56 protein-coding genes are annotated in these 54,909 nt (G+C 71.8%); 31 read left to right on the top strand and 25 right to left on the bottom strand.

Features of this window, described 5'->3' with window-relative positions; genetic code table 11:
* Positions 1-347 precede the first annotated feature (347 nt).
* Positions 348-959 (bottom strand): nucleopolyhedrovirus P10 family protein, encoded by a 612-nt coding sequence (locus IE252_RS35720; protein WP_190093632.1) that lies wholly within the window; start codon positions 957-959, stop codon positions 348-350.
* Between the two features lie 93 nt (positions 960-1,052).
* Here IE252_RS35720 and IE252_RS35715 point away from each other — a divergent pair, with 93 nt between their 5' ends.
* The 5 genes from IE252_RS35715 to amaP are packed head-to-tail and all read left to right on the top strand — an operon-like array spanning position 1,053 to position 3,559.
* Positions 1,053-1,553 (top strand): Asp23/Gls24 family envelope stress response protein, encoded by a 501-nt coding sequence (locus IE252_RS35715; RefSeq protein WP_190093631.1) that lies wholly within the window; start codon positions 1,053-1,055, stop codon positions 1,551-1,553.
* A 52-nt stretch (positions 1,554-1,605) separates the two neighbouring features.
* Positions 1,606-1,797 carry a hypothetical protein gene (locus IE252_RS35710; RefSeq protein ID WP_190093630.1) on the top strand — a complete coding sequence of 64 codons (192 nt, stop codon included), beginning with the start codon at positions 1,606-1,608 and terminating at the stop codon, positions 1,795-1,797.
* Positions 1,798-1,820: 23 nt separating this feature from the next.
* Entirely contained in the window at positions 1,821-2,270 is a 450-nt protein-coding gene (locus tag IE252_RS35705; protein WP_190093629.1) for an Asp23/Gls24 family envelope stress response protein, read from the top strand.
* The gene (locus IE252_RS35700) at positions 2,267-2,977 is read left to right on the top strand and encodes a DUF6286 domain-containing protein (RefSeq protein ID WP_190093628.1); all 711 of its coding nucleotides are present in this window, start codon (positions 2,267-2,269) and stop codon (positions 2,975-2,977) included. Before IE252_RS35705 ends, IE252_RS35700 begins: the two co-directional genes overlap by 4 nt.
* Before the next feature lie 3 nt (positions 2,978-2,980).
* On the top strand, positions 2,981-3,559 hold the full coding sequence (amaP, locus tag IE252_RS35695; protein WP_190093627.1) for an alkaline shock response membrane anchor protein AmaP: 579 nt from the start codon (positions 2,981-2,983) through the stop codon (positions 3,557-3,559).
* 33 nt (positions 3,560-3,592) lie between these two features.
* Here amaP and IE252_RS35690 read toward each other — a convergent pair whose 3' ends face one another.
* The 6 genes from IE252_RS35690 to IE252_RS35665 form a co-directional block, all read right to left on the bottom strand.
* Positions 3,593-4,348, bottom strand: coding sequence for an SDR family oxidoreductase (locus IE252_RS35690; protein ID WP_190093626.1), 756 nt, complete (start codon positions 4,346-4,348; stop codon positions 3,593-3,595).
* Between the two features lie 4 nt (positions 4,349-4,352).
* Positions 4,353-6,134: a glycoside hydrolase family 15 protein gene (locus IE252_RS35685; protein ID WP_229849001.1), complete on the bottom strand. Its 1,782-nt coding sequence runs from the start codon at positions 6,132-6,134 to the stop codon at positions 4,353-4,355.
* Positions 6,135-6,235: 101 nt separating this feature from the next.
* A complete protein-coding gene (locus tag IE252_RS35680) occupies positions 6,236-7,021 on the bottom strand; it encodes an SURF1 family cytochrome oxidase biogenesis protein (protein ID WP_190093625.1) in 786 nt (261 codons plus the stop codon).
* Positions 7,022-7,078: 57 nt separating this feature from the next.
* A complete protein-coding gene (locus tag IE252_RS35675; RefSeq protein ID WP_152894276.1) occupies positions 7,079-7,312 on the bottom strand; it encodes a metallothionein in 234 nt (77 codons plus the stop codon).
* 53 nt (positions 7,313-7,365) lie between these two features.
* Positions 7,366-8,352: a DEDDh family exonuclease gene (locus IE252_RS35670; protein WP_190093624.1), complete on the bottom strand. Its 987-nt coding sequence runs from the start codon at positions 8,350-8,352 to the stop codon at positions 7,366-7,368.
* A 40-nt stretch (positions 8,353-8,392) separates the two neighbouring features.
* Positions 8,393-9,016 (bottom strand): TetR/AcrR family transcriptional regulator, encoded by a 624-nt coding sequence (locus IE252_RS35665; RefSeq protein ID WP_190093623.1) that lies wholly within the window; start codon positions 9,014-9,016, stop codon positions 8,393-8,395.
* A gap of 122 nt (positions 9,017-9,138) precedes the next feature.
* On the opposite strand from IE252_RS35665, the gene IE252_RS35660 reads away from it, so the two are divergent.
* From IE252_RS35660 to IE252_RS35640, 5 genes are read left to right on the top strand one after another with little or no spacing between them, the layout of a single operon-like run.
* A complete protein-coding gene (locus tag IE252_RS35660; protein ID WP_190093622.1) occupies positions 9,139-9,936 on the top strand; it encodes an acetoacetate decarboxylase family protein in 798 nt (265 codons plus the stop codon).
* Positions 9,936-10,820 (top strand): SDR family NAD(P)-dependent oxidoreductase, encoded by an 885-nt coding sequence (locus tag IE252_RS35655; RefSeq protein ID WP_190093621.1) that lies wholly within the window; start codon positions 9,936-9,938, stop codon positions 10,818-10,820. Before IE252_RS35660 ends, IE252_RS35655 begins: the two co-directional genes overlap by 1 nt.
* Positions 10,821-10,830: 10 nt before the next feature.
* On the top strand, positions 10,831-12,126 hold the full coding sequence (locus IE252_RS35650) for an amidohydrolase family protein (protein WP_190093620.1): 1,296 nt from the start codon (positions 10,831-10,833) through the stop codon (positions 12,124-12,126).
* Entirely contained in the window at positions 12,123-13,352 is a 1,230-nt protein-coding gene (locus IE252_RS35645) for an amidohydrolase family protein (protein ID WP_190093619.1), read from the top strand. The genes IE252_RS35650 and IE252_RS35645 overlap by 4 nt, the downstream gene beginning before the upstream one ends.
* A gap of 25 nt (positions 13,353-13,377) precedes the next feature.
* Entirely contained in the window at positions 13,378-14,100 is a 723-nt protein-coding gene (locus IE252_RS35640; protein ID WP_190093618.1) for a VIT1/CCC1 transporter family protein, read from the top strand.
* Positions 14,101-14,103: 3 nt separating this feature from the next.
* Here IE252_RS35640 and IE252_RS35635 read toward each other — a convergent pair whose 3' ends face one another.
* Positions 14,104-17,190 (bottom strand): NACHT domain-containing protein, encoded by a 3,087-nt coding sequence (locus tag IE252_RS35635; RefSeq protein ID WP_190093617.1) that lies wholly within the window; start codon positions 17,188-17,190, stop codon positions 14,104-14,106.
* Between the two features lie 190 nt (positions 17,191-17,380).
* Here IE252_RS35635 and IE252_RS35630 point away from each other — a divergent pair, with 190 nt between their 5' ends.
* On the top strand, positions 17,381-18,424 hold the full coding sequence (locus IE252_RS35630) for a zinc-dependent alcohol dehydrogenase family protein (protein WP_190093616.1): 1,044 nt from the start codon (positions 17,381-17,383) through the stop codon (positions 18,422-18,424).
* Between the two features lie 75 nt (positions 18,425-18,499).
* Here IE252_RS35630 and IE252_RS35625 read toward each other — a convergent pair whose 3' ends face one another.
* Both IE252_RS35625 and IE252_RS35620 read right to left on the bottom strand, forming a co-directional pair.
* On the bottom strand, positions 18,500-20,038 hold the full coding sequence (locus IE252_RS35625; protein WP_190093615.1) for a S8 family serine peptidase: 1,539 nt from the start codon (positions 20,036-20,038) through the stop codon (positions 18,500-18,502).
* A 124-nt stretch (positions 20,039-20,162) separates the two neighbouring features.
* A complete protein-coding gene (locus tag IE252_RS35620; RefSeq protein WP_190093614.1) occupies positions 20,163-21,683 on the bottom strand; it encodes a S8 family peptidase in 1,521 nt (506 codons plus the stop codon).
* 286 nt (positions 21,684-21,969) lie between these two features.
* Here IE252_RS35620 and IE252_RS35615 point away from each other — a divergent pair, with 286 nt between their 5' ends.
* The 3 genes from IE252_RS35615 to moaA all read left to right on the top strand — a co-directional run bounded on the left by IE252_RS35615 (position 21,970) and on the right by moaA (position 25,107).
* Positions 21,970-22,335, top strand: coding sequence for a DUF485 domain-containing protein (locus tag IE252_RS35615; protein WP_190093613.1), 366 nt, complete (start codon positions 21,970-21,972; stop codon positions 22,333-22,335).
* Positions 22,332-23,966, top strand: coding sequence for a monocarboxylic acid transporter (locus IE252_RS35610; RefSeq protein ID WP_190093612.1), 1,635 nt, complete (start codon positions 22,332-22,334; stop codon positions 23,964-23,966). Before IE252_RS35615 ends, IE252_RS35610 begins: the two co-directional genes overlap by 4 nt.
* Positions 23,967-24,117: 151 nt before the next feature.
* Positions 24,118-25,107 carry a GTP 3',8-cyclase MoaA gene (moaA, locus tag IE252_RS35605; RefSeq protein WP_190093611.1) on the top strand — a complete coding sequence of 330 codons (990 nt, stop codon included), beginning with the start codon at positions 24,118-24,120 and terminating at the stop codon, positions 25,105-25,107.
* Here the strand turns inward: moaA and IE252_RS35600 are convergent.
* Positions 25,090-25,338 (bottom strand): hypothetical protein, encoded by a 249-nt coding sequence (locus IE252_RS35600; protein WP_101387680.1) that lies wholly within the window; start codon positions 25,336-25,338, stop codon positions 25,090-25,092. The genes moaA and IE252_RS35600 overlap by 18 nt on opposite strands.
* A 177-nt stretch (positions 25,339-25,515) precedes the next feature.
* Positions 25,516-25,902 carry a DUF3099 domain-containing protein gene (locus tag IE252_RS35595; RefSeq protein WP_190093610.1) on the bottom strand — a complete coding sequence of 129 codons (387 nt, stop codon included), beginning with the start codon at positions 25,900-25,902 and terminating at the stop codon, positions 25,516-25,518.
* Positions 25,903-26,145: 243 nt separating this feature from the next.
* Between IE252_RS35595 and IE252_RS35590 the strand changes: the two genes are divergently transcribed.
* Positions 26,146-26,421 (top strand): GlsB/YeaQ/YmgE family stress response membrane protein, encoded by a 276-nt coding sequence (locus IE252_RS35590; RefSeq protein ID WP_190093609.1) that lies wholly within the window; start codon positions 26,146-26,148, stop codon positions 26,419-26,421.
* A gap of 63 nt (positions 26,422-26,484) precedes the next feature.
* Here IE252_RS35590 and tyrS read toward each other — a convergent pair whose 3' ends face one another.
* From tyrS to IE252_RS35575, 3 genes are read right to left on the bottom strand one after another with little or no spacing between them, the layout of a single operon-like run.
* Entirely contained in the window at positions 26,485-27,753 is a 1,269-nt protein-coding gene (gene tyrS, locus IE252_RS35585; protein ID WP_190093608.1) for a tyrosine--tRNA ligase, read from the bottom strand.
* Positions 27,754-27,808: 55 nt separating this feature from the next.
* Positions 27,809-29,206, bottom strand: coding sequence for a metallopeptidase TldD-related protein (locus tag IE252_RS35580; protein WP_190093607.1), 1,398 nt, complete (start codon positions 29,204-29,206; stop codon positions 27,809-27,811).
* Positions 29,203-30,765 (bottom strand): TldD/PmbA family protein, encoded by a 1,563-nt coding sequence (locus IE252_RS35575; RefSeq protein WP_373298667.1) that lies wholly within the window; start codon positions 30,763-30,765, stop codon positions 29,203-29,205. The genes IE252_RS35580 and IE252_RS35575 overlap by 4 nt, the downstream gene beginning before the upstream one ends.
* Before the next feature lie 146 nt (positions 30,766-30,911).
* On the opposite strand from IE252_RS35575, the gene fabG reads away from it, so the two are divergent.
* The 3 genes from fabG (at position 30,912) to IE252_RS35560 (ending at position 32,941) form a co-directional block, all read left to right on the top strand.
* Positions 30,912-31,628, top strand: a complete 717-nt coding sequence (gene fabG / locus IE252_RS35570) for a 3-oxoacyl-[acyl-carrier-protein] reductase (protein ID WP_101387674.1) — start codon at positions 30,912-30,914, stop codon at positions 31,626-31,628.
* Between the two features lie 4 nt (positions 31,629-31,632).
* Positions 31,633-32,400, top strand: coding sequence for an enoyl-ACP reductase FabI (gene fabI, locus IE252_RS35565; RefSeq protein WP_190093605.1), 768 nt, complete (start codon positions 31,633-31,635; stop codon positions 32,398-32,400).
* Positions 32,401-32,542: 142 nt separating this feature from the next.
* A complete protein-coding gene (locus IE252_RS35560; protein WP_229849002.1) occupies positions 32,543-32,941 on the top strand; it encodes a hypothetical protein in 399 nt (132 codons plus the stop codon).
* 9 nt (positions 32,942-32,950) lie between these two features.
* Here the strand turns inward: IE252_RS35560 and IE252_RS35555 are convergent, their stop codons facing one another.
* Positions 32,951-33,625 (bottom strand): FadR/GntR family transcriptional regulator, encoded by a 675-nt coding sequence (locus IE252_RS35555; RefSeq protein ID WP_190093604.1) that lies wholly within the window; start codon positions 33,623-33,625, stop codon positions 32,951-32,953.
* Positions 33,626-33,717: 92 nt separating this feature from the next.
* Here IE252_RS35555 and IE252_RS35550 point away from each other — a divergent pair, with 92 nt between their 5' ends.
* The 4 genes from IE252_RS35550 to IE252_RS35540 all read left to right on the top strand — a co-directional run bounded on the left by IE252_RS35550 (position 33,718) and on the right by IE252_RS35540 (position 36,108).
* The gene (locus tag IE252_RS35550; protein WP_190093603.1) at positions 33,718-35,016 is read left to right on the top strand and encodes a CynX/NimT family MFS transporter; all 1,299 of its coding nucleotides are present in this window, start codon (positions 33,718-33,720) and stop codon (positions 35,014-35,016) included.
* A gap of 4 nt (positions 35,017-35,020) precedes the next feature.
* Positions 35,021-35,137, top strand: a complete 117-nt coding sequence (locus IE252_RS44045) for an SGM_5486 family transporter-associated protein (protein ID WP_257582640.1) — start codon at positions 35,021-35,023, stop codon at positions 35,135-35,137.
* Positions 35,138-35,305: 168 nt separating this feature from the next.
* Positions 35,306-35,512: a hypothetical protein gene (locus IE252_RS35545; RefSeq protein WP_190093602.1), complete on the top strand. Its 207-nt coding sequence runs from the start codon at positions 35,306-35,308 to the stop codon at positions 35,510-35,512.
* A gap of 77 nt (positions 35,513-35,589) precedes the next feature.
* Positions 35,590-36,108 carry a SixA phosphatase family protein gene (locus IE252_RS35540; RefSeq protein ID WP_190093601.1) on the top strand — a complete coding sequence of 173 codons (519 nt, stop codon included), beginning with the start codon at positions 35,590-35,592 and terminating at the stop codon, positions 36,106-36,108.
* Between the two features lie 68 nt (positions 36,109-36,176).
* On the opposite strand, the gene serB is transcribed toward IE252_RS35540, so the two are convergent.
* Both serB and IE252_RS35530 read right to left on the bottom strand, forming a co-directional pair.
* Complete coding sequence (gene serB / locus IE252_RS35535; protein WP_190093600.1) at positions 36,177-37,433, bottom strand: phosphoserine phosphatase SerB; 1,257 nt, start codon at positions 37,431-37,433, stop codon at positions 36,177-36,179.
* 309 nt (positions 37,434-37,742) lie between these two features.
* The gene (locus tag IE252_RS35530) at positions 37,743-39,335 is read right to left on the bottom strand and encodes a streptophobe family protein (protein ID WP_373298666.1); all 1,593 of its coding nucleotides are present in this window, start codon (positions 39,333-39,335) and stop codon (positions 37,743-37,745) included.
* A 256-nt stretch (positions 39,336-39,591) separates the two neighbouring features.
* Here IE252_RS35530 and IE252_RS35525 point away from each other — a divergent pair, with 256 nt between their 5' ends.
* Positions 39,592-42,183 (top strand): ABC transporter ATP-binding protein/permease, encoded by a 2,592-nt coding sequence (locus IE252_RS35525; protein ID WP_190093599.1) that lies wholly within the window; start codon positions 39,592-39,594, stop codon positions 42,181-42,183.
* A gap of 76 nt (positions 42,184-42,259) precedes the next feature.
* On the opposite strand, the gene IE252_RS35520 is transcribed toward IE252_RS35525, so the two are convergent.
* The 3 genes from IE252_RS35520 to IE252_RS35510 form a co-directional block, all read right to left on the bottom strand.
* Positions 42,260-42,925, bottom strand: a complete 666-nt coding sequence (locus IE252_RS35520; protein WP_190093598.1) for a transglycosylase SLT domain-containing protein — start codon at positions 42,923-42,925, stop codon at positions 42,260-42,262.
* Positions 42,926-43,193: 268 nt separating this feature from the next.
* Positions 43,194-44,279, bottom strand: coding sequence for an S-adenosylmethionine:tRNA ribosyltransferase-isomerase (locus tag IE252_RS35515; RefSeq protein WP_190093597.1), 1,086 nt, complete (start codon positions 44,277-44,279; stop codon positions 43,194-43,196).
* Positions 44,280-44,307: 28 nt separating this feature from the next.
* The gene (locus IE252_RS35510; RefSeq protein ID WP_190093596.1) at positions 44,308-45,006 is read right to left on the bottom strand and encodes an SDR family NAD(P)-dependent oxidoreductase; all 699 of its coding nucleotides are present in this window, start codon (positions 45,004-45,006) and stop codon (positions 44,308-44,310) included.
* A 226-nt stretch (positions 45,007-45,232) separates the two neighbouring features.
* On the opposite strand from IE252_RS35510, the gene IE252_RS35505 reads away from it, so the two are divergent.
* From IE252_RS35505 to IE252_RS35495, 3 genes are all read left to right on the top strand, one after another.
* On the top strand, positions 45,233-46,378 hold the full coding sequence (locus tag IE252_RS35505; RefSeq protein WP_190093595.1) for a GAF domain-containing sensor histidine kinase: 1,146 nt from the start codon (positions 45,233-45,235) through the stop codon (positions 46,376-46,378).
* Positions 46,371-47,012: a response regulator gene (locus IE252_RS35500; RefSeq protein ID WP_101387663.1), complete on the top strand. Its 642-nt coding sequence runs from the start codon at positions 46,371-46,373 to the stop codon at positions 47,010-47,012. The genes IE252_RS35505 and IE252_RS35500 overlap by 8 nt, the downstream gene beginning before the upstream one ends.
* 156 nt (positions 47,013-47,168) lie before the next feature.
* Positions 47,169-47,414 (top strand): chaplin, encoded by a 246-nt coding sequence (locus IE252_RS35495; RefSeq protein ID WP_190093594.1) that lies wholly within the window; start codon positions 47,169-47,171, stop codon positions 47,412-47,414.
* Positions 47,415-47,664: 250 nt separating this feature from the next.
* On the opposite strand, the gene IE252_RS35490 is transcribed toward IE252_RS35495, so the two are convergent.
* A complete protein-coding gene (locus tag IE252_RS35490) occupies positions 47,665-48,462 on the bottom strand; it encodes an Rv1486c family protein (RefSeq protein WP_190093593.1) in 798 nt (265 codons plus the stop codon).
* Positions 48,463-48,600: 138 nt separating this feature from the next.
* On the opposite strand from IE252_RS35490, the gene IE252_RS35485 reads away from it, so the two are divergent.
* From IE252_RS35485 to IE252_RS35470, 4 genes are all read left to right on the top strand, one after another.
* Positions 48,601-49,392 (top strand): ABC transporter ATP-binding protein, encoded by a 792-nt coding sequence (locus tag IE252_RS35485; protein WP_190093592.1) that lies wholly within the window; start codon positions 48,601-48,603, stop codon positions 49,390-49,392.
* A gap of 59 nt (positions 49,393-49,451) precedes the next feature.
* Positions 49,452-49,874, top strand: coding sequence for an NfeD family protein (locus IE252_RS35480; RefSeq protein ID WP_190093591.1), 423 nt, complete (start codon positions 49,452-49,454; stop codon positions 49,872-49,874).
* Positions 49,875-49,953: 79 nt separating this feature from the next.
* Positions 49,954-50,883 carry an SPFH domain-containing protein gene (locus IE252_RS35475; RefSeq protein WP_190093590.1) on the top strand — a complete coding sequence of 310 codons (930 nt, stop codon included), beginning with the start codon at positions 49,954-49,956 and terminating at the stop codon, positions 50,881-50,883.
* A gap of 93 nt (positions 50,884-50,976) precedes the next feature.
* Positions 50,977-51,750: a sulfite exporter TauE/SafE family protein gene (locus tag IE252_RS35470; RefSeq protein WP_190093589.1), complete on the top strand. Its 774-nt coding sequence runs from the start codon at positions 50,977-50,979 to the stop codon at positions 51,748-51,750.
* Positions 51,751-51,813: 63 nt separating this feature from the next.
* Here the strand turns inward: IE252_RS35470 and IE252_RS35465 are convergent, their stop codons facing one another.
* From IE252_RS35465 to IE252_RS35455, 3 genes are all read right to left on the bottom strand, one after another.
* Positions 51,814-52,320, bottom strand: a complete 507-nt coding sequence (locus IE252_RS35465) for an HNH endonuclease (protein ID WP_101392297.1) — start codon at positions 52,318-52,320, stop codon at positions 51,814-51,816.
* Positions 52,321-52,477: 157 nt separating this feature from the next.
* Positions 52,478-53,014 (bottom strand): YbhB/YbcL family Raf kinase inhibitor-like protein, encoded by a 537-nt coding sequence (locus IE252_RS35460; RefSeq protein ID WP_190093588.1) that lies wholly within the window; start codon positions 53,012-53,014, stop codon positions 52,478-52,480.
* A gap of 40 nt (positions 53,015-53,054) precedes the next feature.
* A complete protein-coding gene (locus IE252_RS35455) occupies positions 53,055-53,837 on the bottom strand; it encodes a sporulation protein (protein ID WP_190093587.1) in 783 nt (260 codons plus the stop codon).
* Between the two features lie 85 nt (positions 53,838-53,922).
* Between IE252_RS35455 and IE252_RS35450 the strand changes: the two genes are divergently transcribed.
* Positions 53,923-54,564: a DNA-3-methyladenine glycosylase gene (locus IE252_RS35450; protein WP_190093586.1), complete on the top strand. Its 642-nt coding sequence runs from the start codon at positions 53,923-53,925 to the stop codon at positions 54,562-54,564.
* Positions 54,565-54,909: the final 345 nt, after the last annotated feature.

The following is a 54,909-nucleotide window of genomic DNA, read 5'->3' as shown; positions in this document are numbered from 1 at the left end:
TAACCCTCCGGGGGTGGGTGGGGGCGGAGGCGGCTCTCCCGGGGGCTCGCCCCCGGACCCCGTCGCGGGGCCTGCGGCCCCTGCACCCCGCGCTTCGTTTGTCTGCGGGCCGTCCCCAACTGGTCGCGCAGTTCCCCGCGCCCCTTAAATGCGCCCCTGCGGGGCGCCCACGGGATTGCCGCGGAGCGGCATCTTTTAGGGGCGCGGGGAACTGCGCCACCAGCCACAGACGGCCCGCAGACGAAGGCAGGGGGTTGGGGGCGAAGCCCCCAGCAGCCCGCCCCGACCCCACCCCCCCCCGGCCGCCCGCCAGAGGGCTTTCGGGAAGGGGTGGGGTGGGGAACAAATCACCCCACCCACGTCACCAGCACCGCCACCCCACCCCCCACCACCCCCCGAACCCCCCGCACCACCTCCACCGCCCGACACCCCGCCGCCACCCCCACCTCCACACACCCCGGCAGCACCCCACCCAGCTCCGAGGTCAGGAACGCCACGCCGGGGACGGCGAGCGGGGGACCGGGGCGTGCCCCAGGCGGCGGGGGAAGCGGGGGAGCAGGCGGTACGGGGGCGTCCAGCAGGGACGTCACGCGGATGTCGACGCGGGTCAGGCGCAAGCCCAGGCGCTCGGACGAAGCCGCCAGCATCGCCGCCCGCACCCCCTCCGTCCGGGGCGGAGCGGAACCCCACACCGCCACCTCCACCACCGCCCCCACCTCCCCCGGCGGCAGCCCACTCGGCGGCGGCGGAACCACCGGAACCCCCGCCGTCGCCGGATCCGCCAGCCCGAGCCGCAGGGACGTCACCGCGAGCCCCGGCACCGCCGCGCACGCCGCCCCCAGCACCGCCCCCGCCGCCCGCTCCGTCACCCATGCGCCGTCGTCCGCCTCCCCGAGCGGCAACAACCTGCCCAGGGCCAGCCGGCGCCGTACCTCCGTGCTCCACACGTCAGGCGTCATTGCTCCAGCCTGCCGCATCCCCGGCGCGGGACGGGGCAACCGCACTTAGTGTGGGCAGCTGAGGGGAAGGGGAAGCCGAAAGGGATGAACGCCATGAGCGACACCGCGGAACGCAGCCGCCCCGAACCGTCCGGCCCGGGCGGCAAGGACACCCCCGAGGGCGGCACCAGAAAGACCTCCACCGCCAGACGCGGCGGTGGCGACCCCGGCACGCGCGGCCGCACCACCATCGCCGACGGCGTGGTGGAGAAGATCGCGGGGCTCGCGGCCCGCGAGGTCGTCGGCGTCCACGCGATGGGCAGCGGCCTGTCCCGTACGTTCGGCGCGGTGCGCGACCGGGTACCAGGCGGCAGCAAGTCCGCCGTGGCGCGCGGGGTGAAGGCCGAGGTCGGCGAGGTCCAGACGGCCCTCGACCTGGAGATCGTCGTCGACTACGGCGTGTCGATCGCGGACGTGGCCCGTGCCGTACGGGAGAACGTGATCGCGGCCGTGGAGCGCATGACGGGACTCGAAGTGGTCGAGGTCAACATCGCGGTGAGCGACGTGAAACTTCCCGATGAGGAAGAGGAGGAGCCGGAGCCCCGGCTCCAGTGAGGCCCCCGGTGCGGCCCCGGCCCCCGACTGAGGAGCGACTGAGGAGCTCAGGATGAGCATGGCGGTGATCGGCATGGTGGCCGGCATGGCGCTCGGCTTCGCCGGATACTTCGGCGGCTTCGGGGCGTTCCTGCTGGTCGCGGCGCTCGGCGCGATCGGATTCGTGGTGGGCAGGTTCCTGGAGGGCGATCTCGAACCCGGTGACTTCTTCCGTCCCCGGGACCGCGGCGACCGGCGGCGGTGACGCGGAGTCATGACGGAGTCCTCATGACGGTGTCGGCGGCGGCGCCCGGGTCCGAGTCCGGGGCCGGGTCCGGCGAGGGCGGACGCGACCCCGTCGGGCCCGACTCCACCGCGCCCGGCCCCGCCGCCGCACCCCGCCGTATCCCGCCCGCCGAGCGCGGGGCGACCCGTATCGCCGACCGGGTCGTCGCGAAGATCGCGGCGCAGGCGGCGCGCGAGGTGGTGGGCGCGCCCCACGAGGGCGGTGCCGCGCCCCACGCGGCGGTCACGGTGCACCAGGACGTGGCCCGGGTGCGGGTCAGCCTGGAGCTCGACTACCCCTCCGATCTCGGGGCCCAGTGCGGCGCCGTGCGTCGGCGGGTCGCCGAGCGGTTAAGGGCGTTGGCGGGCATGGAGGTGCCCGAGGTGGCGGTGCAGATCGAGCGTCTGCACTCGGCCCACACCGGTACGGCGGACCGGGGGAGGATCACATGAACGGGCCCAGCGAGCCGGAAGAGTCCAGCGCCGGGAACGGCACCCGGCGCCTGCCCGTCGTCATGGAGAAGGGCGCCGCCCCGGACCCCGACGGCGGGCTCGACCAGTCGCGGTCATCCGCCGCCTACGACCCCGTGCCCGTCCTCGCCGAGGACGAGGGCGGCCGGGCCCACCGCTTCTGGTCGGTGCGGCGGGCGCCCGCCGTGCTGGTCGCCCTGGTCGTCCTGGCCGTGTCCGGGCCCTTGTTGTACGACATCGCGGCCGTACGGGCGGACCGCCCCGCGATGGCCTGGCGCCGCAGGCTCGCGGACTGGGCGGCCCGGCACGCCGTGGACGACGCGGTGGTGCTCACCGGCGCGGGCGTCGCGGTGGCCCTCGGGATCTGGCTGATCGTGCTCGCGGTGACGCCGGGGCTGCGGGACGTGCTGCCGATGCGGCGCGCCTCGGCCGCCGTGCGCGCCGGGCTCGACCGCTCGGCCGCCGCGCTGGTGCTGCGGGACCGGGCGATGGAGGTCCCGGGCGTGCAGTCGGTCCGGGTCAGGATGGGCCGCGCCAAGGTCGCCGTACGGGCCGTCTCGCACTTCCGCGAGCTCGACGACGTACGGGCCGATCTGGACGCCGCGCTGGGCGCGGGCATCAAGGAGCTCGGGCTCGCCGGACAGCCCGGGCTCTCCGTGCACGTGGGCCGTGCCGCCAGGAAGAGGTGACCCATGCTCAGGACGGTGAACCGGGTGCTGATCGGCCTCGTCGGCCTGGTCCTCGTGGCGGCGGGCGGCGCGGTCCTCGCGGCCGGGGCGGGCCTGTCGGTGCCGTCGTGGTGGCCCTGGGAGGACAGCGGCGACGCCCTGCTCGACCGGGCCCGCCGCGAGCGCTGGCACCACCACGGCTGGTGGTGGCCCACGGTCATCGCGGCGCTCGCCGTCCTCGTCCTGCTCACCCTGTGGTGGCTGCTCGCCCAGCTGCGCCGGGCGCGGCTGGCCGAGGTCCTGGTGGACTCGGGCGACGGCGAGGGCGCGCTGCTGCGCGGCCGCGCCATGGAGACGGTCCTGGCGGGCGAGGCGGAGGCGCTGCCGGGTGTGGCCCGCGCCCAGGTGACCCTGCACGGCCGCCGCACCACCCCGGCGGCCCGCGTCGCCCTCCTCCTGGAGCCGCACGCGGCCCCCGCCGAAGCCCTCTCCCGCCTCACCTCGGAGGCCCTGGCCCACGCCCGCGACTCGGCGGGCCTGGCCGCGCTGCCCGCCGAGGTCCGGCTGCGCGGGGTCAAGCACCGGGCTCAGCGGGTGAGCTGACACCCGGGGGAGACCCCACGCGATGACGTCGGCTCAGAAGCCGTGCCGCGCCCCGCCGTCCACCGGCAGCATCAGGCCCGTCAGATACGACGCCGCGGGCGAGAGCAGGAACGCGGCCGTACGGCCGAACTCCTCCGGGGTGCCGTAGCGGCGCAGCGGGATCTGGGCCTCGTTGGCCGTGCGCGCGGCCTCCGCGTCGCCGGAGAGGGCGTCCAGGTCGCGGACCCGGTCGGTGTCGATGCGGGACGGCAGCAGGCCGACCACCCGGATGCCGCGCGGGCCCAGCTCGTCCGCCAGGGACTTGGCGAAGCCCGCCAGGCCCGGGCGCAGGCCGTTGGAGACGGTCAGGCCGGGGATCGGCTCGTGGACCGAGCCCGACAGGACGAAGCCGATCACGCCGCCCTCGTCCAGCTCCTCCGCCGCCGTGCGCGCCATCCGTACCGCGCCCAGGAACACCGACTCGAAGGCCGAGCGCCACTGCTCGTCCGTGTTGTCGGCGACGAAGCCGGGCGGCGGGCCGCCCACGCTGATCAGCACGCCGTCGAAGCGGCCGAACCGCTCGCGGGCGGTGGCGATCAGCCGGGCGGCCGCGCCGGGGTCGCTGTTGTCGACGGCCACGCCCAGCGCGTTCGGGCCCAGCTCCCCGGCCGCGTTCGCGACCGCCTTCTCGTCGCGGCCGCTCAGTACCGCCTTCGCGCCGTCGGCCGTGAGCGCCCGCGCCGAGGCGAGGCCGAGGCCCCGGGAGGCACCGGTGACGACGTAGACGCGGTCCTTCAGTCCAAGATCCATGCGCCTATCCTGCCTCCAGCCCCATCGCCGTCGCCACCAGCCCGATGTGGCTGAACGCCTGCGGGAAGTTGCCGAGCTGCCGGCCGGCCACCGGGTCGTACTCCTCGGCGAGCAGCCCGACATCGTTGCGGAGCGCGAGGAGCCGGTCGAACAGCTCCCGCGCCTCCTTCTCGCGGCCGGTCAGCCGCAGCGCGTCGGCCAGCCAGAACGAGCAGACCAGGAACGTGCCCTCGTCGCCCGGCAGGCCGTCCACCGCGGCGCCCTCGGTGCTGTAGCGGCGCACGAAGCCGTCGTGGCCGAGCTCGGCGCGCACCGCGTCCACCGTCCCGACCACCCTCGGGTCGTCGCCCGGCAGGAACCCGACCCGGGGGATGAGCAGCGTGGCCGCGTCCAGCTCCGTGGACCCGTAGGCCTGGGTGAAGGTGTTCCGCTCGGCGTCGAACCCCTTCTCGCACACCTCCCGGTGCACCTCGTCCCGCATCCGCCGCCAGCGCTCGGCATCGCCGCGCCGCGCCGGATCGGACTCCAGGGCCCGCACCGCGCGGTCGGCGGCGACCCACGCCATCACCTTGGAGTGCACGAAGTGGCGGCGCTGCCCGCGCACCTCCCACAGCCCCTCGTCCGGCTCGCGCCAGCGGGCCTCCAGGAAGCCGAGCAGGCTCAGTTCGACGTTCCAGGTGTGCGGCTTGGCGGCCATGCCCGCGGTACGGGCCAGATGGAGGGAGTCGATGACCTCCCCGTACACATCGAGCTGGAGCTGTTTGACGGCGGCGTTGCCGATCCGGACCGGGGTGGAGCCCAAGTGGCCGCTCAGCCACGGCAGTTCGGTCTCCGGCAGGCGCCGCTCGCCGCCGAGGCCGTACATGATCTGGAGGTCGGCGGGGTCCCCCGCGACCGCGCGCAGCAGCCAGTCGCGCCAGGCCGCCGCCTCGTCGAGGTAGCCGGCCGAGACCAGCGCGCCCAGCGTCAGCGTCGAGTCGCGCAGCCAGCAGTAGCGGTAGTCCCAGTTGCGCACGCCCCCGACCTCCTCGGGCAGCGAGGTGGTGGGGGCGGCGACGATGCCACCGGTCGGCGCGTAGGTGAGGGCCTTGAGGGTGATGAGGGAGCGGACGACGGCGTCCCGGTGCGGGCCGGTGCAGCGGCACTTGCCGGCCCATTCGCGCCAGTCCGCCAGGCTCTGCTCCAGTGCCTCGAACGGATCGATTATCGACGGCCGGGGCTCGTGCGAGGGGTGCCAGGTCAGCACCATCGCGACCTTCTCGCCGGGGCCCACGGTGAACGACGAGCGGGTGCTCATCTGCTGGCCCCAGGTCTTCACCGCGGGTTCGGTGCGCAGCCAGACCGAGTCGGGTCCGGCGACCATGACCCGGTGGCCGTCGGCGCGGCGCACCCAGGGCACCACCCGGCCGTAGTCGAAGCGCAGCCGCAGCACGGAGCTCATCTCGACGCTGCCGCTGACGCCCTCCACGATCCGTACGACATCGGGGGCGGTGTCGCGCTGGGGCATGAAGTCGAGGACCCGCACCGTGCCGGTGCGGGTCTCCCAGACGGACTCCAGGACGAGCGAGTCGTCGAGGTAGGCGCGGCGCGTGCAGTCCCCGGCGCCCGCCGGGGCGATCCGCCAGTGGCCGTTGTCGTCGTCGCCGAGCAGCGCCGCGAAACAGGCCGCCGAGTCGAAGCGGGGCAGGCAGAGCCAGTCGATGGAACCGTCCCGGCCGACCAGGGCGGCGGTCTGGAGGTCGCCGATGAGGGCGTAGTCCTCGATGCGTTGGATACGTCGCGTCACGCTCTGGCGTGTTCCCGCCCGGCGGAATTGCCAATCAGAGCAGTACGTCAATAGGACCGGACGGTACGGGCCGGGGCGCGGCCACCCTCGTGCGGACCCGCTCAGGCCGTCGCCGGTGCGGGCTCCGCCGCCTCCGCCTTCGCCGCTGCCTCGGCCCGGTCCCGCTTCTCGCGGCGGACCAGGATCACCCAGCCGACCGGGACCCCGGCGGTGAACAGCCACCACTGCACGGCGTACGCCATGTGCGGGCCGATCGAGGAGTGGTCCGGGGCCGGGATCAGCTCGGGGGAGTCGGCCTCGGGCGCGGTCTGCTCGATGTAGCCGCCGAGCACCGGGCGGCCGAGCGCCTTCTGCTGCTGGGCGCTGCTGATCAGCATCACCTGGCGGGGCGGCAGGCCCTTGACGTCCTTGATGCCGCTGGCCGCGGTCGTCTGGTCGGCCATCAGCCGCCCGGTGACCGTGACCTCGCCCTTGGGCGGGGCCGGGATCTGCGGGAACTCGGTCTGGCTGCCGTTGTCCGGCACCCAGCCGCGGTTGATCAGCACGGTCGGCCCGGCGTCGAGGACGAACGGGGTGAGCACGTGGTACCCGACCCGCCCGTCGGCGGCGGTCCGGCGGCGCACCACGACCTCGTGGGCGGTGTCGAACGTGCCGGTGGCGGTGACCCGGCGCCAGTACTGGGCGTGCGGGACGGTGTGGCCGGGGGAGGTGAGCTCGGTCACCGGGACCGGCTTCGCCTTCAGGTTGTCCGCGATGACGGTGTTCTGCGCGACGCGGTGCTGGTGGCGGTGCAGCTGCCAGAAGCCCAGCTCGATCATCGTGGGGATGAGAACGAGGGCGAGGAGGGTGACGAGCACCCACTGCCGGGACAACAGGAAGCGATACACCCCACGACGGTACAACTGCGTCATGGGGTGCTTGGAAGGGGGTCGGGATACGAGGGGTCACACCTTGTCGACGATGCCCACCCGGCCCTCCGCTCGGGCGCAGTGCCCGCCGCAGTACCAGTGCCCCTCGACCTCGACCCCCTGGCCGATGATCTGGACCCGGCAGTGTTCGCAGATGGGCGCCATGCGGTGGATGGCGCACGAGAAGCAGTCGAAGACGTGCACCGCGCCCTGCGCGTGCACCTCGAAGGACATCCCGTAGTCGTTTCCGCAGACCTCGCAACGTGCCATGCGCCACAGGGTGGAGCGCACCGCGCCGCAACGGCGGGCGGCACGCCAGGCGGTCACCCGTCTGCCGCAGCCACGTCCCGCAGCAGCTGGGTGAAGGCCGCCTCGTCGACGACCGGGGTGCCGAACGACTTCGCCTTCACGGTCTTGGAGGTCGCCGAGTCCGGGTCGTTGGTCACCAGCAGGCTGGTCAGCCGGGAGACGCTGGTCGCCACGTGCAGTCCGGCCTCGGTCGCGCGGTCCTCCAGGAGCTCCCGGTCGATGGAGGTGTCACCGGAGAACGCCACCCGCATGCCCTGCTTGAGTGGTTTGTCCGCTTCGTAACGACCGGGGTTGGGGTACGGGCACGCCGGGCGCTTGCGCGCGGGCCGCCAGCTGGAGCTGCGACCGTACGACCCGGTGGCCTGGTAGCCGATGCGCGGGGTGGCCGGGCCGTCCGACCACTCGGTGAGCGGGCGGCACTCCAGGAGCGGCAGCCGCGCCCCGACCCGCGCCGCCTCGTGCAGGCTCGGGCGGAACGCCTCGGCCAGCACGCGCGCGTCGTCGAGGGCGTGGTGCGCGCGCTGCTGCACCACGCCGAAGTGCGCGGCGAGCGACTCCAGCTTGTGGTTGGGCAGCGGCAGGTCGAGCTCCTTGGAGAGCGCGATGGTGCACAGCCGCTGGCGCACCGGCGCGGTGCGCTTCGCCCGTGCGTACTCCCTGGCGATCATCTGCCAGTCGAAGATCGCGTTGTGCGCGACCAGGACCCGGCCGTCGAGCCGCTCGGCGAACTCCCCGGCGATGTCCGGGAAGAGCGGCGCGTCGGCCAGGACGTCGGTGGTCAGGCCGTGGATCCACACCGGGCCGGGGTCGCGCTCCGGGTTCACCAGCGTGTACCAGTGGTCCTCGACGTTGCCCTGGGCGTCCAGGCGGTAGACGGCAGCCGACACTATCCGGTCGTCGCGGGCGAGGCCGGTGGTCTCCACGTCGACGACCGCGTACCCCTGTGGGTAGGCGGTCGGCCACGTCGCTGCTGCTGTCGTACGGTCGTCGAGCATGGTCACAGAGAATACGGGGCCGCACTGACAACGCGGGCGGCGCCCGTCAACCCGGCTGTGCGAGCAGCCCGTCGACCAGGGCCCGCACCGACGCCGCGAACAGTCGCTCCGGGTCCGGCGGCCGGGCCAGCGCACGGGCGAGCACCGGGTCGTCCTCGGCGGGCGCGGTGTGCCAGAGCTCGTCCTCGCCGGGGCGCTGCGCCGGAGCCCGCTCGCGGTAGCGCTCGACCAGGACGTGGCCGACGACCTGGAACTGGACCGCCCGGACCACCCGCGCGGCGGCGGTCCCGCGCAGCCCGGCCCGGTGGACCTCGTGGACCAGGGCCTGCTGGGCGGGCAGGAACATCCGCTCGGTCAAGCCGCGTTCGTGGACCATCGCGATCAGGTGCGGGCGCTCGCGCAGCTCCCGGTGCAGCGCGGTGGCGACCGAGACGATCCGGGCGGCCGGGGTGCGCCCGCGCGGTCTGATCTCGCCCAGCTCCCGCACGGTCCGCTCGACGAGCGCGTCGAGCAGCGACTCGCGGTTGCCGACGTGCCAGTAGATCGAGGTGACCGCCGTGCCGAGCTCGGCGGCGAGCTTGCGCATGGTCAGGGCCGCCGGCCCGTGCTGTCTGACCAGGGCCCCGGCGGCCGCCAGGACCTCCTCGCGGCTCAGAGACGTACGCGTCATGGCCCGCCCCTTCCCAACTCTCGTTGCCGCACGGCTCTTTACCCTTCATCGGGCTCGGTGTAACTGTGTTACAGACCCGGGGGACGGCACTGCGAGGCACAACCCAGGAAGGGTGGTACGCCATGGCACGCGTACGGTACGGCGCGCGGACCGAGGACGAGATCAGGGCCGCGCGCACCGCGAGCTCCCGGCTCCCCGACATCTGGTCCACCGGTGTGGTGGCCGTCTGGGAGAGCGACCCCGACGCGGTGGCGGCCGTGCTGCCGCCGCCGCTCAAGCCCGCCGGGGATTCACTCGTACGGGCCAACATCAGCCGGGTCGACCTGCCCGGCTATCCGCTCGGCGCGGGCTCGGTGGCGGTGTCCGCCGTGCACGACGGGCAGAGCGGCTGGTATCCGCTGGTGATGCCGATGACCCATGAGCGGGCGCTGGTCGGCGGGCGCGAGGTGTTCGGCGAGCCGAAGAAGCTCGGCGAGGTCACCGTCGAGCGGGACGGCCTGGTCGTGCGGGCCGCGCTCGCCCGGCACGGCATCGCCTTCGTGGAGGTGCGCGGCGCGGTCGACAGCGTGCTGCCGCTGCCGGAGCCGGTGGAGAAGGTCGACTTCTACTTCAAGTTCCTGCCCGCCGTGGACGGCCGGGGCTTCGACGCGGACCCGGTGCTGGTGCACTGCGTACGCAACGAGAAGGTCCGCAAGCTGGAGCGGATCACCGGGGACGTGGTGCTGCGCGAGTCGATGTACGACCCGGTCGCGGACCTCCCGGTCCGGCGCGTGGTGGAGATCACGATCGGCGAGAAGACCACCGACCAGCGGGGCCGGGTGGCCGAACGGGTCAGCGCCGAGGCCCTGTTGCCGTACATCCACCAGCGCTACGACGACCCGCAGCAGATCCTCGACGGCCCGCCGGCGGGGAGCGTGTGATGCGGCTCACCGAGGGGCAGGTCGCCGTCGTCACGGGCGCGGCGAGCGGGATCGGGCTCGCCATGGCCCGCCGGTTCGCGGCCGAGGGGCTCCAGGTGGTCCTCGCGGACGTCGAGGAGGGGGCCCTGGAGAAGGCGGCGCGGGAGCTGCGCGAGGACGGGGCCCGGGTCCACGCGCGCGTGGTCGACGTCTCGGAGCGCGCGTCCGTACGGGAGCTGGCGGACGCGGCCTACGACACGTTCGGGGCCGTCCACGTCCTGTGCAACAACGCGGGCGTCGGCTCGGGCGCCGAGGGCCGGATGTGGGAGCACGAGGTCAACGACTGGAAGTGGGCCTTCGCCGTCAACGTGTGGGGCGTCTTCCACGGCATCCAGGCCTTCGTGCCCCGCATGATCGCATCCGGCGAGCCGGGCCACGTCGTCAACACCTCGTCGGCCGACGGCGGGATCGCGCCGCTGCCCACCGCCTCCGTGTACGCGGTCACCAAGGCGGCCGTCGTCACCATGACCGAGTCGCTGTACGCGCACCTGAAGGCGGAGCACGCGCGCGTGGGCGCGTCCGTGCTCTTCCCCGGGCCGCACATGCTGCGCACCGGGCTGTGGGAGTCGCACCGCAACCGCCCGGCCCGGTACGCCAAGGAGCGCCCGCGCAAGGCGCCCTACCGCAGCCTGGACCAGTGGGAGGCGGCGATGAGGTCGGCCGGGCAGGAGATCGCGTTCACCCCGGTCGAGGAGGTCGCCGAAACGGTCGTCGACGGCATCCGCGCCGACCGCTTCTGGATGCTCCCGCCGAGCGAGCACAGCGACCGCCAGATCAGGGCCAGGTCGAAGTCGATGCTGGACCGGGCCAATCCGTCGTACTTGGAGAACTTCATTCTGGACTGAGGGATCCGCCATGCCGCAGAACGATGTGCAGAACGACCCGTACCTGATCATCTCCTCCGACTGCCACGCCGGGCTCCCCACCGAGCGGTACCGGCCCTATCTCGACTCCCGCTTCCACCGCGACTTCGACGGCTTCCTCGACGGGCGCGACCGCCGCCGCGAGGAGATGACCCGGCTGGGCGTGCGCAACGAGGCCTTCGCGGACAAGTGGTTCGCCGACAACGAGGAGGGCCTGAAGGGCGGTTGGGACGCCGCCCGCAGGCTCAAGGAGCTCGACGGGGACGGGGTGGCCGCCGAGGTCGTCTTCCCCGACGCGGACGCCGTCGACAGCCGGACCGCCGCGCCCTTCGGGGTGGGCCTCGGCCTCTCCGGCGACCAGGACCCCGAGCTCGGGATGGCGGGCGCGCAGGCGCACAACCGGTGGCTCGCCGAGTTCGTGGGCCAGAATCCCGAGCGGCACTGCGGGGTCGCCCTGCTGCCGGTGACGGGCGACGTCGCGCGCGTGGTCGCGGAGGTCCACCGGGCCAAGGAGTCCGGGCTCGGCGCGCTGATGATCCCCTCGATGTGGGTGGACAAGGCCCCGTACCACGACCGCCGTTACGACCCCGTCTGGGCGGCAGCCGCCGAGACCGGGATGCCGGTCGTCACCCACTCGGGGGCGGCGCCCCGCCACGAGTACGGCGACCACCTCGGCATCTACGTCAGCGAGGTCACCTGGTGGCCCGCCCGGCCGCTGTGGTTCCTGCTCTGGTCCGGCGTCTTCGAGCGCCACCCGGGACTGCGCTTCGGGGTCGCGGAGTCGGGCTGCTGGTGGCTGCCGAACCTGCTGTGGTTCATGGACCGGCTGTACCTGGGCGCGCACGGCGGCAAGAAGCTCTCGCCGTTCGCCGAGCTGAAGCGCCCGCCGAGCGAGTACCTGGACCGCCAGGTGTTCATCTGCGCCACCAACACCAAACGGCGCGAGCTGGCCCAGCGCTACGAGATCGGCGTCGACAACATCCTGTGGGGCTCCGACTTCCCGCACCCGGAGGGCACCTGGCCGCACACCCGCGAGTGGCTGCGCAAGACCTTCCACGACATCCCGGTGGCGGAGACGCGCCGGATGCTGGGGCTCGCGGCGGCCGAGGTCTTCGGCTTTGACACCGCGAAACTGGCCCCGCTGGCCCGGCGCATCGGCCCGACCCCGGCCGAACTCGGCCAGAGCGGGGACCAGTCGGCGGTCGAGGCGTCCTGGGCGCGCTCGCGCGAGGTGGGCCGGCACTGGCTGACCGACCACGACTTCCCGGTCCTGGGGGCGGCGTCATGACGGCCGACCGGTACACCGTGATCTCGGCCGACTGCCACGCGGGCGCCGACCTCCTCGACTACAAGCCGTACCTGGAGAAGCGCCACCACGACGACTTCGACGCCTGGGCCGCCACCTACGTCAACCCGCACGAGGACCTGCTCGCCGACACCGCCGACCGCAACTGGAACTCCGAGCGGCGGGTGGCCGAGCTGGAGGCGGACGGGATCGTCGCGGAGGTGGTGTTCCCCAACACCATCCCGCCGTTCTTCCCCTCGGCCTCCCTGATGGCGCCCGCGCCGACCCGCGAGGAGCTCGACCAGCGCTGGGCGGGCCTGCGGGCCCACAACCGGTGGCTGGCGGACTTCTGCGGGCTGGTGCCGGGCCGCAGGGCGGGGGTGGCGCAGATCCTGCTGGGCGATGTGGACGCGGCGGTGGCCGAGATCCACCGGACCAAGGAGGCGGGCCTGACCGGCGGCATCCTGCTCCCGGGCGCCCCGCCCGGCTCGGGCGTCCCCGAGCTGTACTCGGCCGCCTACGACCCGATCTGGGCGGCCTGCGCCGACCTCGACGTCCCCGTCAACCACCACGGCGGCTCCGCCTCGCCGCCGCTCGGCGAGGAACCGGCCGCGCGGGCCGTGTTCATGGTGGAGACGACGTGGTTCTCGCACCGGGCCCTGTGGCACCTGATCTTCGGCGGAGCGTTCCGCCGCCACCCGTCGCTGAAGCTGATCCTCACCGAGCAGGGCTCGGGCTGGATCCCCGGCGTGATCGAGATGCTCGACTACTACCACGAGCGACTGGTGTCGGCGGCGACCCGGGCGGTGACGGCGGAGTCCAGGTTCGGCGCGGGCCTGGCCGAGTCGATGGGCAAGGGCCCGAGCGCGGTCTGGCGCGACAACTGCTATGTGGGCGCCAGCTTCATGCGCCCCCACGAGGTGCCGCTGCGCGACCGGATCGGCCTCGACAAGATCATGTGGGGCAGCGACTACCCGCACGACGAGGGCACCACCCCGTACTCCCGCGAGGGCCTGCGGATCGCGTACGCGGGCCTGCCCAGGGAGGAGGTGGCGCGGATGACCGGGGGCAACGCGGCCCGGGTGTACGGCTTCGACCTGCCGTTCCTGGACACGATCGCGGCGAAGGTGGGCCCGACGGTCGAGGAGATCGCCCAGCCCTTGCACGACATCCCCGCGGACGCGACGAGCCCGGCGTTCGCCCTGGGTGGGTCGGTACGGGTGTGGTGAGGCGGCGGGTGAGACCCTTCGCCGCATGACGGAAGCGGAGACGGCCGAGGGTCACGACGAGGCCCACCAGGGGGCCCTCGGCACGCGCCTGAACTGGCTGCGGGCGGCGGTCCTCGGCGCCAACGACGGCATCGTGTCCACGGCGGGCCTCGTCGTCGGCGTGGCGGGCGCCACGGACGACCGCTCCGCCCTGCTGACGGCGGGCCTCGCCGGGCTGCTCGCCGGTTCGATGTCGATGGCGGCGGGCGAGTACGTCTCCGTGTCGACCCAGCGCGACTCCGAGAAGGCCGCCCTGGCGCAGGAGCGGCGCGAGCTGCGCGAGGAGCCGGAGGCCGAACTGGAGGAGCTGAGCGGGCTGCTGGAGGACCGCGGCCTCAGCGCCGAGGTGGCGCGCGAGGCCGCGCGGCAGCTCACCGACCGCGACGCGCTGCGCGCCCACGCGCGCGTGGAGCTCGGCATCGACCCCGACGAGCTGGCCAACCCCTGGCACGCGGCGGGCGCCAGCTTCCTGGCCTTCACGGCCGGCGCCCTGCTCCCCCTGCTGGCGATCGTGCTACCGCCGTCCTCGGTCCGCCTGTACGTGACGGTCGGCTCGGTCCTGGCCGCCCTGGCCCTGACGGGCTGGGGGAGCGCGCGGCTTGGCTCGGCGCCGGTGGGGGCGGCGGTGCTGCGGAACGTGGCGGGGGGTGCGGTGGCGATGGGGGTGACGTATCTGGCGGGGTCGCTGTTGGGGGCGGCGGGGGTTTGAGGGTCAGGGGCGGGTGCGGAATCTTTTTAGGCGTTCTGGAGGGATTTGATCCGCACTGATCAGGGGCGTGTCGTCGGGCACGGTGATGGTCAGTGCGGACAGGTCCGTCAGGGGGAGAAGATCGAGTGGGACTCCGGCTGTCGTCGACCTGGAGAGGTGCACTGCGGTCAACTGGGGTAGTTCGCGTAAGGCGACCAACCCATTGGGCAGTTCACAGTCGTACAGGAACAACCTTTGGAGCCGGGCGGCGCCCGCCAGCACGGACAGATCGAGGGACTTCAGCTCGTGGAGGCCCAGGTACGTGAGACGGCCGAGGAGGTCGGGCCTTTGGCAGAGGTCTCGCAGTTGCGCCTGTCCGGCGAGCGCCAGATCGGTCAGGAGTGGCCAGCGTTCGATCCCGTCGAGACTTGCGTATCGGATCTGGCGCTGAAGCACCAGCGAGGTCAGCAGGGGGCCCAGGGGCAGTTCAGCGACGCTCTCGATGAGCGCGGGGTGACCGATGAAGGCGCCCTTGAGGCCGGTCGCCTCCCGCAGCGGCTCCAGCGAGAGTTCCGGATCGAGCAGGTAGAGGGAGATGCGCTCAAGGCCGGGATGGGCGATCGGGGTCAGGTCCCGCAATGCCGAACACCGGTTCAGGCCGATCCGCTTGAGCTGAGCGAGGGAAGCCAGCGGGGTGAGGTCCGTCAGGTCCATGTTGCCGTAGAGGAAGACGTATTCCGCGTCCCGTACTTCGGTCACGGGGGTGAGGTCCGAGTGGCTGCCCGTCAACTGAACGAGACGGGCCTGGGGCACCAGTCGCAGGGCGTTCACCTGCTCGTGAGTCGTGGCGGTCAAGAAGGCCTCGGCCCATGCCCCTTCCGCCAATACCTCCCGCGCGTACTCCTCAGTATCGAAGGCCCCCCAGGCAGCCGAGATCTGGTCGGCCACGTGCCCCCGCCCATCCCCCCGAAACCGCGATATCACCTCAAAGGCCGCATCCCCCCTGATCGCCGCAGCCGCCCGCACCACCGCCCCCGCCTCGTACTCATCCAACCCCTCCGGCCCCGGCAGCAGCTCAAGGACCAGCTCGCCCACCTTCGCCAGTTTCTCCGCGTCGTCCAGGCTCCGAGGCGGCAGCAGCTCACGTGTCCGGGTCTGGACCGACTCACGGATCGCCGGGTCGAGCTCGGGGGCGTGCTCAAGGCAGGCTGCCGCGAGGAGCACCAGCCGGTGCCGCAGCTTCGGGGCGCGGTCGGCCCGGCGGAGCAACTGCTTGAGCAGCCGGGCGCGTTCGTCCGCGCGCGCGTGGCCGACCGCCATCTGGACGACGTCGTCCCACGTGTCGTCGTGCGCGTTGGACGCCAGGACGCCGAAGTCCCGGGACTCCACCGCCGCCTTCGCGCCCAGGTAGTCCTGGAAGGTGCGGTGCACGAAACCCACGGTCCCGGGGGCGGGTTCGCGCAGCAGGCCGCTGCGGATCAGGAGATGGGCGAAGACCTGCTCCGCGGTGCCGCGCACCTGGGGCATCGCGGTGAGCCAGTCGGCGATCATCTCCAGGGCCTCGCCCTGCTCGGCCTCCACCTGGGCGTTGCGGATCAGCCAGTAGGCGAGCCGCTGGAGGAGCGCGGTCTGCTCCTCGCGGGTGAGCTCGACCCCCTCCACGCCCGCGATCTCGCGTTCCGTGTCCCGCCGTACGAGCAGCATGTCCAGGGCCGCGTCGTACAGCTCCTTCCTGGCGCGCGGCAGCTGCATCCGGCGGTCCCGGTTGAGCGCGCACAGCAGGGCGCACATCAGCGGGTTGGTGGCGAGCCGCCCCAGGTCGCGGCGGCTGCCGACGGCCTGCCGCAGGGAGGTCTCGTACGTCGCCAGCCGTAGGCGCTCCGCGTCGCTCAGACACTCGCCCCGGGCCGCGTCGTGCCAGTGCCCGATGAACCCGCGGATGTCGTCCCGTTCCATCGGCAGCAGTGTGTGGGCCGCGAAGCCCTGCCGGGAGAGCCAGTCCACGGGGACGGCGGAGGGGCGGGTGGTGACGACGTACCGGGCGTTGGGGAAGGCGGCGATCAGCGACTTCAGCCAGGTCTCGGTGCGGTGGCGCAGCCGCGGCGGAACCTCGTCCACGCCGTCCACCAGGACCAGCGCCCGTCCGCCGGAGAGGATCTGCTCCCCCCATCCGCCGGGTGCCGCCCCGTGCAGCGGCACCCCGCCCGCCCGCAGGAACTCGTCGGGCAGCGGCAGCGCGTCGGCCTGGGTGAAGGCGCGCAGCCGCAGCACGAAGGGGACGCAGCGGTTCCAGTCCGCCAGCTCCCCGGTGAAGGTGCGCCGGGCGGCGTTGAGGGCCAGCCACTGCAGCAGCGTGCTCTTGCCGGAGCCCGCGGGCCCCCGCAGCACCACGCGGTCGGCGCCCGCGAGCGCCTGCTCGGCCTTGACCGCGACCTGGTCGCCCCGGGCCGGGCCGAAGTCCCCGCGCTCGCCGCTCACCGCGAGGCTGATGTAGGCCGTGTCCAGTGCCCACTCGCCGCGCGAGCGCCCCAGCGTCAGCCCGAACAGTTCGAGCCGCCCGTGCGTCTCGGTGACATAGGCCGCATACCGCTCCTCGAAGCTCAGCGCGGCCGCCTCCGGGCGCGGGCCGAGCCGGTCGCGTACGTCCGCCATCAGCCCGTACGTCCGCCCCGCCGCCCGCACCTGCTCCACCGCCGCCCGGGCGGCGAACGCGGGGTGCGCGGTCAGCTGCTCCACCACATGGGCGCAGCAGAGGCCGAGGAGCTCCTCGTGCAGGGCCTCGCCCGGGCCGGGGTGCGGGCGGCGGAGCGCGGCGCGCAGCCGCTCGGGCTCCAGGTCCAGCGAGAACAGGTACTCCGGCGTGAGCTCGCCCGCCGCCGCGAACGCGTCCGCCACGGCGTCGGCCGCCGCCGTCCGCTCGTGCTCCGGCAGCGAGCCGTACGAGCCCGCGAGCCGCCGCCCGAGCACCTTCGCCAGCCGCTCCGGCGGGGCGGGCCTCGGCAGCGGGCGGACGGGCGCGGACACCAGGCCCGCGCCGGGCTTCGGGCTCAGGAGCGCTTTGGCGACGGTGGAGACCACCGTGCCGGCCAGCCGTAAGAGCGCGACTTCCATGCCTGACACGGCAGTTGACCTCCCCTGGGCCCGGAGGAGGGAATCCTACGCCGGTGCCCCTGCCGACATCCGGGTGATGCCCACGGTCCTCGACGCGCAGGCACTCCTGGCACAGGCGTACGGTGAGAGACGGACTCCCCGTACGGCCGGATTCCGTACGCACCCCCACTGACCAGCAAGGACCTGCCCCATGCGCGCCACCGTCATCCACGCCCCCCACGACATCCGGGTGGAGGACGTGCCCGACCCCGAGGTCCGGTTCCCCACCGACGCGGTCGTGCGGGTGCTGCGGGCCTGTATCTGCGGAAGCGACCTGTGGGCCTACCGCGGCGAGTCCGCGCGGGAGCCCGGGCAGCGCATCGGGCACGAGTTCCTCGGCGTGGTCGAGGAGGCGGGCGCCGAGGTGAACGGGTTCCGGGCCGGGGACCTCGTGGTCGCGCCCTTCGTCTGGTCCGACGGCAGCTGCGAGTACTGCGCCGAGGGGCTCCAGACGTCCTGCCCGCAGGGCGGGTTCTGGGGCTCGGTGGGCTCCGACGGCGGCCAGGGCGAGGCGGTCCGGGTGCCGTTCGCCGACGGCACGCTGGTCAAGCTGCCCGCCGCCGCGGCCTCCGACGACCACCTGCTCACCGCCCTGCTGGCCCTCTCCGACGTGCTCGGCACGGGCCACCACGCGGCCGTCGGCGCGGGCGTGAAGCGCGGCTCCACGGTCGCCGTCGTCGGCGACGGGGCCGTCGGCCTCTGCGGCGTCCTGGCGGCCAAGCGGCTCGGCGCCGAGCGGATCATCGCGCTCGGCCGCCACCAGGTCCGCACCGACATCGCGCGCACCTTCGGCGCCACGGACGTCGTCGCCGAGCGCGGCGAGGCCGCCGTGGACGCGGTGCGCGAGCTGACCCGGGGCCAGGGCGCGCACGCGGTCATCGAGGCGGTCGGCACCGAGCAGTCGATGCGCACCGCCGTCGAGATCACCCGCGACGGCGGCTCCATCGGTTACGTCGGCGTCCCGCACGGCAGCGGCACCGGCCTCGACCTCAGCGTCATGTTCGACCGCAACATCGCCCTGCGCGGCGGCGTGGCCCCGGTCCGCGCCTACATCCCCGAGCTGCTCCCGGACGTCCTGTCCGGCGCGGTCGACCCGTCCCCGGTCTTCGACCTGACGGTGGGCATCGACGGCGTCCCCGGCGGCTACAAGGCGATGGACGACCGCACGGCCCTGAAGGTCCTGATCAAGCCGTAGCGTCCCAAAGGGGCGCGGGGCGCTGCGCGACCAGCCACAGACGGCCCGCAGACGAACCCGCGCCCCCGCAGAGCCCTACCGGACAGCTCGCAGCGCGTTCACAACCCCCGCCCCATAGAACCCGCTGTGATGCCGCCCGCCCTCACAGACCCCGTCCGCCTTCCCGTCCCCGTCGATGTCGTACGGGTCGGGGCAGGCCGTCGCGTCCGCGTCCTCCTTCAGGAGCTCCTTGATCTTCCAGGCCGGCGCGTGCGGGTGCGCGGACTTGAGGAGCGCGGCCACGCCCACCACGTGCGGGGTCGCCATCGACGTACCGGCCATGTAGGCCCACTTGCCGCCGGGCACCGGGCCGAGGATCAGCCCGCTGGTGGCCGGGGCCTGCGGCGGCTGGTACGCGGTCGAGTCGCCGCCCGGAGCCGCCACGTCGACGACGCCCAGGCCGTAGTTGGAGAACGAGGACTTCAGCCCCTTGGCCCCGGTCGCGGCGACCGTGACGACCCCCGGCAGCTGGGTCGGGATGTCGAAGCACTCGCGCGGGTCGACGGTCCGGTCGCCCGGCGTGGAGTCGTTGGGGCTGGCCGGGTCGGTGATCGAGTCGGCCGCGAGGTCGTAGCTCTCGTTGCCCGCCGCCGCCACGTTCACCGTGCCCTTGGACTCGGCGTACCGGCTGGCCCGGGTGATCGCCTCGACCAGCGCCTTCTGGTCCGGGTCGGTCTTGCAGTTGAAGTACCAGGGGTCGGTGTAATAGCTGTTGTTGGTCACGTCGATGCCGTGGTCGGCGGCCCACATGAAGCCGCAGACGACGGCCTCCGTGTAGAAGAAGCTGCCGCCCTGGGTGGAGACCTTGATGGCGGCGACCTTGACGCCGGGCGCGACCCCGGCGACACCGATGCCGTTGCGGGCCGCGGCTATCTCGCCCGCCACGTGCGTGCCGTGCGGGGAGCCGCCGGTGGTGAACGGCCGCCAGGCGCCGTCGCTGGTGTCCGGCGTGCCGCCGATGCAGCTCACCGACTTGGCGCGGTCGAAGTTGGGCGCGATGTCCGGGTGGGTGTCGTCCACGCCCGTGTCGATCACGCCGACGGTCACCTTGGAGCTGCCCAGGGTCTTCTCGTGCGCCTTGTCCGCCTTGATGGCCTTCAGGTCCCACTGGAGCGGCTCCAGCGGGTCCTCGCCGGCCGCGGCCCCCGCGGTGGCGGCCCGTACCTCCTCGGCGGTGAGCGCCTTGGGCGCGCCGACGTCGGTGGTCGTCTGCGCGGGCAGCGGCGCGGTCCGGGTCGCCCCGGCCGACTCCACTCCCCGTACCGCCCGCATGGCCGTCGCGAAGCCCGGCTCGGCGGAGTGGACGACGATCACGCCGATCCGGTCGTAGGACTGGACGACCGTGCCCCCGGCCGCCTCGATCGCCTTGCGGACCCGGTCCGCGTGCCCGTACCCCTTGCGGACGTTGACGACGTAGCTGAGCGAGGGCGAGGCGGCGGCCGGGGCGGCCTTGGTGGCCGCGCCGCCCGTCGGCATGGCCGACGCCGTGCCCGGCAGGACCGCGAGCGCGGTGATGGTCGCCATGCCGACGGAGACGGCGAGGGCGCGGTGCGTACGGGAGAAGTGCAACGTCATGGGATCTCCATGTGGTTGACGAATGTCTCGTTACGTACGGGAAAGGAGCGAAAAGGAGCCGTGCGGGACGTACAGAGAAGCGGGGGCGCGGCGCCGCTCGGCCGCGCCCCCCCGGTCGGTCGTGCTACTCGGTCACCGCGCTCAGCGCGTTGACGACGCCCCGGCCGTAGAAGCCGTTGACGCGCTTGCCGCCCTCACAGGTGGAGTCCTGGACGCCGTTGCCGTCCGGGTCGTACAGGCCGGTGGGGCAGCCGGGGTTGTCGGCCTGCTCCTTGAGCATCTCCCGCAGCTCCTCCGGCGATGCCCACGGGTTCTTGGACTTCAGCAGCGCGGCGACGCCGACGACGTGCGGCGTGGCCATGGACGTGCCCTGCTTGTAGCCGTACTGGCCGCCCAGGATCGTCGACAGGATCCGGCCGTTCTTGTCCGGGGTGTCCGGGATCTGGTACTTGTCACCGCCCGGCGCGGCCACGTCGATCTGGCCCAGGCCGTAGCTGGAGTAGTACGACTTGACGTTCTGCACGCCCGTCGCCGCGACCGTGACGACCCCCGGCAACTGGGCCGGGATGTCCGGGCACTTGGCCGGGTCCACGGTCACCGTGGGGTGCGGCGCGGGCTGGTCGTCCGGGCTGGAGGTGTCGGTGAGGGCGTGCTTGGACAGGTCGTAGTTCTCGTTGCCCGCCGCCGCCACGTTGAGGACGCCCTTGCGCTCGGCGTACTTGCTGGCCCGGGTCACCGCGTCCAGCAGCGCCTTCTGGTCCGGGTCGCTCTTGCAGTTGAAGTACCAGGGGTCCACGTAATAGCTGTTGTTGGTGACGTCGATGTGGTGCTCGGCGGCGAAGACGAACCCGCAGACCACCGCCTCGGTGAAGAACAGCCCGCTGCCCTGCTCGGCGACCTTGATCCCGGCGACCTTGACGCCGGGCGCGACCCCGGCGACACCGATGCCGTTGCGGGCCGCGGCTATCTCGCCCGCGACGTGCGTGCCGTGGTCGCTGCCGCCGGTGTACGGCCGCCAGGCGCCCGGCGAGGTGTCGGCGACGCCGCCCACGCAGTTGGCCGACTGGGACGCGGAGAAGTTCGGGGCGAGGTCCGGGTGGGTGTCGTCGACCCCGGTGTCGATCACGCCGACGGTGACCCGGCGGCTGCCCGGGTAGATCTTGGCGGCCTTGTCGGCGCCGATCGCCCGCAGGTCCCACTGGTTGGCCTCGAGCGGCTCCTGGCCGGGCGCGGCCGCCGCCTTGGCCTTGGCGGCCTCGGCCGGGGTGAGGGCCTGGGTGGTGCCCTCCTCGGTGGTCGCCTGCGCCTTCAGGGGCGTGGTGCGGGTGGCACCGGCGGAGGTGACGCCCTTGGCCCGGCGTATCTCCGCGGCGAACGCGGGGTTCGTGGAGTGCACGACGACCACGCCTATCCGGTCGTACGAGACGACGACCGTGCCGCCCGCCTTCGCTATCGCGTTGCGCACCCGGGCCGAAGTGCCGTGCCCGCCGGTCGTGTTGACGACGTACGAGAGGTTCGGTCCGTCGGTGGCGGGGGCCGGTGCGGCCGAGGCCGTGCCCGCCGGGAGGAAGCCGAGCGAGGCCGTGAGCGCCAGGCCGGCGGGGAGCACGAGGGCCCGACGCCGTCCGGATCCCAGATGAGCCATGGGTTCTCCACATCATCCGTGAGAGCCGTCCGGCCGCGGGTCACGGCTGGACGGGTACATGACCAGCGAAGCTATCGCTGATCATGCGGGCCCATCAACGAGTTCGGGCGTCTTGGTCCGAGAAGTTGTGCGAACGACGTGAAGGCGGCGCCGAGAAAAACGACCGGTCTGAACCGAGACGTGACGCCCTCCGTGCCGTTGTCAGGGGGACCACCATCACCCGTCCCCGACAGTGAGGCCCCCCTTGACGTCCATCCCCACCGCACCCGCATCGCGAGGAGACTCCGTGGCCACCGACGTGCCACCGCCCGAAGGCGGTATCGACACGCGCCCCGCCCAGCCCCCCACCGAGAAGTTCGTCGAGGTGCAGGCCAGCGAGGAATTCGCCGAACTGCGCCGCACGCACCGCCGGTTCGCGTTCCCGCTGACGGTCGCCTTCATCGCCTGGTACCTGCTGTACGTCCTGCTGTCGAACTACGCGGGCGGTTTCATGGGCCACAAGCTGTTCGGCAACATCAACGTGGCGCTCGTCTTCGGTCTCGCCCAGTTCCTCACCACCTTCCTCATCGCCTGGTTCTACTCGCGGTACGCGGCCGCCAAGCTCGACCCGCGCTCCGAGGCGATCAAGTCCCGCATGGAGGCCGACGCATGAGCGCCCCGTACGCCCACCTCCAGCTCGCGGCGACCCCCACCAGCGAGCACCGGCCGCTGATCATCGCGCTCTTCTCGGTGTTCGTCGTCGCGACCCTGGTCATCACCGTCTGGGCGGGCCGCCAGACCAAGAGCGCGGCCGACTTCTACGCGGGCGGGCGCCAGTTCACCGCCTTCCAGAACGGCCTGGCGGTCTCCGGCGACTACATGTCCGCCGCGTCCTTCCTCGGCATCGCCGGAGCCATCGCCCTCTTCGGCTACGACGGCTTCCTGTACTCGATCGGCTTCCTGGTCGCCTGGCTGGTGGCGCTGCTCCTGGTCGCCGAGCCGCTGCGCAACTCCGGCCGCTACACGATGGGCGACGTGCTCGCGTACCGGATGCGCCAGCGGCCCGTACGGACGGCGGCCGGCACCTCCACCATCGTCGTCTCGATCTTCTACCTGCTGGCGCAGATGGCGGGCGCGGGCGTCCTGGTCTCGCTGCTGCTCGGCATCACCAGCGACGCGGGCAAGGTCCTGATCGTCGCCCTGGTCGGCGTGCTGATGATCGTGTACGTGACGATCGGCGGCATGAAGGGCACCACCTGGGTGCAGATGGTCAAGGCGGTCCTGCTCATCGCGGGCACCGTCCTGATCACCTTCCTGATCCTGCTGAAGTTCAACTTCAACCTGTCGGACCTGCTCGGCACGGCCGCCAAGAACAGCGGCAAGGGCAGCGCCTTCCTGGAGCCCGGTCTGAAGTACGGCAAGACCGGCACCTCCAAGCTGGACTTCATCTCGCTCGGCATCGCCCTGGTGCTCGGCACGGCCGGGCTGCCGCACATCCTGATCCGCTTCTACACCGTTCCGACCGCCAAGGCCGCCCGTAAGTCGGTGAACTGGGCGATCGGCATCATCGGCGCCTTCTACCTGATGACGATCGTGCTCGGCTTCGGCGCGGCGGCGCTGCTCAAACCGGGCGACATCATCGCCTCCAACCCGGCGGGCAACACGGCGGCGCCACTGGCGGCCCTGGAGATCGGCGGCGGCAGCGGCTCCAACGGGGGCGCGATCCTGCTGGCGGTGATCTCGGCGGTCGCCTTCGCCACGATCCTCGCGGTCGTCGCGGGCCTCACCCTCGCCTCCTCGTCCTCCTTCGCGCACGACATCTACGCCAACGTCATCCGCAAGGGGAAGGCGACCGAGCAGGAGGAGGTCCGGGCCGCGCGCTGGGCGACCGTGTTCATCGGGGCCGTGGCCATCGTGCTCGGCGCCTTCGCCCGCGATCTGAACGTCGCCGGTCTGGTGGCGCTCGCCTTCGCGGTGGCCGCCTCCGCCAACCTGCCGACCATCCTCTACAGCCTCTTCTGGAAGCGCTTCACCACCCAGGGCGCGCTGTGGTCGATCTACGGCGGTCTGACCACGGCGGTCGTGCTGGTGCTGTTCTCGCCGGTCGTCTCGGGCAACCCGAAGACGTCCATGTTCAAGGGCGTCGACTTCCACTGGTTCCCGCTGGAGAACCCCGGCCTGATCTCGATCCCGGTCGGTTTCCTGCTCGGCCTGATCGGATCGCTCCTGTCCAAGGAGGAGCCGGACGCCGGAAAGTACGCGGAACTGGAGGTCAAGTCCCTCACCGGAGTCGGCGCCCACTAGGGCCTCCGTACGGGTACGAGCCGCGGCCGCGTCGTAGGGTCCTACGACGCGGCCGCGTCGCACCTCGTGTCAAACGGCCCCCGCTGTTGTCGGAGCTCTCGCGTAGGCTCGGCTGTACAGACCAACCGGTAAACGGGGGAGGGGGCCCACAGTGCTCATCGACACATACGGCCGTGTGGCCACTGACCTGCGCGTCTCACTGACGGACCGCTGCAATCTGCGGTGCACGTACTGCATGCCGGAAGAGGGCCTGCAGTGGCTGGCCAAGCCGGACCTGCTCACCGACGACGAGATCGTGCGGCTGATCCGCATCGCCGTGACCGAGCTCGGCATCACCGAGGTCCGCTTCACCGGCGGCGAGCCGCTGCTGCGCCCGGGCCTGGTCGGCATCGTGGAGCGCTGCGCGGCCCTGGAGCCCCGCCCCCGGATGTCGATCACCACCAACGGCATCGGCCTGAAGCGCACCGCGGCCGCGCTGAAATCGGCCGGTCTGGACCGGGTCAACGTCTCCCTCGACACCCTGCGCCCCGAGGTGTTCAAGACCCTCACTCGCCGCGACCGCCACAAGGACGTCATCGAGGGCATGGAGGCCGCCCGCGCCGCCGGGCTCACCCCGGTCAAGGTCAACGCGGTCCTGATGCCGGGGCTCAACGACGACGAGGCCCCCGACCTGCTGGCCTGGGCGGTGGAGCACGACTACGAGCTGCGGTTCATCGAGCAGATGCCGCTCGACGCCCAGCACGGCTGGAAGCGCGACGGCATGATCACCGCCGGTGACATCCTCGCCTCGCTGCGGACCAGGTTCACGCTCACCCCCGAGGGCGACGACGAGCGCGGCTCCGCGCCCGCCGAGCGCTGGGTGGTGGACGGCGGACCGCACCGGGTCGGCGTCATCGCCTCGGTGACCCGCCCGTTCTGCGCGGCCTGCGACCGGACCCGGCTGACCGCCGACGGCCAGGTGCGCACCTGCCTCTTCGCGCGCGAGGAGTCCGATCTGCGCGCCGCCCTGCGCTCGGGCGCCCCGGACGAGGAGATCGCCCGGCTGTGGCGGCTGGCGATGTGGGGAAAGAAGGCCGGATCCGGTCTGGACGACCCGGCTTTCCTCCAGCCCGACCGCCCGATGTCAGCGATCGGCGGCTGACTCCCACTCGGCGAGCGGCACCACGTCCTTGAGGAACCCGCGGACGCCCAGGAACTGGGAGAGGTGCTCGCGGTGTTCGTCGCACGCGAGCCAGGTCTTGCGCCGCTCCGGCGTGTGGATCTTCGGGTTGTTCCAGGCCAGGACCCATATGGCCGCGGTGCGGCAGCCCTTGGCGGAACAGGTGGGCGCCTCGTCGGCGATCTCGTCACTCACGGATACATTCTGCGCCATGAGCAGGGGGTGACATGGCGACGCCGAGCAGCCACGGGGGGAGCTGCCCGGCGTCGGTCCGTCGCTCCGACGGGGGATGCGGAGCGCCTACGCAGTATGTCACGGGGGACCCAGTGCGGTGCACCGTAACTTCATGATTGATCTGAGCTTTTCTTGAGCTTTGCAGACGGTGACGGATCAGGTCTGCTCGCGTGACCACGGTTCGTGGTCACGGCTCCCGGAGGCCTCCGGAGGTTCCGCCGGAGCCCCTGCCGGACCCCCCGCCGGAGCCGCCCCGAGCATCGGCCGCGCCGGTGCCGGGATGTACGTCGACGGCAGCGAAGGCACGTTCTCCCGCCCCGCGTTGGCGATCACCACAGCCACATAAGGGAGCAGGGCTCCCAACACCAGGGTCACGATTGCGACAGGGCGTTCGATGTTCCACAGGACGGCCGTCAGCACGACCGACACCGTACGGATCGACATAGAGATCACATAGCGGCGCTGCCGCCCCCGAACGTCCTCGGCGAGACCCTGCCGGGCCCCGGTGATCCGGAAGACCTCGGCTCCGCTCCGCTTCCGCATCAAGCTCCACCACCCGACTCCGCGCCGGACTCTCCCCGGCCCGGACTGTTCACACGGTACGCCCGGTATCCGCCGGGTTCGAGACCGGGGCAGGTCCGGTCTGTGCGATCGACCCGGTGCGTACCGCGTACGGACGAGTCCGACATGCGCCGTATGGCGGATGGGTCAACACTGGCTGCGACTGCTCATGTAGAGCGGAGTGCTCGGCGGAGTGCTGCCGCCGAGCGGAACGAGGAGGCAGCCATGGGCTGGTTGTGGGCGATCATCGTGGGATTCGTGCTGGGTCTCATCGCGAAGGCGATCCTTCCCGGGAAGCAGCACAGTCCGCTCTGGCTGACGACCATCTTCGGCATCATCGGCGGGGTGGTCGGCAACTCGATCGCCCGGGCGATCGGCATCGCCGAGACCAAGGGCATCGACTGGGGCCGGCACGGCCTCCAGATCGCGGCGGCCGTCGTGATCGTCTTCCTCGGCGACATGCTCTACATGGCGCTGCGGGGCAACAAACAGCGAGCCTGACGGTACGGCGAGGGGGCGGTCCCGTGACGGGACCGCCCCCTGGCTCACTACCGTACGCGCAGGTCAGACGCTCTTGACCTCGATCGCGGCCAGGTTCTTCTTGCCCCGGCGCAGCACCAGCCAGCGGCCGTGCAGCAGGTCGTCGGCCGTGACCACCGCGTCCTCGGACGTCACCTTCGCGTTGTTCACGTAGGCGCCGCCCTCCTTCACCGTGCGCCGGGCCGCCGACTTGCTCGCCACCAGCTCCACCTCGGCGAACAGGTCCACCACCAGACCGAGCTCGGCGACCTCGGCGTGCGGCAGCTCGGAGAGCGCGGCGGCCAGCGTCGGCTCGTCCAGCTCCGCCAGCTCGCCCTGCCCGAACAGCGCCTTCGACGCGGCGACGACCGCCGCGCACTGGTCGGCGCCGTGCACCAGCGTCGTCAGCTCCTCGGCGAGCGCGCGCTGCGCGGCACGCGCCTGCGGGCGCTCCTCGGTGAGCTGCTCCAGCTCCTCGATCTCCGTGCGGGACTTGAAGCTGAAGATCCGCAGGAACTTGGAGACGTCACGGTCGTCCGCGTTCAGCCAGAACTGGTAGAACGCGTACGGCGTGGTGCGCTCGGGGTCCAGCCAGACCGTGCCGGACTCCGTCTTGCCGAACTTGGTGCCGTCGGCCTTGGTGATCAGCGGGGTGGCCAGCGCGTGCACCTCGGCCTCCGGGGCGACCCGGTGGATCAGGTCGGTGCCCGCGGTGAGGTTGCCCCACTGGTCGCTGCCGCCGGTCTGGAGCACACAGCCGTGCCGCCGGTACAGCTCCAGGAAGTCCATGCCCTGCAGGATCTGGTAGCTGAACTCGGTGTAGCTGATGCCCGCGTCGGAGTTCAGCCGCCGCGCGACCGCCTCCTTCGCGATCATCTTGTTGACCCGGAAGTACTTGCCGACGTCCCGCAGGAAGTCGATGGCCGACAGGCCCGACGTCCAGTCCAGGTTGTTGACCATGGTCGCGGCGTACGGGCCCTCGAAGTCGAGGAACCGCTCGATCTGGCCGCGCAGCCGCTCGACCCAGCCCGCGACGACCTCGGGCGCGTTCAGCGTGCGCTCCGAGTTCGGCTTGGGGTCGCCGATCAGACCGGTGGCCCCGCCGACCAGGCCCAGCGGGCGGTTGCCCGCCTGCTGGATCCGGCGCATGGTCAGGATCTGCACCAGGTTGCCGAGGTGCAGGCTGGGCGCGGTCGGGTCGAAGCCGCAATAGAACGTGACGGGACCGTCCGCGAACGCCTTGCGCAGTGCGTCCTCGTCAGTGGAGAGGGCGATCAGCCCGCGCCACTGCAGCTCATCGACGATGTCCGTCACGGTCGTACGTCTCCTAGGTCTGGTGTATTGGTGTGCGACAGCCAGTGTATGGGGGTCAGACGCCCTGGCTGACCGAGCTCATGTTGAAGTCCGGCACCCGCAGGGCCGGCATCGCGGCCCGGGTGAACCAGTCGCTCCACTCCCTCGGCAGGGTCTTCTCGGTCCGTCCGGCCTCGGTGGCCCGCGACAGCAGGTCCACCGGCGACTCGTTGAACCGGAAGTTGTTGACCTCCCCGACCACCTCGCCGTTCTCCACGAGGTAGACGCCGTCCCGGGTCAGCCCGGTGAGCAGCAGCGTCGCCGGGTCCACCTCGCGGATGTACCAGAGGCAGGTCAGCAGCAGGCCCCGCTCGGTGGCCGCGACCATCTCGTCCAGCGAGCGCTCGCCACCGCCCTCCAGGACCAGGTTGCCGATCGACGGGGTGACGGGCAGCCGGGTGAGCCCGGCGCTGTGCCGGGTGGTGATCAGCCGCTCCAGCTTGCCGTCCCGCATCCAGTCGGTGGGGGCCAGCGGCAGGCCGTTGTCGAAGACGGAGGCGTCGTCGCCGGAGGAGTGCGCGAGCTGGAACGGCGCCGACTCCAGGCCCGGCTCGTTCGGGTCGCTGCGCAGCGTCAGCGGCAGCCGGGCCAGCGTCTCGCCGAGCCGGGTGCCGCCGCCGGGCTTGGAGAACACCGTCCGGCCCTCGGTGGCGTCCCGCGCGTTCGACGACCACAGCTGGTAGATCAGCAGGTCGGCCACGGCGGTGGGCGGCAGCAGCGTCTCGTACCGGCCCGCGGGCAGGTCGATGCGGCGCTCGGCCCAGCCGAGCCGGACCGCGAGCTCCTCGTCCAGGGCGCCCGGGTCGACGTCCTTGAAGTCCCGCGTGGAGCGCCCGGCCCAGGCGGAGCGCGCCCGGTCCGGCGACTTGGCGTTGAGCTCCAGCGTGCCCGTCGGCTGGTCGTGGCGCAGCCGCAGGCCCGTCGACGTGCCCAGGTACGAGGACGTCATTTCGTGGTGGGCGAAGCCGTACAGCTCGCGGCCGCCCGCGCGGGCCCGGGCGAAGGCCTCGCCGAGGGCGGGGGCGAACTCCGCGAAGACGGCCGAGGAGGTCTCGGCGGGCGCCTCGGTGAAGTCGGCCGCCACCGGCACGCCCTCGACCAGCGGCTGGGCGTCCTCGGCGGGCCCGGCGCCGCGCGCCGCCGCCTCCGCCGCCCGGACCAGCGGCTCCAGATCGTCGGCGGTCACGGCGGACCGCGACACCACGCCCGAGGCCGTGCCCTGCGCCCCGTCGACGGTCGCGATGACGGTGAGGGTGCGGCCGCGGGTCACGCCGTTGGTGGTCAGCGCGTTGCCGGCCCAGCGCAGATTGGCGGAGGAGTGCTCGTCCGCGATGACGACGCACCCGTCGGCGGTCGACAGCGAGAGCGCCCGCTCGACGATCTCGTGCGGCTTGACGGTCGTACGGGAGCTCATCGGCCCGCCTCCTGCGTCGTGTTCAGAATGTTCACGCCCCGGAAGAGGGCGGAGGGGCAGCCGTGGGAGACCGCCGCCACCTGGCCCGGCTGGGCCTTGCCGCAGTTGAAGGCGCCGCCGAGCACGTACGTCTGCGGGCCGCCGACCTTCTCCATCGAGCCCCAGAAGTCCGTGGTGGTCGCCTGGTAGGCGACGTCACGGAGCTGGCCGGCCAGCCGGCCGTTCTCGATGCGGAAGAAGCGCTGCCCGGTGAACTGGAAGTTGTAGCGCTGCATGTCGATCGACCACGAGCGGTCGCCGACCACGTAGATGCCCCGCTCCACGCCCCCGATCAGGTCCTCCGTGGAGAGCCCGCCCGGGTCCGGCTGGAGCGAGACGTTGGCCATGCGCTGGACCGGGACGTGCCCGGGGGAGTCCGCGAAGGCGCAGCCGTTGGAGCGGCCCAGGCCCGTCAACTTGGCGATGCGGCGGTCCAGTTGGTAGCCCACCAGGGTGCCGTCCTTCACCAGGTCCCAGGACTGCCCCTCGACGCCCTCGTCGTCGTACCCGATCGTCGCGAGCCCGTGCTCGGCGGTGCGGTCACCCGTCACGTTCATGATCGAGGAGCCGTACGCCAGCTTGCCCAGCTGGTCGAAGGTGGCGAACGAGGTGCCCGCGTACGCCGCCTCGTACCCCAGCGCCCGGTCCAGCTCGGTGGCGTGGCCGATCGACTCGTGGATGGTCAGCCACAGGTTCGACGGGTCCACCACCAGGTCGTACGACCCGGCCTCGACGCTCGGCGCCCGCATCTTCTCGGCGAGCAGCGCCGGGATCTGCTCCAGCTCGGAGTCCCAGTCCCAGCCGGTGCCCGTCAGGTACTCCCAGCCGCGCCCGACCGGCGGCGCGAGCGTGCGCATCGAGTCGAACTCGCCGGTCTCGCCGTCCACGGCCACCGCGGTGAGCTGCGGGTGCAGCCGCACCCGCTGCTGGGTGGTGACGGTGCCCGCCGTGTCCGCGTAGAACTTGTTCTCGTGGACGGTGAGCAGCGAGGCGTCCACATGGGCGACCCCGTCCGCCCGCAGCAGCCGCTCGCTCCAGTCGGCCAGCAGCGCGCTCTTCTCCTCGTCCGGTACGGAGAACGGGTCGATCTCGTACGAGGAGATCCACGTCCGGTCGGCGTGCACCGGCTCGGGCGCCAGCTCCACCCGTTCGTCCGAACCCGCCGCCGCGATCACCTGCGCCGACAGCTTCGCCATCGCCACGGCCTGCGAGGCGACCTTGGCGGCGGCGTCCATGGTGAGGTCGACGCCGGAGGCGAAGCCCCAGGCGCCGCCGTGCACCACCCGGACCGCGTAACCGAGGTCCGTGGTGTCGGACGAGCCCGAGGGCCGGGCGTCGCGCAGCCGCCAGGCCGCGCTGCGGACCCGCTCCAGGCGGAAGTCGGCGTGGTCGGCGCCGAGCGCGCGGGCCCGCGCGAGCGCGGCGTCGGCGAGCGCCCGCAGCGGCAGCGCGGTGAAGGCCGCGTCGATGGAATGAGGCACGGATGTCTCCTGTCGTGTGAGACCGGTCGCCCCGATCATGTCGCGGTTCGGGGCCGCCTGCCTATCCCTTTCTGTAGGGACCCCACAGCGCTTTCCGTACGCCACTGTCACAGGTCGATTCCCCGTACAACGGCCGGTACCGATAGTTTGCGGAAGTACGAAACCGCTATCGAAAGGGTGATCCGTTGAGCCGCTCGGTTCTCGTCACCGGAGGAAACCGGGGCATCGGCCTCGCCATCGCCCGCGCTTTCGCCTCCATGGGCGACAAGGTCGCGATCACCTACCGCTCCGGGGAGCCGGACGCCCTCCAGGAGGAGGGGTTCCTCGCCGTCAAGTGCGACATCACCGACGCCGAGCAGGTGGAGCAGGCCTACAAGCAGATCGAGGAGGCCCACGGGCCCGTCGAGGTGCTCGTCGCCAACGCCGGGGTCACCAAGGACCAGCTGCTGATGCGGATGTCCGAGGAGGACTTCACCTCGGTCCTGGACACCAACCTCACCGGCACCTTCCGGGTCGTGAAGCGCGCCAACCGCGGCATGCTGCGCGCCAAGAAGGGCCGCGTCGTCCTGATCTCTTCCGTCGTCGGCCTGATGGGCTCGCCCGGCCAGGCCAACTACGCGGCCTCCAAGGCCGGTCTCGTCGGGTTCGCCCGCTCCCTCGCGCGCGAGCTGGGCTCCCGCAACATCACTTTCAACGTCGTCGCACCCGGTTTTGTCGACACCGACATGACCAAGGTGCTCACCGACGAGCAGCGCACCTCGATCCTCTCCGGGGTGCCGCTGGGCCGCTACGCGCAGCCCGAGGAGATCGCGGCCGCGGTCCGCTTCCTCGCCTCGGACGACGCCTCGTACATCACTGGTGCCGTCATCCCGGTTGACGGCGGATTGGGCATGGGTCACTGATCACATGAGCGGAATTCTCGACGGCAAGCGCATCCTGATCACGGGCGTGCTGATGGAGTCCTCCATCGCCTTCCACGCCGCGAAGCTGGCCCAGGAGCAGGGCGCCGAGGTCATCCTGACCGCCTTCCCGCGGCCCACGCTCACCGAGCGCATCGCCAAGAAGCTCCCCAAGCCCGCCAAGGTCATCGAGCTCGACGTGACCAACCAGGAGCACCTGGACCGGCTCGCGGGCCTGGTCAAGGAGGAGCTCGGCGGCCTCGACGGCGTCGTCCACTCCATCGGCTTCGCCCCGCAGGACGCCCTCGGCGGCAACTTCCTCAACACCCCGTTCGAGTCGGTCTCGACGGCCATGCACGTCTCGGCGTTCTCGCTGAAGTCGCTGACCATGGCCTGCCGCCCGCTGATGAGCTCGGGCAGCGCGGTCGTCGGTCTGACCTTCGACGCGCAGTTCGCCTGGCCGCAGTACGACTGGATGGGCCCGGCGAAGGCCGCCCTGGAGGCGACCTCCCGCTACCTCGCCCGCGACCTGGGCAAGGAGAACATCCGCTGCAACCTGGTCTCGGCGGGCCCGATCGGCTCCATGGCCGCGAAGTCCATCCCGGGCTTCTCGGACCTGGCGGACGTGTGGAACACGCGCTCGCCGCTGGAGTGGAACATGGCCGACCCCGAGCCGGCCGGCCGCGGCATCGTGGCCCTGCTCTCGGACTGGTTCCCGAAGACGACGGGCGAGATCGTCCACGTCGACGGCGGCGTGCACATGATGGGTGCCTGAGCCTCTCGCTTCACACGGCCGCCCTCCGTCCGCGCGCGCGGACGGAGGGCGGCCGTCGTGCGTGTCCGGCCAACTCCCCGCAGACTGATCGAAGCGGACAAGTCGGGCAGTCGGCCGGGGAGGAGGTGGGGCGGTGCGGCCCTTGCGTACGGTCCAGCGCCGAGCCGTCGCCCTGGCGGCGCTGCTCGTCACGGCGCTCGCCGCACTCGCCCTTCCCTCGGTCGTCCGGGCCGCCACCGCCGACGACCCCGCCCCGGCCGCGCCGCCCGAGCCCTTCGGGGCCGACTGCCGCACCTCGGTCCGGGGCTCGCACGTCATCGCGTACTGCCACAACCCGTACCCCGACATCGACCGGGTGCGGCTGCACACCGAGTGCGCCCGCTGGTGGGACATCGACGCCGACGCGGCCCCGGTGGAGGTGGCGCCGGCGCAGACCGTACGGCTCACCGACCGCTGCTGGAAAGAGGTGCGGGCGGTGTGGGTCACCCATGAGAAGGCGACCGCGCCGGCGGGCACGAAGCCGCCGGGAGCCGTTCGTTAGAGCGGTTGGCTAGAGCCGTTCGCCCAGGCAGAAGAACGCGTGGCCCGCGGCCTCCGCGGCGGCGGTCTCCGCGTCGCCCGCCCGGATCGCCTCGACGAGCCGGGCGTGGTCCATGTGGTTCTCCGGCCGCAGCTCGCGGCCCACGTCGTCGCGGAGCCAGTCGCGCAGCAGGTCGCCGAGGTCGGCGTAGAGCTCGGTCAGGACGTCGTTGTGCGAGGCCGCGACGATCGCCAGGTGCAGCGTGGCGTCGGCGGCGACGAACGCCTCCGCGTCGCCCGACCCCCAGGCCTCCTCGCGCCGTGCGAGCAGCGCGTCCAGCTGGGCCAGATCGCGTGCCGTACGCCGTTCGGCCGCGAGGCGGGCCGCCGACGACTCGAGGGTGGAGCGCAGTTCGGCCACATGGCGGGGATCGGCGTCGGCGAAGCGCCGGTGCATCACCCCCGCCAGCTCGCTCGTCGCGACCACGTAGGTGCCCGAGCCCTGCCGGATGTCCAGCAGCCCGTTGTGCGCGAGCGCCCGGACCGCCTCGCGGACCGTGTTGCGCGCCACCCCCAGCTGCTCGACCAGCTCGGGTTCGGTGGGGATGCGCGATCCCACCGGCCACTCGCCCGAGGTGATCTGGTTGCGCAGCTGCGCGATCACCTGGTCGGCGAGGGCGGACCGCCGGGGAGAGCTCAGCGTCATGCCGCTCCTTGTAGTGAGAGTCGCCCAGATTGTAGTGAGGGCGGGCCCAAGCGATTGGACAACCAATCATCCCATGATTCTATGATGGGGCCATGGCCGACGAGACCCGCACCCTGAGCCCCGCGCCGGGCAGCACACCCCACACCTCCCAAGAAGCCCTCGCGAGCGAGCGCACGGGCGGACCGGCGCCGTGGACCATCCGCCTCGTGCTCGTCGGCCTCGTCCTCGCCGCGCTCAACCTGCGCCCCGCCATCACCAGCCTCGGCGCGCTCTTCGAAGAGGTGCGCGACGGGCTGCACATGAGCGGCAGCGTCGCCGGTGTCCTCACCTCCGTACCGCCGCTCTGCTTCGCCGTCTTCGGCGTCTTCGCGCCCCGCCTCGCCCGCCGCTTCGGCCCCGCCGTCGTCGTCTGCGCGGGCATGGTCGCGATCGCCGCGGGCCTGCTGCTGCGGCCGTTCGCCGGCGGCACCCCCGGCTTCCTCGCCGCCAGCGCGCTCGCCCTGATGGGCATAGCCGTCAGCAACGTGCTGATGCCGGTGATCGTCAAGCGGTACTTCCCGGACCGCGTCGGCTCCATGACCGGCCTGTACTCGATGGCCCTCGCGGCCGGCACCGCCCTGGCCGCCGCCGCCACCGTCCCGGTCACCGACGCGCTCGGCGGCAGCTGGCGCACCGGCCTGAGCGTGTGGGCGCTGCTCGCCGCCGTCGCCGTACTGCCGTGGCTGCTGCTCGTCCGCGACCGCGGCTCCCGTACGGCGGGACAGCCCTCGGCCGTCCGCGAGGAGGCGGAGGCCCCCGCCTTCAAGATCACCCGCAGTCGCACCGCCTGGGCGCTCGCCTGCTTCTTCGGCCTCCAGGCCACCGCCGCGTACATCACCATGGGCTGGATGCCGCAGATCTTCCGGGACGCCGGGGTGTCCGCCGGGACCGCCGGCGTGCTGCTCGCGGTGACCATGGTGATGGGCGTGCCGCTCGCGTTCGTCATCCCGCGCGTCGCCACCCGGATGCGCAACCAGGGCCCGATCGTCGCCGTCCTCGGCGCCTGCGGCCTGGCCGGCTACGCGGGCCTCTACTTCGCCCCGGCCGCCGGCGCCTGGGCCTGGGCGCTGCTGCTCGGCATCTCCAACTGCGCCTTCCCGCTCGCCCTCACCATGATCGGGATGCGCACCCGGACCGGCACCGGCGTGGTGCGGCTCTCCGCCTTCGCCCAGTCCACCGGGTACCTCATCTCCATCCCCGGCCCCACCCTGGTCGGCGCCCTCTACGACAGCAGCGGCGGCTGGGGCCTGCCGATCGCGCTGATGGCGGGCCTGATGGTGCCGCAGATCGTCGTCGGTTCGCTGGCGGGCCGGGACCGGACGGTGGAGGACGAAGCGGGGATGCGAGACTGAGCGCATGCCTGTGCTCGACCCGAACCCCCAGAACGGTCAGAAGAAGCTCCTCATCGTGCTCGGCGCGATGCTGGCGATCACGGTGGTCATCGCCGTGATCGCGACGATCGCCTCGCCCTGACCTGCGCCGACGCGCCCCATGGTGGTGCTGGCCCCCCTATCCCCTAGGGGGAAAAGCCCCGGGGTAAGTGGGTGGGTCACCCGATGGGCTCCGGGCTCCCCCTTCCGTAGGTTCGAAGTACGTCAGCGAGACCACGTACTTCACCTTTACGGATTTACGGAGGCGGCCATGTCGGCCCGTACGCACACCCGGTCCACCCAGCCGGCCACCGGCCGCGCCGACTTCCGGCTCCCCTGGTGGGGCGTTGCGCTCCCCACCGTCGCCTTCGTCGTGCTGCTGGTGCTCATCACGGGCTCGCACGACGCCGAGGCCGCATCCGGGGACCCCGCTCTCAGCCACCTCATGGACCGCATTCAGCACTCGCTGTCCCGGTGAACACCCTTGTCAACCCTGGCGCGAGAGCTCATCGGGACCCTGCGCCCGATGGCGTGATTCGTGCGAAGCTGTTGGGCATGAGCGTCGACACACCCCGCAGGATCGTCCTCCTCCGGCATGCGAAAGCCGACTGGCCCCAGGTGTCCGACCACGACCGGCCGCTCGCCGACCGCGGCCGCACGGACGCCCCGGTGGCCGGGCGCAGGCTCGCCGAGACCGGAATCGCCTTCGACCTGACTCTCTGCTCGACCGCGGCCCGTACCCGCGAGACCTGGAAACTGGCCGTGCAGGAACTGCCGCACCGCCCCAGGACCGTGTACGAGGAGCGGCTGTACGAGGCCTCGCTCGGCGAGCTGCTCGCCCTCCTGAACGAGACGCCGGACGACGTCGACAACGTCCTCCTGGTCGGCCACAACCCCGGGATGCACGCGCTCGCCGACGCGCTGGCGGGCGAGTCCGAGGGGGACGTGCTGCCGAGGATGAACCGCAGCGGCTTCCCGACGGCCGCGTTCGCGGTGGTGGCGTTCACCGGCTCGTGGAAGACGGTGGAGCACGGCGTGGGCAGGCTGACGGACTTCTGGGCGCCGCACGCGTAAGACGTACGTACGGGAAAGGGCCCCGGAGCGGAGGAAACGCCGCCGGGGCCCTTCTGTGCTGTACGTGGCTAGTGGGGCAGGTCCACGAAGCCGTCGGCGGCCTCGACCTCTTCCCGGGTGATGCCGAGGAGGTAGAGCACGGTGTCCAGGAACGGCACGTTCACGGCGGTGTCGGCGGCCCGGCGGACCACCGGCTTGGCGTTGAACGCGACGCCCAGACCGGCCGCGTTGAGCATGTCGAGGTCGTTGGCGCCGTCGCCGATCGCCACGGTCTGGTCGAGCGGGACGCCCGCCTCGGCCGCGAACTCGCGCAGCAGCCGCGCCTTGCCCGCCCGGTCCACGACGGCCCCGGTGACGCGGCCGGTGAGCTTGCCGTCGACGATCTCCAGGGTGTTGGCGGAGGCGAAGTCGAGCCCGAGGCGCTCCATCAGGTCGTCGGTGACCTGGGTGAACCCGCCGGAGACGACGCCCACTTGGTAGCCGAGCCGCTTGAGCGTACGGATCAGGGTGCGGGCGCCGGGGGTGAGCCGCACCTCGGCGCGGACCTTGTCCACGACGGACGCGTCGAGCCCGGCGAGCAGCGCCACGCGCGCGTGCAGCGACTGCTCGAAGTCGAGCTCGCCCCGCATCGCCTGGGCGGTGACCTCGGCGACCTTGTCCTCGCACCCGGCGTGCGCGGCGAAGAGCTCGATGACCTCGTCCTGGATGAGCGTGGAGTCCACGTCCATGACGACCAGCCGCTGGGCGCGGCGGTGCAGCCCCGCCGAGACGACGGCCACGTCCACGCCGAGGGCCGCGGCCTCGGTGGCGAGCGCGGTGCGCAGGGGCTCGGTCTCGGTGCCGGAGACGGCGAACTCGACCGCCGTCACGGGGTACTTGGCGAGCCGGAAGATACGGTCGATGTTGCCGCCGGTCGCGGTGATCCGGGCCGCTATGGCCGCCGTGGACTCGGCGGTGAGCGGGTGCCCGAGCACGGTGACGTGCGAACGCCCGCTGCCGCGCGGCCGGTTGTCGCCGGTACCGGAGATGATCTCGGCCTGGAGCCGCAGCGACTCCGCCCAGCTGTGCACGGTGGCCCGCAGCTCGCCCTCCGTGCTCACGGTCGGCTCGGTGACGAGCGCGCACAGGACGATACGGCCACGGGTGACGACCTGCTCGATGTCGACGACGTCGACGGAGTAGGCGGCGAGGGTGTCGAAGAGCCCGGCGGTGATCCCCGGCCGGTCCTTCCCGAAGATCTTGACGAGCAGGGTCGGCGTGTCCGCGTCCAGGAGGGGCACGTCAGGGTTCTGACCAGCGGGGCGGGGGGGCTGAGAAGCGCTCATGGTGCTTCCACCGTATAGGCCGCCCGAGTCCCCCCGACGCCCTGTCCCGCCCACCGGACAGCTGTGTCCCTTAAGAAACCCAAGATGACAGCGGAGCGAAACCTGTTGGTCACTCAGGGGTGACGGGGAAGTCGGCCCGGGGTCTGTCTGCGGGCCGGTGGTGGGTTGCTCGCGCAGTTCCCCGCGCCCCTAAGGATGCCGCTCCGCGGCATCCCCCTGGGCGCCCCGCAGGGGCGCATCTCAGGGGCGCGGGGAACTGCGCGACCAGCCCCCCCCCACGGTCCGCAGACGAACGATCCCCCGGAGGGTTTAGGGAAGGGGCGGGGAGGGGCCATCTCCCCGTAGATACGGATTCGTCTCGTCCACCGGAGGCCGATACACCGGCGAGGGGGAGTAGGGCCCCGCCCGCCCGTACACCTCCTCCGCAGACGGCCCCACCGGCGCCGGACCGGGCAAGGCCCCGCCCGAGGCCAGCGGCGCGGCCCGCCGCCCCGCAGCCCCCACCCCGTAAGCCAGCAAGCCCCCCACACACCCAGCCAACGCCCCCCACCCCGCCCCAAGGACCAGCGCAAGCCCCGCGTTCCCGTGCAGCTCCACCCCCGCCCCGAACGCGTTGAACCCCAACACGGACAGCGACGCGTCCGCGGACACCCCCGTCAGCCACACCAGCAGCGGCAGCGCGACCGCGGTCGCCACACCCAGCCCCACCGCGCACCGCCCCGCGAACGCGCCCGCCGACAACCCCCGAACCGGCGTACGCGCCGCCGCGAGCACCCCCGCGTACAGCATCATCACGCCCGTGGCGACGGCCAGCAGCCAGACGCGCCCGTCCAGTTCGGCCAGCCGCCCCAGGCTCACGCTCTGGTCGTCCTTGAAGCCGAGCAGCTTGTCCAGCGGGTCCGGCAGCACCTGCACCAGCGCCCCCGTGGCATGGCCGTTCCAGGGGACGAACAGGCCGAGCGGCAGCGCCAGCCACACCCCGTTCGGCGCCCCGAGCAGCGCGGCGCCCGCGATGCGCCCGGGATGCCCGTCGCCCGCCATCGCGTACGCGGCCGCCGCGAGCCCCGCCGCCACCGCCACCAGGACCACCGCGACCAGCGCGGACGCGGCGGGCCGCACGACCCGGTGCACCCACTCCCAGCCGCGCGGCAGCGGGGAGCGCCGCGAGGCGAGCAGCGCGACCAGCAGCACCCCGAGCACCCAGAACACCGCGCCCGCCAGCGAGTCCGCCGTGTTCACGGTGAAGCCGACCTGAGCCTTGGCATCGGCGAGCTTGCCGAGCCGGTCCGGCAGCAGCCCGCCGATGTCCCCGATGTCCCCGAGGTCGCCGAGCCCGGGGATCGACACCCCGCCGCTGCCCGGCGACTTCCCGGTGTCGAGGCCGAGCGAGCCCCCGTCGATGGTGACCAGGTCGTGGCCCGCCCAGGCGAGCCCCGCCACCACCCCGACGAACAGCACCACGACCCCGCCCGCCCGCGCCGCGAGCTCCGCGCCGGGCAGCACCGCGCCCGCCGCCCGCAGCGAGCGCAGGAAGAAGAAGGCGAGCAGCAGCGCCCCGGCGAGCGACACCCCGAGTGGCGTGATCTCGACGGCCGTCTTCGCCTGCGCACCCGTCAGACCGAACGCCGAGACGTCGCCCGACGGGGTGACCGAGCCGCCCGCACCGAGCACCACCACGGCCGCCGTCATCGGCCCCAGCGCCCCGGCCGCGTCGGCGCCGAGCAGATGCAGCCCGAGGGCAGCCGTGCCCGCCATCGCGACCAGCGCCCAGCTGACCGAGGCGAGGGAAGCCAGCAGGACATCGGCCCAGGGAATGCCGTCGGGCGCCCCTCGGGCCCCGGTAGCATCCGGGGTCCCGAGCCCCCCGGAAACGCTCTTCCCGCCCCTGTCGCCCCTGCTCATCAGGCCCCCCGGGATTGGTCCAAGTTGTCCCATTCGCGCATGATCCGTACGCAGTCATGGGTGCTTACTACTTTCCGGGCGCGTTTCTCCTGAGTCAACGGCGCACGCGCACACGGCTGTTGCTCGACTGCAACAGGTCTGTGCCACTAATTCACAAGGGTCGGGTTTCGGATACGAGCCCGGGCCTGAAATAGTTCCCCACGATGTTCGCCATCCCTAGACTCCCTGTATCGGGGGATTGCTCGGGGGACAACAAGTGGGGCATGGAGTGCCGGAACTCGTACTGGAATTGAATGGCAGGACCTGGACGCTCGACGCGTCCCGGTCGTACACCCTCGGACGTGATCCGCAGGGCGACATGGTGATCGACGACGCCAGGGTCTCGTGGCGGCACGCCACGATCAGCTGGGGCGGCCGGAGTTGGGTCATCGAGGACCACGGCAGCACCAACGGCACCTATGTGCAGGGTCAGCGGATCCACCAGATGGAAATCGGCCCCGGGTCCTCGGTGCACCTGGGCAACGCGACGGACGGCCCGCGGCTGAATCTCACCGGTGCCGCCGCCGCTGCCCCGGCGGGAGCCGCCGCGTACAGCGCGCCGGCCGCCGCCCAGCAGGCGCCGCAGCAGGCCCCGCCGCAGCAGCCCCAGCAGGGCGGCCAGGGCTGGGCCCCGCAGCAGCCCCAGCAGGCGGCCCCGCAGCAGCAGGTTCCCCAGCAGGCGCCGCAGCAGGCCTGGCAGCAGGCGCCGCAGCAGCAGCCCCCGCAGGCGCACGTCCCGCATCAGGTCCCGCCGCAGCACGGCCCCGGCCCGGCGGCGGGCGCGTCGGCGGCCTACGGCGACCGCAGCCCCACCACGTTCCACCAGGTGGCCCTCGGCCGGGTGATGCGCATCGGCCGTGCGCTGGAGAACGAGCTGGTCGTCTCCGACCTGCAGGTCTCGCGCCACCACGCCGAGTTCCACTCGACGCCCGACGGCCGTATGGAGATCCGCGACCTCGGGTCGCACAACGGCACGTACGTCAACGGCATGCCGATCGCCAAGGGCGGCTCCGCGCTGCTCGGCCCGAACGACATCGTCGGCGTCGGTCACTCCACCTTCCGTATCGTCGGCGACCGCCTCGAGGAGTTCGTCGACACCGGTGACGTCTCCTTCTCGGCCCGCCACCTCACGGTGACGGTCGACGGCGGCAAGCAGATCCTCAAGGACGTCTCCTTCGGCGTCCCGGAGAAGTCGCTGATCGCCGTCATCGGCCCCTCGGGATCCGGCAAGTCCACCCTGCTCAAGGCGCTCACCGGCTACCGGCCCGCCAACCAGGGCGACGTCCTCTACGACAACCGGAACCTGTACAAGCAGTTCGCCGAGCTGCGCCAGCGCATCGGTCTGGTCCCGCAGGACGACATCCTGCACAAGGAGCTGACCGTCAAGAAGGCGCTGAAGTACGCGGCCAAGCTGCGCTTCCCCGCCGACACCAGCGAGGCCGAGCGCCAGCAGCGGATCGACGAGGTCCTCGGCGAGCTCAAGCTGGACATCCACAAGGAGAAGAAGGTCACCTCCCTCTCCGGCGGCCAGCGCAAGCGCGTCTCGGTCGCCCTGGAGCTGCTGACCAAGCCGTCCCTGATCTTCCTGGACGAGCCGACCTCGGGCCTGGACCCGGGCATGGACCGCGACGTCATGCAGCTGCTGCGCGGGCTCGCCGACGACGGCCGCACGGTCCTCGTCGTCACCCACTCGGTGGCCGAGCTGGCGATCTGCGACAAGCTCCTGGTGATGGCACCGGGCGGCTCGGTGGCGTACTTCGGTCCGCCCGAGGAGGCGCTGAACTTCTTCGGCTACGGCACCTGGGCCGACGTCTTCTCCGCCTTCGAGAACTACCGCGACTACGACTGGGCGGGCCGCTGGAAGGGCTCGCAGCACTACCAGATGTACGCCGCGGACATCGACGCGGTGGCCGCCCAGTCGGTGCAGATGCCGTCCCCCAACCAGATGCGCCCGCCCAAGCCGCAGGGCTGGGGCTCGCAGCTGTGGACGCTGATGCGCCGGTACTCCTCGGTCATCGCCTCCGACAAGGGCTTCCTGGGCCTGATGGTGATACTGCCCGCCGTCCTCGGCGCGGTCAGCGTGGTCATCCCGGCGAAGTTCGGCCTCGCCCCGCCCACCGGCGCCAGCAAGTTCAACAGCGACGCGGGCACGATCATGCTGATCCTCGCGGTCGGCATGTGCTTCTCGGGCGCGGCCAACTCCGTACGAGAACTGATCAAGGAACGGGTCATCTACGAACGGGAACGGGCCACCGGCCTCTCCCGCTCGGCCTATCTGATGTCCAAGGTCATCGTGCTCGGCGTGATCACCGCGATCCAGGGCGTCATCATCTGCGGCATCGGCTTCTCCACCCGGGAGCTCCCGAAGGAGGGCCTGATCATGCCGCCGGCCGTCGAGATCTGCCTGGTGGTCATCGCCCTCGGCTTCACCTCGATGATGTTCGGCCTGGTCATCTCCTCGCTGGTGAAGACCGCCGAGAAGACCATGCCGCTCCTTGTCATGTTCGCCATCGTGCAGGTCGTCTTCACCGGCATCCTCTTCAAGGTCTTCGGCTCGATCGGCCTCGAGCAGTTCGCCTGGCTGATGCCCTCGCGCTGGGCCATCGCGGGCGCCGGTACGACATTGGACCTCGCGCACCTGATGCCGCCGTGGGACCAGAACAACCCCACCGACCTGGACCCGCTGTGGAAGCACTCGGCGAGCCAGTGGGGCATCAACATCACCGTGCTGATCGCCCTCGGCGTCATCTGCGGCTTCGCGGTCGCGCGGCTGCTGCGCCGCCACGAGCCGGAGGTCATGCGCAAGTAGCGCGGGCCCCGCACACACGCCGAAGGGCGGCCCCCCACACGGGGTGCCGCCCTTCGGCGTGTGCCGTCGGCGTTCGTCAGTAGGCGCCGTTGACGTTGTCGATCGAGCCGTACTTGTTCGCCGCGTAGTTCGCCGCGGCGGTGATGTTGGCGACCGGGTCGTAGATGTTGGTCGACGTGCCGGACACGTGGAACGCGTTGAACGTCGGCTGGATGACCTGGAGGAGGCCGATCGACGGGGTGCCGTTGATGGCGTTGATGTCCCAGCCGTTGATCGCGTTCGGGTTGCCGGTCGACTCGCGCATGATGTTGCGGTACAGACCGTTGTACGAACCCGGGATGCCCTTGGACTTCATGATGTCCAGGGACTGCTTGATCCAGCCGTCCAGGTTGTTGGCGTACACCGGCTTGCGGGCGGCGGCGCGGCTCGCGGCGGCGTCGGCCTCGCGCTTCTTCGCCTCGGCCTCGGCCTTGGCCTTCGCGTCGGCCTCGGCCTTCGCCTTGGCCTGCTTGGCGGCGGTGACGTGCTGCTTGGCGATGCTCGCCTCGACGGCCTTGGCGTTGGTGCCGGCGGCGGTCACGGAGAAGGCGACGGGCTCGGCGGCCACGGCGGTACCCGACTCGCCACTGCCCGGCAGGACAGAGAAGGCGAGGGCGGCGGCGCCGAGAGCGGCGACACCGGCAATCGAGATCTTGTGCGTCTTGTTCAGACGACTGTGACCAGGGTTGCTGGACTCGGGCATGGTTGTGGGACCTCTTCCGAATGGCGGGGACGGCACACGAAAGCGCCGCGGCGGTGAGCCGCAGCGCTGTGCGACGGGAGCCATTCTTAGCGGCCGCAAAATCCTGTGGCAAAGGTGTGACGTACGAAGCGGGATAGTGGATCAGGGGCGGGGAAAAAGCACCTCCCGCCCCCGCTCGCCCCGCTCACAGGGCCCTTATCTCTCCACTACGCTGCTTCGTAAGTGATGTGCGTCCTATGCCCGGGCTCACATCGACCGCGTAACAGTCTCACCAACAGTTGCAGGAGCAATTCGGTGCGTCACGGTTGTCGTCCGGAAGTATGAGGTGGACGTCGCCGAACTCGTGCCAGAGGTAGAGCGCGCTCAGCGCCTCGGCGTACGCGGCCCCTATCGCCGTCCGCCCCGCTATCGCCTCCAGCATCAGCAGGTGCGAGGCCTCCGGTTCGTGCAGCCCGGTCAGCAGCCCGTCCACCACGCGTACCCCGCGCTCCGGCGTCACCACCAGATCCGTCCACCCGGACGCGGGCCGCACCACCCCGTCCACCCCGGCGGCCGACTCAAGGGCCCGCACCGCCGTGGTCCCCACGGCCACGATCCGCCCACCGCCTGCTCTGGCCGCGTTCACCAGCCGCGCCGTCGACACCGGCACCTCGAACCGCTCCGGATACGGCGGCTCGTGCGCCTCCGCCGAGGCCACCCCCGTATGCAGGGTGATCGGCGCGAACTGCACCCCGCGCCGCACCAGCTCCGCGACCAGCTCCACCGTGAAGGGCCGCGCCGCGCTCGGCATCTCCGCCGAGCCCACCCCGTCGGGCGAGGAGAGCGCGAAGACCGTCTGGTACGCGGAGAGCGGCTGATCGCCCGAGGTGTACGCGTACCGGATCGGCCGCCCGTACCGCGCGAGCAGCCCCGGCACGTCCGAGGTGTCCGCACGGGCCCACCACAGCCGGTCCCCGTCCGCGCTCAGCGGCTCCTCCAGGCACAGCCGCCGCCCGCCCGGCAGCGCCACCGTCGTGCACGCGCGCGTGCCGGTACGCCGCCGGGTACTGCCCGACGGCTCAGGGGTGCGCAGCTCGACCGCCCAGCGCCCGTCCGCGCCCAGCGTCGAGAAGTGCACGACCACCCGCTCGCCGTCGACCGTGCCGTCCACGGCCGACGGCATGGTCGCCGACGTGTTGACCACCAGGACGTCCCCGGCCCGCAGCTGCCCGGCCAGCTCCCGGAACGCGTGATGGGAGACCTCCGTGCCGCGCGACACCATCAGCCGCACGTCGTCCCGCCCCGAGCCGCGCACCTCGGCGGGCACCGAGGCCATCAGCTCCTCGGGCACCCGGAGGGCGATGTCCGCCGTCATCGTGCCCCCGCTCCGCCCGGGCCCCGCCTCACCGGGCCACCTCCACCAGCGCGGGGGCCGCGTACCGCCCGCTCGCCGGGCGGCGCTCGATCAGGCTCAGGAAGCCCGGCACCACCGTCTCGGGCTCGGGCCGCTCGTCCTCGTCGCCCGGCACGGCCGCCCGGTACAGATCGGTCCGCATGTCGCCCGGGTCCACCGCCCACACCCGCAGCCCCGGCTCCTCCACCGCGAGCACGGCCGCCAAGTGGTCGAGCGCCGCCTTGGACGCCCCGTAACCGCCCCAGGTCGCATAGGCCTCGGCCGCCGCGTCGGAGCTGACCGCCAGCACCGCCCCCGCCTTCGAGTCCCGCAGCAGGGCGAGCGACTCCTGCACGAGCCCCAGCGCCGCCACCACATTGGTCTCCAGGGCCGCCCGGAACCCGTCCAGGCTCTGCCGCTCCAGCGGCACCAGCGGCTCGGCGCCCAGCGCGCTCGCGTTGTGCACGAGCAGATCGAGCCCGCCCAGCTCCCCGGCCGCCGCCACCAGCGCCCGGCGGTGCGCGCCGTCCGTCACGTCCCCGACGAGCGCCACCACCTTCGTTCCGTGTCCGTCCAGCGCGTCGGCCGTCTCCTTCAGTACGGACGCCGTCCTGGCGTCCAGGACGAGGTCCCAGCCCCGGGCGGCCAACGCCCGCGCGAGCGCCCGCCCAAGCCCCTTCGAAGCACCCGTGATGATCGCTACCGGCATGATCTTCCGTCCCCTCGCAGTCCGCTGCGTCGCTGTCCGTCGGCGGTGCGCGTCGGCCGCACGGGCCCCGGTCCGCCGACAGCCCCAGCGTCGCTCCCCGCCCGCCCCCGCCGCCTCAGCCGCGCGCCCCAGCCGCCCAAGGCACTTCGACCTAGTCCCCGGGACCCATCCGGCCGCCGTCCACAGGCGGATACGCACCGTCACACCCCACGGGTACGGTGATCCCATGAGCCACCGACCGAGCTCCGGCCTCGCCGCCGTGAGCACCGCACTCCTCGCCATGAGCAGGCATCTGGAGGTCCGCGACGTCCTCAAGACGATCGTCGCCTCGGCCCGCGACCTGCTCGACGCGGAGTACGCGGCACTCGGCGTCCCCGACGACCACGGCGGCTTCGCCCAGTTCGTCGTCGACGGCGTCAGCGACGAGCAGTGGAAGGCGATCGGCCCGCTGCCGCGCCAGCACGGCATCCTCGCGGCGATGCTCAACGACCAGAAGCCGGAGCGCATAGCCGACGTCCGCAAGGACCCCCGCTTCGGCGGCTGGCCCGCCGCGCACCCCGACATGTCCGACTTCCTGGGCGTGCCGATCCGCGACGGCGACGAGACGCTGGGCACGCTCTTCCTCGCCAACAAGCGCTGCCCCAAGCCGGAGGGCGGCTGCGGCTTCACCGAGGACGACGCCGAACTGCTCGGCATCCTCGCCCAGCACGCGGCGATCGCCCTGACCAACGCCCGGCTCTACGAGCGCAGCCGCGAGCTCACCATCACCGAGGAGCGCACCCGCCTCGCCCACGAGCTGCACGACGCGGTCAGCCAGAAGCTCTTCTCGCTCCGGCTGACCGCCCAGGCCGCGGCGGCCCTGGTGGACCGCGACCCCGCGCGCGCCAAGGGCGAGCTCCAGCAGGTCGCCGCGCTCGCCGCGGAGGCCGCCGACGAACTGCGCGCGGCCGTGGTCGAGCTGCGCCCGGCCGCCTTGGAGGAGGACGGCCTGGTCAACACCCTCCGTACCCAGATCCAGGTCCTCGACCGCGCCCACAGCGCCGAGGTCACCTTCGAGAACTGCGGAGTCCGGGCACTTCCGCCCGCCCAGGAGGAGGCGCTGCTGCGCGTCGCCCAGGAGGCCCTGCACAACGCCCTGCGCCACGCGGACGCCGAGCACGTCTCGGTCGTTCTCGTCCGGCGCGGCCAGGGCGCCGCCCTGCGGGTCGTCGACGACGGCCGCGGATTCGAACCCCGTGCGGTCCGCCGCGCCGGGCGCCACCTCGGCCTGGTGTCGATGCGGCACCGGGCCGGCGGCGTCGGCGGCCGGCTCATCGTGAAATCGGCGCCCGGAGAGGGCGCCACGATCGAGATGGAGGTGCCAGGTGGCTGACAGCATCAAAGTCCTCCTGGTCGACGACCACCAGGTGGTCCGCCGCGGCCTGCGGACGTTCCTGGAGGTCCAGGACGACATAGAGGTCGTCGGCGAGGCCGCCGACGGCGCCGAGGGGGTCGCCCGCGCCGAGGAGCTCAAGCCGGACGTCGTCCTGATGGACGTGAAGATGCCCGGCATGGACGGCATCGAGGCGCTCCGCAAGCTGCGCTCCCTCGCCAACCCGGCGAAGGTGCTGATCGTCACCAGCTTCACCGAGCAGCGCACGGTGGTGCCCGCGCTGCGGGCGGGCGCGGCGGGCTACGTCTACAAGGACGTGGACCCGGAGGCGCTGGCCGGCGCGATCCGCTCTGTGCACGCGGGGCACGTGCTGCTCCAGCCCGAGGTCGCGGGCGCGCTGCTCTCCCAGGACGACGCGGGCGGCGGCCAGGGCCGGGGCACCTCGCTCACCGAGCGCGAGCGCGAGGTCCTGGGCCTGATCGCGGACGGCCGCTCCAACCGGGAGATCGCCCGGGCCCTGGTCCTCTCCGAGAAGACGGTGAAGACCCACGTCTCCAACATCCTGATGAAGCTGGATCTGGCGGACCGCACCCAGGCGGCCCTGTGGGCGGTCCGGCACGGCCTGACGACCTGACCGCCGTATAGGCGTAAATACGGATCGTCATGCTCCAGTGAAAGATTCATACCGTCGGGTGGATGTCACCCGTCCGGCGCATCCCCGGCGACCGGTGGGCGTTCTCCAGTGCGTGCTAGCGACGGACCGTCGCAGCGAGACCAGGAGGAACCTGAAGTGAAGAACCTGAAGAAGGCCGCCGCCGTCGCCATGGTCGCCGGAGGAATCGTCGCAGCGGGCGCCGGTGCGGCTGCCGCGCACGGTGGGGCGGACGCGCACGGCAAGGCCGAGAACTCCCCGGGCGCGGTCTCCGGCAACCTGGTCCAGGTCCCGGTCCAGGTCCCGATCAACGCCACGGGCAACTCGCTGAACGTCGTGGGCCTCCTCAACCCGGCCTTCGGCAACGAGTCCTCCAACTCCTGACGCCACCCCCGCCGAGCGTCTGTAGCCCCACCCCACCCCTTCCCGAAAGCCCTCTGGCGGGCGGCCGGGTGGGGGTTGGGTCGTCTGCGGCCCGGTGCTGGGTTGCTCGCGCAGTACCCCGCGCCCCTACCTACCTAGGGGCGCGGGAACTGCGCGACCAGTTGGGGACGGCCCGCAGACGAACACAAGGGGGTCCGGGGGCGAAGCCCCCGGGAAGCGAGCCTCCACCACCCACCCACCCCCGGAGGGTTTAGGGGAAGGGGCGGGGTGGGGGACCCTCCACGTACGAGTTGTACGCCGCCACCCGAGCCCGCCGAGCCACCCGCTCCACCGGCCGCAACACCTCAGCCCGAGCGGCGAGCTCAGACGCACTCACGGCCCCGCCAACACCCTCCGCCGCCGCAGCCACCTCCACCAGCAGCCCCACCCGCCGGGCAAGCTCGAGCACCCGCACCGCCCGAGGCGGATACCCGGGAGCCAGGACCGGAGAGTCAGGCCCCTCGGCCCGCGCCCGGTACGCGTCGATCGCCGCCTCCGCCGCCGGCCCCGACCCGGCCACGTCGAGCCGGGTCAACGCGACCGTCGCATCCCGCAGCGCCTCCGCGAGCTCGCGCTCCGCCTCCCCTAGCGAGGGCACATCGGCCGGCGGCGCCTCCCGTACCGCCAGGCACTGCCAGACGACCTCCACCCGCACATCACCGGCGGGCCCCACCTCGGTCACCTCCGGCACAAGCCCGTGCGGCGCCCCGTACCCGACGACCGCCTCCGCCGCGTCCAGCGCCCGCGCGTTGAACTCCGGCGGCCCGCTGAGCCCCAGCGGATGCCCCGGCGCGGGCAGCGCGACCCGGAAACCGGTCACCCCGAGCCCCCGCAGCCGCCCGAGCGCCAGCGTGAGCCCCACCGGCCCCGCTTCGCCCGGCACCCCCGCCACCCGGTGCACCGTGTCGTCCCCGACGATCGCCGACGCGGCGTCATCCGGTGAAACTTTCCCGGCCAACAGGGCGTTTCCCCATGCGGCCAGCCGACCTGAACGTGGTTCCGAGAACATGGACCCAGCCTAGGTACTGGCCCTCACGGCAGGTCCACTCCCTCGGTGGCGTAGGTTTTCCCTGGGAGATTTCCCCGGGACCCTGCCCACAGGCACAGCCCGGACCTCAAGACGATTGCATGGGGAGACAACGCGCTCATGAGCGATGTACTGGAGCTGGTGGACGTATCCGTGGTCCGCGACGGACGCGCTCTGGTGGACGACGTCTCCTGGTCGGTCAAGGAGGGTGAGCGCTGGGTGATCCTCGGCCCCAACGGTGCCGGCAAGACCACCCTCCTCAACATCGCCTCCAGCTACCTCTACCCGACCACGGGTACGGCGAAGATCCTCGGCGACCGCCTCGGCAAGGTCGACGTGTTCGAGCTGCGCCCGCGCATCGGCATGGCCGGTGTCGCCATGGCCGACAAGCTCCCCAAGCGCCAGACCGTGCTCCAGACGGTGCTCACCGCCGCGTACGGCATGACCGCCACCTGGCAGGAGCAGTACGACGCCGTCGACGAGGAGCGCGCCCGCGCCTTCCTCGACCGGCTCGGCATGACCGACTACGTCGACCGCAAGTTCGGCACCCTCTCCGAGGGCGAGCGCAAGCGCACCCTGATCGCCCGCGCGATGATGACCGACCCCGAGCTGCTGCTCCTCGACGAGCCGGCCGCCGGTCTCGACCTCGGCGGCCGCGAGGACCTGGTCCGCCGCCTCGGCCGCCTGGCCCGCGACCCGTACGCGCCCTCGATGGTCATGGTCACGCACCACGTCGAGGAGATCGCCCCCGGCTTCACCCACGTCCTCATGATCCGCCAGGGCAAGGTGCTCGCCGCCGGCCCCATGGAGACCGAGCTCACCTCCCGCAACCTCTCCCTCTGCTTCGGACTCCCGCTGGTCGTCGAACACCGCGGCGACCGCTACTCCGCGACCGGTCTGCCCCTCGGCTGACCCCGGGCGCTCCCCGGGCGCACTGTCCGTGACGGGGCCCCCGGACCTACGATGACCTCGTGGACGCATGGGTTGGGTGGCTGATCGCGGCGGCGGCTCTCGGGATTCCCCTGGTGCTGACCGCCATGCCGGAGTTCGGCATGCTGGCCGTCGGCGCGGTCGCTGCGGCCGTGGCCGCGGGCCTGGGCCTCGGCACCGTCGCGCAAGTGCTGGTGTTCGTGGTGGTCTCCGTCGCCCTCATCGCCGTCGTCCGGCCCATCGCGGCCCGGCACAGCGCCGAGCGGCCCCGCTTCGCCTCCGGCATCGACGCGCTGAAGGGCCGTCAGGCCGTCGTCCTCGAACGGGTCGACGGCAGCGGCGGCCGGATCAAACTGGCGGGCGAGATCTGGTCGGCCCGCAGCCTCGACGCCGACCGGTCCTTCGACCCCGGCCAGCAGGTCGATGTGGTCGAGATCGACGGAGCGACTGCCATCGTCATGTGAACCATGCCAGGATCATCCGGGCCGGGAGCCGCACAGCTGCCGAGCACTTCCTAGAGGCAAGAAAGGCACGGGGAACGCGATGTCAGCGATCATCATCGTCCTGATCATTCTGGTGGTGCTGGTCTTCATCGCCCTGATCAAGACCATCCAGGTGATCCCGCAGGCCAGCGCGGCCATCGTGGAGCGCTTCGGCCGCTATACGAGGACGCTGAACGCGGGCCTGAACATCGTCGTCCCGTTCATCGACTCGATCCGCAACCGCATCGACCTCCGCGAGCAGGTCGTGCCGTTCCCGCCGCAGCCGGTGATCACCCAGGACAACCTGGTCGTCAACATCGACACCGTCATCTACTACCAGGTGACCGACGCCCGCGCCGCCACGTACGAGGTCGCCAGCTACATCCAGGCGATCGAACAGCTCACCGTCACCACGCTCCGCAACATCATCGGCGGCATGGACCTGGAGCGGACCCTCACCTCCCGCGAGGAGATCAACGCGGCCCTGCGCGGCGTCCTCGACGAGGCCACCGGCAAGTGGGGCATCCGCGTCAACCGCGTCGAGCTCAAGGCCATCGAGCCGCCGACCTCCATCCAGGACTCGATGGAGAAGCAGATGCGCGCCGACCGTGACAAGCGCGCCGCGATCCTCCAGGCCGAAGGTGTCCGGCAGTCCGAGATCCTGCGCGCCGAGGGCGAGAAGCAGTCCGCGATCCTGCGCGCCGAGGGCGAGGCCAAGGCCGCCGCGCTGCGCGCCGAGGGCGAGGCCCAGGCGATCCGTACGGTCTTCGAGTCCATCCACGCGGGCGACCCCGACCAGAAGCTCCTCTCGTACCAGTACCTCCAGATGCTCCCGAAGATCGCCGAGGGCGACGCCAACAAGCTCTGGATCGTGCCCAGCGAGATCGGCGACGCGCTCAAGGGACTGTCCGGCGCGTTCGGCAACCTCGGCAGCGGGATGCCCGGCTTCAACACGGGATCCGAGCGCCGCGAAGAACCGCCCGTCGACTGAGACCAGTTGACTGTGCGGTACATCATCCGTGCATGATCGGTGCGGCCCCTCGACCTCCATGGCGGGGAGGCGTCTCACTGATTGTGTAAGGAGATGGCGTTGTCCATCTGGGAAGCACTCGCGGTGTTCGCGGCCGGCATCGGCGCGGGCACCATCAACACGATCGTCGGCTCAGGCACCCTGATCACCTTTCCCGTGCTGCTGGCCATCGGTCTCCCGCCGATCACGGCGAACGTGTCCAACACCCTCGGCCTGGTCTCCGGCTCCATCAGCGGAGCCATCGGCTACCGCCGCGAACTGCGCGGCCAGACCCGCCGCATCCTGCGCCTCACGTCCACCTGCCTGCTCGGTGGACTCGTCGGCGCGATCCTGCTGCTCGCCCTGCCGTCCGACGCGTTCGACGCGATCGTCCCCGTACTGGTCGGCCTCGCGCTGCTGCTCGTCCTCTTCCAGCCGCGCATCGCCGCCGCCGTCAAGCGCCGCCGCGAGGCCAACGGCACCCAGGCCCACCCCGACGGTGGCCCCGTCCTGCTCGTCGGCCTCTTCCTCGCCAGCGTGTACGGGGGCTACTTCGGCGCGGCACAGGGCGTGCTCTACCTGTCCCTGATGGGCCTGCTGCTCTCCGAGAGCCTGCAGCGCATCAACGCCGTCAAGAACATCCTCGCGGCCCTGGTCAACGGCGTCGCCGCGATCTTCTTCCTCTTCGTCGCCGACTTCGACTGGACGGCGGTCCTGCTCATCGCGGTCGGCTCGACGATAGGAGGCCAGATCGGAGCAAAGGTAGGCCGCCGCCTGAAGCCGGCGGTGCTGCGGGGGGTGATCATCGCGGTGGGTGTGGTGGCGATCGTGCAGCTGTTGCTGCGCTGAGAAAAGACTGGGGCGAGGCCTAGGCCTCGCCCCAGTCTTTTAACTGACGCTTACAGCGTGCGCTTACGCGGCCCCCCGAGCCAACCACTCCGGCAGAGCGGACCGATCACCGGCCGCCATGCCGAGCAGCATCGCATCCGCAGGAGACGGCACAAACGGCTCCCGCAACAGCGGCATTCCCGCCTCCTCCGGCGTCCGGTCGGCCTTCCGATGGTTGTCCTCCGCGCAGGACGCCACCGTATTGAGCCAGCTGTCCCGCCCGCCCTGAGCCCGCGGCACCACGTGGTCCACGGTCGTCGCGCGCCGTCCGCAGTACGCGCACCGGTGCTGGTCCCGGACCAGCACCCCCCTTCTCGACCACGGAGCCTGTCTTCGGAACGGCACCCGTACGTACCTGCAGAGCCTGATCACCCGCGGCACCGGTATCTCCACCGCGGCCGCGCGCATCCTGAGCTCGGGATGCTCCTGCTCGACGACGGCCTTGTCCTGGAGGACCAGCACGACCGCACGGTTGAGAGTGACCGTCGACAGCGGCTCGAAGCTCGCGTTCAGTACCAGCGTGTCCCGCATCCTGCCCACCTCCGTGTAGTGCCGGCCCACCCCCTGGCGGGCTTGGATCAACTCTGGCCGGGCTTGCCACAACGGACAACGCATTAAAAATGCCCTGCTCTGATCTCTCCAAGACCAGAGCAGGGCAAACAATGAAGGAACGATCAGCTACCCGGAGTCAGCTGTTCGAGGGACCGGTGTACGTACCGATCAGCTGGGCGCGTGCCAGAGTGTGGAACCGCAGATTGAATCCGACGACGGCGGGCGACACGTCCGCGCCCGGTCCCAGCTTCGCGGAATCCACCGCGTAAACGGTGAACACATAGCGGTGCGATTCCCCGGCCGGCGGAGCCGCCCCGCCGAAGTCCTTCGACCCGTAGTCGTTGCGGACCTGGACCGCCCCGGCCGGCAGACCCTCGAACTTCCCGCTGCCCGAGCCGACCGGCAGCTCGGTCACCGACGCCGGGATGTCGAACACCACCCAGTGCCAGAACCCGCTGCCCGTCGGGGCGTCCGGGTCGAAGCACGTCACCGCGAAGCTCTGGGTCTGCGCCGGGAACCCCTCCCACCGAAGGTGGGGGGACGTGTTCCCGGCCGCGTACACCTGGGCGTCCTGCAGCGGCGCACCCTCCTGGACGTCCTCGCTCACCACGGTGAACGAGGGCACCTCGGGGTGGAAGTCATGGGGGAGCGGCGGCCTCTTGAGCTCGCTCACGCGGGCACCTCCTGATCGGTAACCAGTGACGAAGGCGAGCCTAGAACCAGTTGCGCCGACCGCCGACCTCCGCCAGCCACTGGTGCAGATACGCCGCCCAGTCCGTCCCCTGGTAGTCGTGCAGACCCACCTGGAACGAGCGGTACGAGTCGCTGCCCTCGCTGAACAGACCCGGCTTCTTGTCCATCTCCAGGACGACGTCCATCGCGCGGTCGTCCGCGACGAAGGTCAGCTCCACCTGGTTGAGGCCCCGGTACTCCGACGGCGCGTAGAACTCGATCTCCTGGTAGAACGGCAGCCGCTGGCGCGTGCCGCGGATGTGCCCGCGCTCCATGTCCGCGCTCTTGAAGCGGAAGCCCAACTGGATGAAGGCGTTGAGGATCGCCTGCTGCGCCGGCAGCGGGTGCACGTTGATCGGGTCCAAGTCGCCCGAGTCCACGGCGCGCGCGATCTCCAGCTCCGTCGTCACACCGATGTGCATCCCGCGCAGCGGCTGGCCGTCGACCGTCGTGACCGGGGTCTCCCAAGGAATCTCCAGGCCGAACGGCACCACGTGCACCGCGCCCGCCTTCACCTCGAAGGCACCGCCGAGGCGCAGCTTGGTGAACTCGATGTCCTGCTTGGCCTCGTGGTCACCGCCCTCGACCTCGACGCGCGCCTGGAGACCGACCGAGAGCCCCTCGATCTGCTGGTCCACGGATCCGCCCTGGATCCGGACCTCGCCCTGGACGACACCGCCCGGCACTACGTTCGCCTCGGTCAGCTCGGTCTCCACCGAAGCGCCACCGGCACCCAGACTCGCAAGCAGCCGCTTGAACCCCATGCTGTTCCCTCCATAGATCCTGCCCCCACTAAACGCACAATCGCGGCCTCCGGTTCCGTCCCCCCACCGGGTACGCTCGGACGCCATGATCGCGGGCCCCGAACGTACGCCACTCCCACGCGGATTCTTCGACCGCCCCGTCCTGGAGGTCGCCCCCGACCTCCTGGGCCGCACCCTGGTCCGCCGCACCGCCGACGGCCCGGTCGAGCTGCGGCTCACGGAGGTGGAGGCGTACGACGGCGCGAACGACCCCGGTTCGCACGCATTCCGCGGCCGCACGGCCCGCAACAGCGTGATGTTCGGCCCGCCCGGCCACGCGTACGTCTACTTCACGTACGGGATGTGGCACTGCCTGAACGTGGTGTGCGGGCCGGAGGGCGCGGCGAGCGGGGTCCTGCTCCGGGCGGGCGAGATCCAGGTGGGCGCGGAGCTCGCGCGTAAACGTCGAATCTCGGCCCGAAATGACAAGGAACTGGCCAAAGGACCGGCCCGGCTGGCCACGGCCCTGGACGTCGACCGGGCCCTCGACGGCACGGACCTCTGCACCGGTACGGATGCCCCGCTCTCCGTACTTATGGGGACCCCGCCACCCGCCGACCTGGTACGCAGTGGACCGCGCACCGGAGTGGGCGGCGACGGAGCCCCACATCCCTGGCGGTTCTGGATCTCTGACGACCCGACAGTCAGCCCGTACCGGGCGCATCAGCCGCGCCGCCGCGCAACTTGACTCGGCCCGGCCGGACGCCTAACGTAGCCCGAGCCGCTTGAGACGGGCCCTGCTGTTCAGCAACCCGAAGCGGCCACCCACTACCTACGACTGACCCCAACGGGTCCTTGTTTCGGCATGCCGGAATTCGGATTTAGTGGCTCGATTATGAGCCGCCCGGGAAATCAGCTAAAGTAGTGACCACGCCGAAAGGGAAACCGCGAAAGCGAAAACCCCGAAAGCGAATCCCGCTGACCGGGAATCGGACACGAAAGAGTCTGATAGAGTCGGAAACGAAGGAAGCGCCCGGAGGGCCCGGAAACGGGAACAAAGGAAGCGTCCGTACCTTGAGAACTCAACAGCGTG

The sequence above is a fragment of the Streptomyces melanogenes genome (genome assembly GCF_014649795.1).
GTDB lineage: Bacteria > Actinomycetota > Actinomycetes > Streptomycetales > Streptomycetaceae > Streptomyces > Streptomyces noboritoensis.
The sequence above is the reverse complement of the archived record's forward strand: the minus strand, read 5'-3'. Positions and strand labels throughout refer to the sequence as shown.

Excerpts from the sequence above, each read along its gene's own strand:
- IE252_RS35465 (WP_101392297.1), bottom strand. The coding sequence starts at position 52,320 with ATGCGGGACACGCTGGTACTGAACGCGAGCTTCGAGCCGCTGTCGACG.
- IE252_RS35690 (WP_190093626.1), bottom strand. The coding sequence starts at position 4,348 with ATGGATCTTGGACTGAAGGACCGCGTCTACGTCGTCACCGGTGCCTCC.
- IE252_RS35515 (WP_190093597.1), bottom strand. The coding sequence starts at position 44,279 with ATGACGGCGGACATCGCCCTCCGGGTGCCCGAGGAGCTGATGGCCTCG.
- IE252_RS35610 (WP_190093612.1), top strand. The coding sequence starts at position 22,332 with ATGAGCGCCCCGTACGCCCACCTCCAGCTCGCGGCGACCCCCACCAGC.
- IE252_RS35720 (WP_190093632.1), bottom strand. The coding sequence starts at position 959 with ATGACGCCTGACGTGTGGAGCACGGAGGTACGGCGCCGGCTGGCCCTG.
- IE252_RS35555 (WP_190093604.1), bottom strand. The coding sequence starts at position 33,625 with ATGACGCTGAGCTCTCCCCGGCGGTCCGCCCTCGCCGACCAGGTGATC.
- IE252_RS35595 (WP_190093610.1), bottom strand. The coding sequence starts at position 25,902 with ATGCGGAAGCGGAGCGGAGCCGAGGTCTTCCGGATCACCGGGGCCCGG.
- IE252_RS35485 (WP_190093592.1), top strand. The coding sequence starts at position 48,601 with ATGAGCGATGTACTGGAGCTGGTGGACGTATCCGTGGTCCGCGACGGA.
- IE252_RS35675 (WP_152894276.1), bottom strand. The coding sequence starts at position 7,312 with ATGGCACGTTGCGAGGTCTGCGGAAACGACTACGGGATGTCCTTCGAG.
- IE252_RS35645 (WP_190093619.1), top strand. The coding sequence starts at position 12,123 with ATGACGGCCGACCGGTACACCGTGATCTCGGCCGACTGCCACGCGGGC.
- IE252_RS35635 (WP_190093617.1), bottom strand. The coding sequence starts at position 17,190 with ATGGAAGTCGCGCTCTTACGGCTGGCCGGCACGGTGGTCTCCACCGTC.
- IE252_RS35530 (WP_373298666.1), bottom strand. The coding sequence starts at position 39,335 with ATGAGCAGGGGCGACAGGGGCGGGAAGAGCGTTTCCGGGGGGCTCGGG.
- IE252_RS35545 (WP_190093602.1), top strand. The coding sequence starts at position 35,306 with ATGTCGGCCCGTACGCACACCCGGTCCACCCAGCCGGCCACCGGCCGC.
- IE252_RS35665 (WP_190093623.1), bottom strand. The coding sequence starts at position 9,016 with ATGACGCGTACGTCTCTGAGCCGCGAGGAGGTCCTGGCGGCCGCCGGG.
- IE252_RS35705 (WP_190093629.1), top strand. The coding sequence starts at position 1,821 with ATGACGGTGTCGGCGGCGGCGCCCGGGTCCGAGTCCGGGGCCGGGTCC.
- IE252_RS35625 (WP_190093615.1), bottom strand. The coding sequence starts at position 20,038 with ATGACGTTGCACTTCTCCCGTACGCACCGCGCCCTCGCCGTCTCCGTC.
- serB (WP_190093600.1), bottom strand. The coding sequence starts at position 37,433 with ATGAGCGCTTCTCAGCCCCCCCGCCCCGCTGGTCAGAACCCTGACGTG.
- IE252_RS35620 (WP_190093614.1), bottom strand. The coding sequence starts at position 21,683 with ATGGCTCATCTGGGATCCGGACGGCGTCGGGCCCTCGTGCTCCCCGCC.
- IE252_RS35475 (WP_190093590.1), top strand. The coding sequence starts at position 49,954 with ATGTCAGCGATCATCATCGTCCTGATCATTCTGGTGGTGCTGGTCTTC.
- IE252_RS35650 (WP_190093620.1), top strand. The coding sequence starts at position 10,831 with ATGCCGCAGAACGATGTGCAGAACGACCCGTACCTGATCATCTCCTCC.
- IE252_RS35655 (WP_190093621.1), top strand. The coding sequence starts at position 9,936 with ATGCGGCTCACCGAGGGGCAGGTCGCCGTCGTCACGGGCGCGGCGAGC.
- IE252_RS35630 (WP_190093616.1), top strand. The coding sequence starts at position 17,381 with ATGCGCGCCACCGTCATCCACGCCCCCCACGACATCCGGGTGGAGGAC.
- IE252_RS35540 (WP_190093601.1), top strand. The coding sequence starts at position 35,590 with ATGAGCGTCGACACACCCCGCAGGATCGTCCTCCTCCGGCATGCGAAA.
- IE252_RS35600 (WP_101387680.1), bottom strand. The coding sequence starts at position 25,338 with ATGGCGCAGAATGTATCCGTGAGTGACGAGATCGCCGACGAGGCGCCC.
- IE252_RS35520 (WP_190093598.1), bottom strand. The coding sequence starts at position 42,925 with ATGCCCGAGTCCAGCAACCCTGGTCACAGTCGTCTGAACAAGACGCAC.
- IE252_RS35700 (WP_190093628.1), top strand. The coding sequence starts at position 2,267 with ATGAACGGGCCCAGCGAGCCGGAAGAGTCCAGCGCCGGGAACGGCACC.
- fabI (WP_190093605.1), top strand. The coding sequence starts at position 31,633 with ATGAGCGGAATTCTCGACGGCAAGCGCATCCTGATCACGGGCGTGCTG.
- IE252_RS35590 (WP_190093609.1), top strand. The coding sequence starts at position 26,146 with ATGGGCTGGTTGTGGGCGATCATCGTGGGATTCGTGCTGGGTCTCATC.
- amaP (WP_190093627.1), top strand. The coding sequence starts at position 2,981 with ATGCTCAGGACGGTGAACCGGGTGCTGATCGGCCTCGTCGGCCTGGTC.
- IE252_RS35640 (WP_190093618.1), top strand. The coding sequence starts at position 13,378 with ATGACGGAAGCGGAGACGGCCGAGGGTCACGACGAGGCCCACCAGGGG.
- IE252_RS35505 (WP_190093595.1), top strand. The coding sequence starts at position 45,233 with ATGAGCCACCGACCGAGCTCCGGCCTCGCCGCCGTGAGCACCGCACTC.
- IE252_RS35715 (WP_190093631.1), top strand. The coding sequence starts at position 1,053 with ATGAGCGACACCGCGGAACGCAGCCGCCCCGAACCGTCCGGCCCGGGC.
- IE252_RS35470 (WP_190093589.1), top strand. The coding sequence starts at position 50,977 with ATGGCGTTGTCCATCTGGGAAGCACTCGCGGTGTTCGCGGCCGGCATC.
- IE252_RS35575 (WP_373298667.1), bottom strand. The coding sequence starts at position 30,765 with ATGATCGGGGCGACCGGTCTCACACGACAGGAGACATCCGTGCCTCAT.
- IE252_RS35550 (WP_190093603.1), top strand. The coding sequence starts at position 33,718 with ATGGCCGACGAGACCCGCACCCTGAGCCCCGCGCCGGGCAGCACACCC.
- IE252_RS35710 (WP_190093630.1), top strand. The coding sequence starts at position 1,606 with ATGAGCATGGCGGTGATCGGCATGGTGGCCGGCATGGCGCTCGGCTTC.
- IE252_RS35660 (WP_190093622.1), top strand. The coding sequence starts at position 9,139 with ATGGCACGCGTACGGTACGGCGCGCGGACCGAGGACGAGATCAGGGCC.
- IE252_RS35490 (WP_190093593.1), bottom strand. The coding sequence starts at position 48,462 with ATGTTCTCGGAACCACGTTCAGGTCGGCTGGCCGCATGGGGAAACGCC.
- IE252_RS35450 (WP_190093586.1), top strand. The coding sequence starts at position 53,923 with ATGATCGCGGGCCCCGAACGTACGCCACTCCCACGCGGATTCTTCGAC.
- IE252_RS35455 (WP_190093587.1), bottom strand. The coding sequence starts at position 53,837 with ATGGGGTTCAAGCGGCTGCTTGCGAGTCTGGGTGCCGGTGGCGCTTCG.
- IE252_RS35510 (WP_190093596.1), bottom strand. The coding sequence starts at position 45,006 with ATGCCGGTAGCGATCATCACGGGTGCTTCGAAGGGGCTTGGGCGGGCG.
- IE252_RS35580 (WP_190093607.1), bottom strand. The coding sequence starts at position 29,206 with ATGAGCTCCCGTACGACCGTCAAGCCGCACGAGATCGTCGAGCGGGCG.
- IE252_RS44045 (WP_257582640.1), top strand. The coding sequence starts at position 35,021 with ATGCCTGTGCTCGACCCGAACCCCCAGAACGGTCAGAAGAAGCTCCTC.